Source organism: Sphingobacterium siyangense, assembly GCF_023277505.1.
Lineage (GTDB): Bacteria > Bacteroidota > Bacteroidia > Sphingobacteriales > Sphingobacteriaceae > Sphingobacterium > Sphingobacterium siyangense.
On the sequence record NZ_CP080574.1, the window covers coordinates 4,783,388 to 4,841,058 of the forward strand.

Below are 57,671 nucleotides of genomic sequence, written 5' to 3' on the forward strand. Positions count from 1 at the left end.
TCATTGTTTGCTCAAACCTAACTTTATTCTTTGCACCTAAAAGCTGTACTTTATTAGCGCGGTAATTATCTTTATTTAAACTTTTGATCAAGACATTTCCTGTTTCAGGCCATCCCATTACAATAGCGTATAATACATTCCCTTTGGCAGTGAATCTCACGTCTTCGGCGGTAAAAGGCTTATTTTTTCCTTCATTGAACCCTTGTGCCGTTAAAGGGGCAGCATTTTCCATAGCAGGTCCCTCTCCAAAAACATTCCAAGGTCTCGTGCCGATTATGCTCTCGCTATTTACGCTCATCCAAGAGGCGATCCCTTCTACCGTTTTGAGGGCTTCCGAATCGATGGAACCGTCTCCTCTAAGCGGAACGCTCAAAAGAAGGTTTCCATTTTTACTTACCACATCAGCTAGCATATGAATGACCGTTTTGGCACTTTTATAACTTTTATTCTCATAAATGCGTCGATCGTAATGCCAAGCACCGATGCAAGTGCACGTTTGCCAAGGCTCCTTCTCTATCTGATTACTTTGTCCTTTCTCAATATCCCAAACCATACATTTTCGCTGTTGATCATCGAGAATTTTCCCATTAATTACAGCCTCCAGTTTGCCATTATGCTTTTGCTGACTGACATTGTAATAATGTGCTGCAATCCTTAAACCGGCATCGTCTATCGGCCATAAAGGCAATGCAGTATCATCGAAATAAACTAAGTCAGGTTCATACTTATCAATAAGTTCGATCGTCCGGTCGTGAAAATTATTGCAATAGTTTTTGGTAGGCACGTTTACGCCGTTACCCCAATGCCATTGACGATGAATCATTCCATCATCTCCGCTATTTTCGCTTAAGGGGTGATTTTGTGCATAGAGGTCTTGCGGGTCAAATCCATCCCACCATTTATTATTGCCATCAGCTTTTGTGACTTTTCCGTCATAAGGTATATCTTTCAGAGGCCCTTTTTTGTCTGCACGTTGTGCTGTTTCGTACCAAGTCCATGCATGTGCAGCGTGAACGCTCGCGCCGAAACGTAAACCATGATTTTTGGCTGCCTTCGCCCAGCCTGCCATTAAATCTTTTTTTGGCCCCATCTTCGTAGCATTCCATGGTTGGTGACTGCTATCATAGAGATCCATATTATCATGATGGTTGGCTAAGGCAACAAAGTACTGAGCTCCTGCACGCTTGTAAAGATCCAACAACATTTCCGGATCCCATTTATCTGCTTTCCATTCATTGATCACATCTTTGAATCCGAATTTCGAGGGATGACCGTACTTTTGCACATGATAGTTATATTGATCGCTCCCCTCCTGATACATTCCTCTTGCGTACCAGTCACCTCGTTCAGGTTGACACTGGGGTCCCCAATGTGCCCAAATACCAAACTTCGCATCGCGGAACCACTGGGGAACCTCGTACTGCTCTAGCGATTTCCAATCTGGTTTAAAGTTTACTTTAGCTATAGGTGCATTGGTATGTATCTTTGAACCCGCGATCGTTTTACTTAACCAAAACGACGGAATAGCTATTCCCAAAGTTTTTATTACAGTTCTTCTTTTCATGTATTTTTTTTAACGTGTTTGTACTAGGATGAAGTGGGATACAAGATAAATCAGTAACCCACGTTTTGCGTAAGATTTCCGTTGATCTGGAGTTCAGACAGGGGAATGGGCCATAACTCGTTCACACCTGCCTTGAAGTTGCGTCGCTGATAGATCAGATAGCCCTCATCATCCACGGGAAAGTCTTTGTATCCAGCAGGATTATTGGTTAATTTCATCCCCGTGAACTGCCTATTAAGTTCCTGCGCAGCAATACCCCATCGCAGTACATCAAAATACCGTAAACCCTCAAATGCAAATTCAACCCGACGTTCCCGTCTTATTACCGACCGCAAGGATTCTACACCCGTAGCGGTAACTTTAGGCATGGCAACATTCTGCCTTCCCCTCACCAGGTTAATTGTCGCGTCCAAAAGAGTTTGGTCGATAGGGTCGCCAGCTTCCAGTTTAGATTCAAGGTAACCCAATAAAACCTCCGGATAACGGATAATCGCCCAGTTGCCCCCAAAGTTCATCAGGTTTCCATCGAAACTTTCATCCATGAACTTACGTATGCAGTAACCACTCCAATTGTAACGGTTGAATCTATCGGGTGAGGTCGTTCCGGGACGCGCTATGTAAGTCTGCCCCTTGAATACACTTCTGTCGGAGATCAAAACGGTATAATCAAGACGAGGGTCTCTGTTTTCGTAAGGGTTGGATGGATCGTATAAGCCGGATTCTTCAATCGACTTTCCGTCTATGCATTCAAACGCTTTTACCAGTTCATTATAGGGCGAAAACTGATGCCATCCTCCCCAGGTTTCAGGGTACATGTACTGGAGTAACACATGCCCGTACACATCTTCCTGGTATTGCGAAGTAAGAATAAATTCGCTCGTTGCAACGTTCCCACTTGAGAAAAGCGAAGCAAAATCGGGGTGAATACGATACACATCAAAATCTATTATTTTTTTATAGGTCGCTGCGGCTTCCGCCCACTTTTCTTTCGCCATTTGTAAACGGCCAAGAATAGCCAATGCTGCACCCGCTGTAATCCGCCCCTGTTCACTTGCAGGTCTGCTTGCTGGTAAAGCTGCCGCACTTTCTATCAGCTCTGCTTCCGCAAAATCCCAAACTTCATCACGTGAGGCGCGGAGTACATTATTTGCCTCCTCGATGCTCAACACTTTGGTGACCAATGGAACACCTCCAAAATAAAGCGCTAGATTAAAGTATTCATAAGCTCTCAACGTTCTAACCTCACCTATCATAGCGGCTTTCTTGTTTTCATCCATTTCCACTTTGCCGATATTGTCGAGAAAGTTGTTGCAGGCCGTCAACTTTTGATAAGAATTTCGCCAGTATCCTTCCGTTACCCAATAAGCAGAGTTTAATGTACCATCCGTTACTCTGTCCGGTATCAGCTCCTTTTCCGATCCGTTACCCGCCATAAGATCGAGGTACAATAGGCTCCGTGGTGTCCAGAAGTCCTCGCCTTTCCATCCGGCTCCCGTGTTATAACAACCCACCAATGCCAGGAGGGCATCTTTTTCTGTCTTCCAGAAAGTAGCATCCGAGACCGCATCCAAGGGTTGCTTATCGAAAAAATCCTTGCTGCACGCTCCAAAAAGTGTGCATGTGGCCAAAAACAGGTAGCACAACCCCTTTTGGCTAAAATATGTGATGAATTTCATTATTATCTTCATGTTATTGATTATCTACCGTTAAAAATTAACATTCAAGCCAAAAGTATACACACTGGTTATCGGGTAAAAGGGTGTGTTATCGCCTGTGCCCTGTCCCATCTCCGGATCCCAGCCCTGATAAAAGCTGCTCAGGGAAAATAAATTCTGTCCGCTGAAGAAAATACGTAGTCTATCCAACCGCATCTTTCTGGTAATTTTCTCCGGAAAAGAATAACCCAGCTGAATATTCTTGAGGCGCAGAAAGCTTGCGTTCCGATTCCAGAATGTGGAGGGCATAATCGTTCCGGAACCCATATTTAGACTGGTCAATTTAATATATTCTGCATTTCGATCAGGATTGTCGGCACTCCATCTGTTATCGGCCTGCCAGCGCTGAATTTGCCCTCCATTATAAAATGCGAATGCCTGATAAGAGCCCATCTGACGATCAAAACCTGCCAATCCATGAAGTAGAACAGAAAGGTCCACACCTTGGTAATCAAACCTTATGGTGGCGCCATAGCTAAACTTAGGTACGGTATTGCCGATAATTGTCCGGTCATTTGCCGGATCGACAACTCCATCTGGTGCGCCATTGGGCCCGCTTATATCGGCGTATCGCACAAAACCGGATTGCGCCGCATAGGGTTGCCTTGGGTAGGCCGCAATATCGTTTTCGTCAACAAAAAGGCCGTCGGCTACATAGCCGTAAATGGCTCCCAACGGTTGCCCCACAAACAAGTTCTTTGCAATATCTTGCGTTAGGCCATCTGCCAATTTTGTTACCCGGTTTTTCGTATAGGTAAAATTCGGACTAAACCCGATATTCAACTTTCCGATAGAGGTGCGATAATCCATCAGGAATTCAAACCCGTTGTTCCGTACAGAGGCGGCGTTTACCTCAGATGGTGTCAATCCCAGTACACTTGAAACCGTCAAATTATATAGAATATCCCGTGTACGCTTATCAAAATAGTCCATCACGAAGGCAAATTTTCCTTTCATAAGTGAGAAATCGAGACCGATTCCCCTTACCTCTGTTGTTTCCCATGTAATATCGCTGTTTGCCAATGTAGTTAAACGCGCACCTGGGAGCAATACACCACCGATGGGATAATTGTTGCCCAAACTCAGCACATTCTGATAGGGATAATTACCGATATTCTGATTTCCCAACGTTCCCCAGGATGCCCTCAATTTCAAGTTATCGACTCCAGTCACATGCTCTTTAAAGAAAGGTTCCTCAGAGATCCGCCAAGCTGCCGAAACAGAGGGAAACAAACCCCAACGTCCTTCGCTGGGGAAGCGGGAAGTTCCGTCATACCTTGCATTCACCTCAAAAAGATAACGATCTGATAATATATAGTTTACCCGTCCAAAGAATGAGCGCAAGGCCCATTCAGCCGCCGAGCCGGACGATTGCATATTGGCTGATGACCCTGCATTTAGCTCGTGCAATAGATTGCTTGGAAAATCGTCACGGAAAGCGGTGGTCCAGTCTGAGCGGAATTTTTCTTCCGAGTAACCCGCTAATGCATTGATTGCGTGTTTTCCATAAGTCCTGTTAAACTGTAATAGGGACTGAAGCGTTAACAACGAGTTGTCGCCCGAGTTAACGGTCAGATTGTTCGGGCCAACCCGCTTATTTTGGTCAAAAATAAAATCAGACGCAAAGCTATTGTTCGTAAAATTATTATAATTGTATCCCGCTTTACCACTCCAGGTAAGCCCGGGTACTATTTCCCAGGCAAGCTCAGCTCCCCCTAAAAAAAACTTGTTTGCACGGTTTACGAAAGACTCGCTCGAAAGCCATGCTTCCGGACTGAAATTGTCCTGATAGCCAAAGGTCCCGTCCGACTTTCTACCTGCATAAATAGGTCCCTGTCTGACAGCGAAACCGATCATGCTCATCATTTCGCCATCGAATTGCCTTGGCTCATTGGTTTGTGCACTGTTACCCGTCATATTCACCTTCAGCGTAAGGTTATCCAGTATTTTACTATCCGAATTCAGCATGAAGTTATAGCGGTGATAATTATTTTTGGCAACAACACCATCCTGATCCAGGTAGCCTAAGGAAAATAGGTAGGAGTTCTTATCTGAGCCACCGGAAAAAGAAACATTGTGGTTCATCTGAAAGCCCGAGCCCGAAGAAAGCAGGTTTTTCAGGTGCGGTACATTCGGATAATTGTCGGGATCAACACCCGATCGGAACTTATCAATCTCTTCGGGTGTATAGGTTAAAGCTTGGCCAACATTCGTATTTGCCTCATTAAATAGGGTCGCATATTCGTCCGATGCTACAAAATCGGGGAGTTCTGTCACTTTCTGCCAGCCTATAGTGTTATTGTACGAAACCCGAAGTCTACCACTTGTGCCGCGTTTCGTTTCGATCAGAATAACCCCGTTTGCACCACGCGTACCATATATAGAGGCTGACGCAGCGTCTTTTAACACTGAAATGCTCTTTATGTTGTTAGGATCGATGTCATTCATCGAAGCTGCCAGACCATCTATTAGTACTAACGGATCGTTTCCAGCTCCCGAAAAGGTTCCCTGCCCTCTGATGCGTATCGAAGCTGCATCATTTCCAGGACGTCCTGCGCTTTGAGAAACCGAAACACCTGTTGCTAAACCCGCTAGCGCCTGCGAGGCTTGGGTAATGGGCCTGTCTTCAATGTCAGTAGCAGAAACGGACGAAACGGAACCGGTTAGATTCACCTTCTTCTGCGTGCCATACCCTACTACCACAACTTCGTCCAGGTCTGTATAAGATTCGATTAGTCTAATTTGTATAAATCCCCTGTTATTTACAGGAATCTCCTGCTTCTCATAGCCAATATAGGTGAATACCAAAACCGCATCGCCCGGAATATCAGACAAGGTGAAATTCCCTCTGTCGTCTGTCACGGAAGTTCTGTTTGTTCCTTTTACATGTACACTGATACCCGGTAGCGGATTCCCATCGCCGGCAGAAACGACAGACCCCTTAACGATATTTTGGCGGGCGGCCTTTTGTTTCACTCCGAGCGAACCTGGTTGATATCTAACAGCAATTACATTTCCATCTATTTCTTTAAAATCAAGGTCAGTTTGCTTACGGATTTCTTCCAAAACCGTTTTTAAAGGAGTATCCTTGACATTAAGGGCTATTTGCAATGGTATGGAAAGCAAATCCTTTTTATAGGTAAAGGAGACGTTGACTTGCTTTTCAATCATATTAAAAGCTTCCTGAATATTATTGGTTGTCACGTCCATGGAGATCTTTTTGGAAGCCACCGTTTGGGAAAGAGCAATCTCTGCCTTTAACAAGGAAAACGAAAAACAGATCAAAAATAAAGGCAATCCAAACCCGAACGACATAATTACAATTTTTCGTTGATTAGTTTTTTTCATTATATTAGATTGTTTGATTAAAAATTGAACAGCGTCACTGTTGTGCCCGTGGAAAGAAGCAACAGCGACCAATCATGATGGTCGTTATTTCTAAAATAGCGGCCATTAATTTTAATGAGCATTTACATATCTTAATAAGGTTTATAATGTTGGTGTATTAGTTAGCGATCTTGCGTGGTTATTAAAACAAGCTCCCCTTTTTTCTCGTACCCAATATTTAGGGAAAACTTCATGGCCTCTAAAAGTGTACTTAATGATGTATTTTTATAGCGGCCGATCATTTGAAGTTTCCCAATATTCGGATGACTTAACTTAATTTTAATATTGTATTTTCTTTGGATGGCAGGCAGGATTTCAGCAAGACTTTTACCATCAAAAACGATATCACCTTGTTTCCATGCCAGTATTGTTTCTAAATTTTGGTTTCTCAACAAAATCGCCTTTGATTTTTCACTATAAGTGATCAGGTCATTTTTCGTTAATAGCCATTCTTTGTCACTATTAACCTCTTTTACACCCACCTTACCATTTTTTACCGCAACGGTAAATTTTTCATCTTTATATGATTTAACATTAAAGGAGGTTCCATAGACTTTGACTTGCTTTTGTTCGGTTTCTATCACAAAAGGTACCTTTGCATTGTGGGTCACATCGAAAAATGCTTCCCCGCTTATTTTAACTTTTCGCTCCCCCCCATCAAATTTTTCGGGATATTCTATTTTTGAACCAGCATTGAGCCAAACTTTTGTCCCATCGGAAAGTAAGACGGAATCGATCTGACCTAAAGCAACATTTTTCGTAGTGGATACCAAGTTTGTACGTTCCGCTTTCGGGGTCTCGTTATGCGGCAAGAAAAACCACAAAGAAGTAACACATAGCAGTATACTCGCAGCTATTCCAATTTGCCAGCGTATCCGTCGTTCCTTGTTTCTTTTACGAATAGTGGATAGCTCTTGCCTCAAATCATACCTTAATTGATCTTCTATCAAAGGGTCCAATTCACCGGATTCCAATAGTCTAAAAAATAGCGCTACTTCAGAACGGCTAGCGGCCCCACTGAGGTAACGGCATATTAATGTTTTATAAAAATCGAGGTCTTCCATAATTGCTTATAGAAGTAAAGACAAAAAAAAATGAAAAGAGGCCACCCCTCTTTTCATTTTTTTTCTATAGAATTGATTTCAGGAGGAAAAACAGGACTAGGGGTAAATTCAGATCATGCTGTAAATACTTTTTCAAGGTATTGATGCACCGGATCATATGCTTTTTGATTGCACTTTTGGAGACACCTAACATTCTGGAAGATTCTTCGTAACTTTTCCCTTCAACTCTACAGAGCTCAAACACCCGCTTTGTTTGGGTCGGCAATCTATTGAGTATCTCCTGAAGCTTTACTTGATATTCTTTATCAAGAACATGTTGGTCGACACTATTGATACCAAGTTCAAAACTTTCTAAAATACGCTGCTGTTTGATACGATCTGTTGCAATTTTGTGTAAATAGTTGAGTGTATAATTTTTTACGACGATGAATAAATAGGATTCAAGCGATACAACACGGATAAGTTTGGTTCTTTCGATCCAAATTTTCGTAAAAATTTCCTGTACAACGTCTTCAACTAAAACATCTATTTTAAGGTACCGCTTAACCACGCGTAAGACAACTGGGTAATAGGCCTTGTAAAACAGATTAAAGGCACTATGATCTCCATAGCCAATAGCTTCTAAAACATCTTTACTTATTTCAATAGATGCCATAGCACATTTATCTCCAGATTGTTATTAGGTCCACAAAAAATTTCGGTTTATATCCCAAACTTACATAAAAATCGGGAATATTAATCGCGTTCAATAAAAATGACGGCCACCTCGCCCCTCCTCATTATCATTTATAATGAACTAAAAAATAAAGTAATATGGAGAGATTTTGCAACTTTGATGTGCATATTAGGCCGAATCAGGCGAACAGGTTGAGGTAGTTTCTGGACGTCAACACCAGATCTGGATAATCTCGGGGGTAAATTAGTTGAGCATCATGTCGGTAATACCTAATACAGGGAAACAAGTGCAGGCCTGCACTTGTTTCCCTGTATCATTAAGAAATCACCAGTTTTCTTTGCTCTGTAGCGTCTGCGCGCCAATATTTTTTACTTAATTTTATGACCAATCTACATGATAGTTATTTTGTATTTGATCGGTTAGATTTCACTATCATTAACCAATTCAAACAACTAATTAATTAATCCATATTATGAGTCCTTTATATTGAAAAAGTAACTGGCAAGTTACTCCAATTCTCCAAAAAACGCAGGAAATAACTTTCCTGTGAATCTCAATTTTTTACAATGGTCATTTACTCCTTCATGTAAAGAGAGATTAAAAGCAAGTATGTTCGATATGATAAACCATCGAATCGATTGATTCAGCCGAATTCACCTCCTTTAGTTTACTTATATTGTTTTTGTCATCTGCTTCGTATGACAGCTCATATGTACCAATAGTCTTAATACGATTTTTCGGAAACTTACCAAAGTATCCGCCGGATGTTAGAACGGCCATTCCGACCGGATTAAATATTGGTGTAGGTGTTCTGTGTAATGAACTAATATGATAAATCGGGGTGGTGCTGTGGATTGGAAGATTAGAGAAATCCGTATTGGCATAATAGGTAAGCTTTATATCCTCATCATTCCCATTGAGTCCATCATGGATATTGACCAAATTTCCGTCTTCATATGAAAACAAAACTTCTCTGTCTTCTTCTTTTATGCGAGACAAGTATCCTTTTTCATCATATACAAAATCCAGTACTAGATAATCTTTGGCTTCGGTCTCCCAAGGCGCCATCCATACACGCCTAAGGTGAGTAATAAGACCGTTTTCATTTAATGAGTAGTAGTCGGTTACAGTGTTGGGAGCTTCTCCTGCATATTTCAGAATCACGCTGTCATCATAATATTCGAAAGAAATCTGATTGTTTCCCACTGGAGCCAATATAACGCGTCCTTGCGCATCATAACCGAACGGTGTTTGCGCTGGATTTCCAGATCGATCTCCCATATACCAATTGCTCGTGTAAAAGTTCACACGGCACGGCAACTCGGGCTCGGGCTCCGATTCTAATAACGGGCTGTCGTCCGAACAGCTTATAAATAATAATGCTATCCCTAGAGCGGTAAATATAAATGGTTTGATATTAAGCAACATCGTTGTATAATTATTTTAGCGTAAAAAATTTAGTGGAAAAATTATCTGATACTGCCTTCATCTCATCTTGTTGCTGCGCTCCGACAACAGGTGTCTGCCAAGTGTCAAAGGAACCGAGAAGGCTAAGTACATCACCTTTAAACTCAATTCTTGATGGTATTGCCCGGGCAAGATTAACGGGAGCTTTAAAATCGAGCTTCACTGTTCGATAACTATCGTTCAGTCCTGTTTCAATCTTAACGATCTTAGTTGTACCGTCCTCTGCCATACCTTTTAGTGAACTGAAGATATAGCTCGTGTGCCACATCCACGAGATATTTGTCATACCTGTCATAGCGGACAGTTCACCTGAGGTTATACTGAGGTTGTCGTTAAGTTCACTATCGACACCGATACCGAACTCGATTGCGGTGTAGGTTTCAATAGGCAGGTTTTGTAAGTCTATCTGCTCCCGCTTTCTGGCAGGATAGGTATAAGCTCCATCCTGAATAGCAATGTCCTTAGTTTCCTCGATCAGGTAATAAGAGTTTGGGATTTCGATCCATTCACCATTCTGTTTTTGTAATCGAATATTGCTTACCCAATATCTAAAACTATTAAATGTATAGGTCTTGCCATCAATGTCGAAAGCCTTATCAAGCGCAAAATCCTCGTTGCCTACGACATTGTCAAATTCGATGGAAAGATTTCCACCAACTACTTCCACAAGTTCTGTGTCCTTAGAACAAGATGCCATCATTGTCAATAATGCGATAGAAAAAAAACTCTTTTTGATCATTTGTTTATTGTATTGTGTATAATTAATTTTATTTGGATGTACGATATAGATGTTCCACCTGCTCCCAGTTTACAATCTCCCACCATTTATCGACATAGTCGGCCCGCTTGTTCTGATAGTTCAGATAATAAGCATGTTCCCACACATCGAGTCCCAAGATTGGAGTACCTTTGAATGGCGACACATTCATTAAAGGATTGTCCTGATTGGGTGTCGAACCAATTTTTAATTGATTGCCGTCTTTTACCAGCCATGCCCATCCCGAGCCAAACTGTCCTAATGCGGCTTTAGAAAATTGTTCTTTAAACGAGTCGAAAGATCCAAAACTGCTTCTAATCGCTTGGTCAAGCTGTCCTGTTGGTACATTGTTGTCTGTTGGTTTACGGAGAATAGACCAGAACAGTTCGTGGTTAAATGCTCCTCCCGCATTATTGCGGAGCTTCGTAGAATAGTTCGATATACGGGAAAACAAATCCTTTACATGAGCTGCCGATACGTTTTCCGAAATAATGGCTTCGTTCGCACTGGTGATATATGTCCCGTAGTGACGCACATAGTGTATTTCCATAGTAGCCGTGTCGATGACAGGCTCCAGTTCATTATAGGAATAGTTCAGGCTTGCCTTCTCAAATTTGAATTTGCTAGTTACCTTCGATCCTAGCGTACTATCTGCAAATGTCTCATTGGTTAACAATAAACCGGTAGCCAGTGTTAAACTACCTCTAACAAAATCTCTTCTATTTGTTGTTTTCATGATAAATGGATTTTAGTTCCTAATTCGTTCTTGCATCTTCCTGTCTTAAATATTCCAGTATAGACTTTGCTTCCTGTTCATTTAGGCCAACACTGACCATCATACTTTCGAAGTCGTCTTTTATGGCAAGTGCATCTGGATCCTTATCAAACATTTCCTGTGTATTTAATAGCAGATTCAGTATCCATTCCGGTGTTCTTTTCTTCGTTACACCTTTCAAAGCTGGGCCAAGCTTGTTTTCGCTGTATTCATGACACATCGTACACTTCACGATGAAAAGTTTATTTCCTTCATCTGCAACAGTCTGGTCAAATTCAGGTTGTGTAAATGACGTTATAGGTCCGATCCCTTTATTGCCTTCTTTAAGGTAATCGTGGACGACCATTTCTTTAGGTTGGTCTGCTTTTGTCTCCGGTGGAGCTGTTGAACTGTTTGTCTTCGAATTGTTGTTGCATGCAATAGCTGTAGCGAGAAGACCAACGGCTAATATTATATTTAATCTTTTCATATATCTATTTATTTTAATGGTGAAATCAAAAGGAGAATGATACATGGGTCATAAAACGATTTTCAGCCTTTATACGTCCATCTGCGAGCTTTTGGTTGATCGGAGTCTGAAAATTTCCGCCAATAGAGATTGCCCCGACATTGATCTCAACACCTGCAATTCCCATCGTAGAATGTCCACCAGACTGGGTAACGTCAAAGCGGTTATAAAGCACATCTTTTGGCTGTGTTTCATATAGCACACCTGCATTAGGAGAAATACGTACTTTGTTCTTTATATTGAACTTATAGTATCCAAGTGCATTAATCGTTAATTTGTTGGCATAGCGATAATCATGTTTATTTTCTGTATTGATCTTATACGTTGCATTGACGTTGAGTCCGGCATCCATCAAACGAATGTCGTAAGCCGCATTGATCATAAAATCTGTACTCGCCGTTCCTAATTGGAAGTTATTCGGAGCACCCATCTCTGCACTGGATTGTTCGCTGGTATCATATTTACCGGTAGGCGCCTTGATTCCTGCCCCCACCCATAAGGACTGCATAAGAATTTTGTTCTTTCCTGTCGTACGGACATCATCCAGAAGTTTGTAATGCCCCATAACAACAATATCACCAAGCCCGTTCTTCTTTCCGGTTTCCAAGCTGTTGTTACCAATAGTCCGCTCATTAAAACTATACGGAATTATCGCCATTACCCGCCAACGTTCTCCGAAATTCCATGCGCCCCAAAGCTCCATCGTACGATAGGTTTCATTCGTTGAATTTGGTGTACGGATACCGTTAGGGCCGAGGTGGGTCTGTAGTCTATTCTGTTGGTATCGTAAACCGACAAAACGTTTGTTGAAGTTCGGTAAGATGCCCAAGTAGTAGCTTCCAACACCACAGCCGCATACATCACAGGCTACTGACATGGGTATGTTTGCAAAAAGTGCGACAACGGAAAAAATCGATAGTATTATTCTCTTTCTCATATTTTAATAGCTAATTGACTATAAAATCAGAGCCGAATGGTTCTGAAAGTAATTTGTTCGACAAAAAGGCAGGGTCTTCCAGTGTTTTCAGAAAGGCCATTAAATCTGTTTTTTCATCCTCGGTCATGGCAATGCCCAATGTGCCGTTAGATTGACGGAACAGTGGATCCAATGTCGGTGAATCTACCATATCATGGCGATAATGGTCGAGCATACGGCTAACGGTCAGATAGCGTCCGTCGTGTGTATAAGGCGCGGTAAAGGAAAGGTTCCTTAAAGAGGGTACCTTGAATCTGTATTCGTCCTTTACGTTACCCGTTACAATAGCTCTTCCTTTGTCATTACTTCTATTGGGACGTATACCATTGTTACGATAACTAAGATCCGTGAACAAGGGTTCTTTGTGGCAGTTCGCACAGTTATTCTGGAAAAACAGATAACCCCGTTTTTCCGATTCTGAAAAAGAAGCACCTTTTTCCTTACGCATCACTTTGTCGTATTTGGAATCACTACTGGTAGCCATGAGCATAAATTGCGATAAGGCCCTAAAAAACAACACATCTGTAATCTCCTCCGTACCGAAAGCTTTCTTGAACAGCGCAGGATATTCCGGACGTGCCCTTAATTTGAGTAGGATGTTGGGTACCGTCTCGTCCATCTCCACCTCACTATGGATAGCATTTACCCCTGACAGGTCGAGATCAAATACACCGCCATCCCAAAAGAACTCATTGTGCCAAGCCAAGTTCATAATCGGCATGGGATTACGTGTCCCGAGCCGGTCATCAATCCCGTGACTTACGTCATGACCGTGGTGTGTAAATCCAGCGCCCTGTATATGACAGCTCCCACAGGCGATTGTATTGTTTCGCGAAAGCCTTGGTTCATAAAACAACTTTTTCCCTAATTCAAAACCATCCTTTGTCACCGGATTTCTGGAAAGGTCATAGGCAGGCTTCGGAAAATTGGAAGGCTGTACAAATCCAAAGAATATCTCCTCGTCCTCCAAAATGTCATTTCCTTTTTTGCAGGCCCATATCAGGGCAAGAATCGTGGTAATAACTATTATTTTCTTCATCTCTTCCTTGTTTTATTAATTCGAGGAAAGCTCCTCTTCACTTCGCACATAGTTCTCGGTATGGTCATGCGTAAACAGGGATTCAAAATTACCCGCGATATTCCCACTATCCTCTTTATTGAACATAACGTTAGGTTTATCCGCTATACTCAACTTATACGGGCCATTAAAGATCTGCATCAGGTCAACCATCAAATGGACATTGCTCCTTAAGTCTGTTCTCACATGCGCCAGATGGTCCCCACTGGTTTTGGTCAGGTCAACTGTAATGACTTTGATATTGTTCATTGCTTCCGGATCGTCAAAAGGATAACCGAAACCTCCGATATGATATTTGAATTGTTTATTACCAGTAGGGTCACCTTGCTGATCATCTGTTACCACGTCACTATTCCCTTCCAGTTTGAAGAAGATATAACCCTGGCTCCATGTCCAGAACATACCCGCATGGCCTTCTCCCGGATTGAAGGAAAGCACCCCAGTTCTTCGTTCCATAGGCATCATGTTTCTTTCCTGATCGACGCCGATCATAAACTCAACTTTCGTATAATCTCCTTCCGGCACTTTGACCTTTGTAAAACGGGTCGTTCGATCTGATCCATCTACCATAAAATAACTATCGTCCTGCGGAACGGTATAACTACTTCCATCAGCTTTGTAAAGCTTGATATTGCTGATGTAGTACATCAGGATACGTATACTGAATTGCTCGCCCTTTGCATTTCGGTACAGATAGTTAGGGTCGATATATAATCGGTCTTCCCCAACGATATGGTCAAACTCAATAGAGAAATCGCCCATTTTAGTTTCGTCAATAATATCGTCATCCTTTTTACAGGCCGATAGGAAAAAGCAAAACGCTATAAGTGCGGTCGCCATATTCTTCCAGTTTCTTTTTATCATTTTATATTTCATATCAATTATTTAAAAGGACTTGAAAATTCCCTGTTTTTTAAAAATGTCTCATCGGTCAACGCATTCAGAAAGGACTTAATGTCCTCGACTTCTTTGTCTGTCATGGGTATGCCGACCCGGTCATTGTTCTGGTATAATACCGAAGCTGTAACAGGGGTATCTTTAATATCGAAACGATAATGATTTAGTACCTCATCTATCGTTTTAAACCGTCCATCGTGCATATAGGGTGCGCTCACCATCACATTACGCAGCGTGGGGGTTTTGAAAGCACCCAAATCCAGTGGACTGTAGGTAATACGGTATCTGCCCCAATAAATTCCCTCATGCGATCCGTCCGAGAAATCATCGTCTATCCCATTATTGTGGAAATCATTATCCGTAAATAATTCCCCTGCGTGGCAAGAGCCACACTTTTGGCGAACCAGATTCAGTCCGCGAAGCTGGTCGGCAGATAGCGCGTCCAGCTGCTCTCCCCGACGGTATAAGTCGTATGGAGCATCTGCCGAGATCAACATCCGCTGGAATTGCGATAGCGCCATAGCTGTTCGATGCTCGCTTGGCAGTTCCCCAAATGCTTTGTGAAATAGCTCCACATAAGTAGCATCTGCCCGCAACCGTTCCACCAGCACGGGTAGGTACATGCCCATCTCATCTGCATGTGTCAGCGGACCAAATGCCTGCGACTCCAGATTGGTCGACCCGCCATCCCAAAAAAGGCCCTTGTCTGTCCACGCAAGATTGATCAACGTAGGTGAGTGCCGCTCCAGAGGCTTACCCGATACACCGGCTGTAGTAATAGCCACTCCATCGGAAAAGCCTTTGCTTTGGTGGTGACAACTTGCACAGGAAACCTGCTTGTTGGCAGACAGAATCGGGTCGTAGAAGAGTCTCCGGCCCAATTCAACTCCCGTTTTGGTCAGAGGATTTGAGGGCAGACCCGTTTTGGGATCAATAGCGGATTCCACTGCTTTGGGAAAAAATACAGGCTGACGAAAGGCAAAAGGAATCTCCTCCTCGCCGGTAATGGGTAGGTCATCATCCTTTGAACAGGATAATACGCCGAACAACCCCACCAAAAGGACGAAGACTCCAGTGATATGTTTATTTCTTAGCTTTACAGACATTAATTTGCTTCCACAGAAACCGAACCCGCTTCTTTGAATGTTAACGATTTACTTAAGAAAGTATCGCGAAAAGCTATCATCAGTTCTTTTTTACTTTGGCTAATGCTGTTGTTGGTCCATGGCTGATCGGTAGCTGATAGCAATTCTTTGACATTCACGTCCAAAGTGATTTTTGCCGAGTTTTGAGCATCAACTTTCAATGGTGTAGCCAGTTCTATAGTTTTTTCAGCGCCATCAAACAGTTCGTTGGAACCTGTTTCCCACGACATTGCCTTCGAAGTTGGTGCCCCGTCTGCCCAATGTATAGTACCGGCCAGGGTCAAAAATTTGTAACTCGTGAACCACATCCAGCCATCACTGACACCCATTCCGTTCAGAGAACCTAGTTCCCCTGCGGTCAGGGTAATATTATCATTGTATTTTTTATCTACACCAATAGAAAATTTAATGGCCTTGTATTCGCCAAAAGGGATCTCCTTGATCATCACTTCTTCGCGCTTGGTAGCCGGATACTTCTCTCCATTGACCAAATGTGGTACAACTATTTCGTTAGTTTCTTCCACCAGATAATAGGAATCCGGTATGGCATGTTCTTTATTATCTTTATCAACCAGTTTGACATTGCTTACCCAGTAACGGAGACGGTTAAACTCGAAATCTAGATCATAAGTCCCACTGGCGTTGACGAGTTGATAGGGATATCTTTTATTCAGTTCAAAATCTGACTCACCGTACCGGGCATCAAAGGTCAGGGCCAAAGATCCTGCCTGATCCGCGTAGACAATTTTTTCAACTTCTTTAATTTCAGTTTTTTCACAGGATGTGAACACCAGTGCAGCCACAGCTGCAGCTGCAAAAAATAGGTTTTGCTTATTCATTTTTCTAATTATTGTAGTAATTGATTCGTTTTTTATCTGACCTCAACAGGAAATACCAACTCCTCCTGTGATACTTTTTCTCCACCTTTTAATAGATTCACTTTAATCTTCCAATGACCTTTCATCGTAAAATTGATCATTCCGCTATAGCGTCCATCACCTTTGCTTGTGGCAGCTTTATTGTTCGGAGAACCATGGCCCATATCGGGCATAAGAGGTTCTATCTCGACCGTATAATTATCCAATGGCGGAAAATGGTTGTGATCCATCTTGTGAAGCGTGAAGTCAATAGGTTGGGTACCTGTCTTTGCCTCATCAGGCAACAATAGACTAACGAACACACGACCGTCATCTTTAGTGCCTACGGGAATAGTCCGTGCAGGCGTCGCCTCTGAGACGGGCAAGAGAAAAGAGAGCGTATCTTTTTTATTAAGTACGGCATTCAACATCCAGCCTTTACCCATATCATTCATGTTGGCCATAATAAAGACAACTTCGGCTTTGTATAATCCATTACCCAGATCGACTGGTGGGTAATATGGCCCACCATGCGACACCATTCCCATGTCCATGACGACATCGTAGTCAAGATGGGCGTCCGTCGTGGGATCTCCATCGAGGTCGGTGACCTGAATATAAATTGTTTCGTTTTTGCTCGTTAGGCTATCTTGCACAAATACGCTAACCTTGTTCTGCGCTAAGGTCGTATCCGCAATCTTAGTCAAGGTGGTTACGTCCACCATGGCACCTGCCGTGTCGACAGGATTTTTTTCGTCGGTTTGCGTGTTATTTCCGCACCCGGTTAAACTGTATACCAAAGCCATAGACGCAATGCCTAATAGCATGGATACTTTTACAAAGTAAACTGATTTCATTCTCGATTTTATTCAATGCCAAAATCGCTATGTTGACAGCCATCAGGATAATGCACCTTAGGTCAACATAGCACAAGTAATTTTATGTGAATCAACTAGGCTTTGAATCGAGGTGGGCGGAAGTTGTTTTTAAAATGTATAAAGCTGTAGTAAGCGTTATAATAAGTTACATAGGTGTTTTTCACGCAGATCGACATTTGCTCCGGCATTATAATGAAATCCTGCATCAGGCATATGAAAGTCTCATATTTTACATTTTGTGGAAGGTCTTTTTCAGAAGATTTCTCGTCGAGTGCTTTGAGCTTTTTCATGAGCACACATTGACCATTGCAATGCATTTCAGGTCGGGCTCTATTTTCGCAAAGATTTGCTGCAATAAAAGATCGGTTACTTTCAAACCACACAAATACACCCATGCTTCCCAGGCATTGGTAGGCAAGCACAATAAGGAGTAAGAAAGATACGATCTTTTTCAATTTGGTTTAAACGTTTACAGTTGTGTCAATAATTTCCGGATATCTACTATTGCTTTTTTTGCATCTTCTTCATTCGTACCGTCGTAAACACCCCTAACATGGCCTTTGGTATCTACCAATGTAAATGCGCCGCTATGGTCAAATCCTCCAGGGACATCGGGGTTCTCCTCTGCATAAGAAAAATAACCTTCTTTACCTGCAATCTTATAAACGGCATTCTGAGGGCCATTTAAGAACCTCCAATTTAATGGCGCTCCAACTTTTTTTGCATAATCCCGAAGAACAGTTGGCGTATCATGTTTATCGTCAATGGTATGGGATAAAATAACGAACCGTTTTTCATGCTCAAATTCTTTTGCTATAATGAGCATGTTTTTGGCGAGCAATGGGCATATCGTTGGACAACGGGTAAAGAAAAAATCTGCCAGATATATTTTATCAGCAACATCCTCATTGGAAACCCACACGCTGTCCTGATCCACAAAACGGAATGCAGGTATAGTGTGATATATTGTGTCGTTAGCTTTTTTACCATCTTTTTCCACCAAAACAATTTCCTTCTCACCCATAATAGGAAGATCATCTTTGTCCTTGTTTTGGTTAATGCAAGAATGAAAGACAGAAATACTAAAAAGCAAAAGCGCTGCTTTAAGAAATTTGAAAGACTGCATATATTTTTTCCTTATATCAGATTATACCAATAATTGCACACAAAGTTACCACTCTATATATTCCCGAGCATAAACATAAGCGTGCCATTGATTTAGGTTTTCGTGCATAAGTAGCGTTAACGAATCTATATTAGGGAGATACGGTTGTATTCATAATCGCTTTAAAGAGAATTTATATTTTAAAGTTTTCAGGAAAAGCTGGATCAACTGAATACAAGGCTTTTATAGAGATTATCAAAAAAGTCAGGTAACGATTTGACAACGTGCTTATTGCTTTGTATTTCAACGAGATTCCGTTAGCTCATAGTAATTATACAATATTTATTTCTCTCAAATCCATACAAAGATTTTTATCACTCTGGTTATATCATTGCCGTATAATGTTTCTAAATTCCGATATTGTACGCTGTTTATAACTTGGGAGGTCTGCTGTAATGCTCTGTTTACAACAGATTGATTGGGGAAAGGGTGGGAAGCAATTACGAATGTTCTTGTATTTGGCAATCCAAAACCGCCCGATGAACCACTTGTTGAAAATGTTGTCATTTAGATGGCTTCAATTTGGTAATTACTTGTTTTTAATTAAATGCAAATGGAAAAACCTAAAAATAGTATCTCATTACTTTGTCTCCCACAAAATCAATAACAAAGATTTCGACAACTTACTGAAAACCTTTGTTTTGAGAATGGGATTTTATCCAATTCTATTTAGCAACCGTTTTAAGTTTTTTGCAACACTTAACTCATCAAACAGTTTTTTTGATAAGCTTAATGAATTTTGAAACGCTGTTATTAAATTGTCAGTATCCAAATCAGATGTTGTCAATCTAAATTCTGAATACCATTCTTTGTCAATATCTTTCTCTAAGCTCTTTGTCGGGCTTTCCCAATGTTGGGTTTGCTTGGTTGCTATCCTGATAAGCCAGAGTAAATACTTTTGTATATTTGACAGACTTTGGAAAGCGTGAGCGTATTCCTGTCTTTTAATCAAATTATTTGTTGTCAATAATACGTTTAGTAATGATTGACTTAAAAATAAGATATTCTCATTTGTAATTCGGTTAGGCAATTTTGTTTTTATTTGATTAAGTGTTTCAATCAAAAAACCGTCTTTGTCAATCAAGTTCATTTGGTCAAAATCACTGAACGCTACAACGCCCTCCCAAGATTTTATTACGTCAATATCATTTACTGTTAAAAAATGAAATTCGCCTCTAATCAAGTTCTCAAAAATTGCAACTTCACTGCCATATTCATTCGTAAAATATAACGCTGTCGGATAAATCTGATTTACCCACTTTTCGGCAAAAAAATTTTCTTTGCTTTTTAGAAAGATATAAAACTCGATGTCAGAATATTGGTCGCCCTCATTTTTCGTAAACGAACCATACATTAAAACTGCGGAAACATTTTCGTCTTGTTGAGCTATTGATTTAGCTTTGTTAATCATTTGTAATTGTATCATTTAAAATAAGTTTAAAAGTTAATAATAAGAATTTACTCTATTTCTCATTTAGCGATACACAGGGTATCCAAATGTAGCCAGTCCGGAATGGAAGTCGGTCTATATTACAAATCAGTGTATGAGAGGGCTTCGTCAAACCAAGTTCTCCAATCCAAATTCTGCCAGCTTATCTACGATTGGTAAAGTTTTTAATCCCAATTCCGTCAACTGATATTCTACTTTAGGAGGAATCTGGGGATAGACCTTTTTGATGACTAATTTATTCTCAACCAGCATATTCAATTCCTGAATCAACATTTTTTCACTAATACCAGTAACAGCCCTTTTCAATTCCCCATACCGCATTACACCTTCGTTGATTTGGAACAATATCATTAATGTCCATTTACCACCAAGTAAAGTTAAAGACGCTCTAACAGGGCAGTTATCGTCGCAAGGTGGATTTATTCTTAAGTTTTTTTCCATTGATAATCAATAATTCTAACCATTTAGTAAGTACCAAACGCATAGGTAAGTACTTGTGCAAAGGTAAGTAATAGTTTATTTTCGTAGAAGTTATCATAAAAATAAACAGAAAATGAGAATATTAGTATTTGGAGCTACAGGCTCACAACAATTCAACGTGATAGGCGAAGCAAAGAAAAAAGGTGCAGAAGTAATTGCTGCTACTAGCTCAGAAAAGAGTTTTGAAAAATTAGCTCAAGCAGGAGCTACTCCGGTTTTGGCAAATTTAGCTGATGCTGATAAAATTAATGAAATTACCAAAGGCATCGATGCAATTGCTTATATGATTCCTGTATCCCTGCCAAACCCTTTTGACGGATTGGAATATTCAAAAAATGTAATCAATGCGGCAAAAGCAAATGGAGTAAAGAAAATCGTTTGGAATACAAGCGGCTGGATAGAGGCTCAAAAAATTGGTTCTCCTGTAGACGATGTAAAATTGGATGTTCAGGATTATTTAAAAAATAGTGGATTAGATTACGTGATCATCGAACCTACCATCTATATGGAAAATATGATGGGAGCATTCTGTGCCCCTTTTATAAAAAATGAAAAGAAATTAGCTTATCCTACACCTGAGGCAATGCCGATTGGATGGATTGCATCGAGAGATGTGAGTGCCTTTGTGGTTGAAGCTATTTACAATGAAGATTTAAAAGCAGATAGTTTTAAAGTCAGTGGGTTAGAAAATCTAAAAGGGGATGAATTAGCATCAAAGTTTTCTGAAGGTGTAGGGGAAGAAATTGTTTATTATGCACAGAAACCTCAAGAATTTGGTGATATATTGAAGCCATTCGTAGGAGAAGCTGGCGCAAACAGTGTTGCAGCATTTTATGAAATGCTACAGAATTCAACAGAATATCCTTCAAAATTTAATCCTCAAATGAACAAAATACTGGAAAAGCTTCCTGTAAAAATGACTTTGTTAGCAGAATGGGCAAACGAGAATAAAAATTATTTCATCAAATAAACAAACTATATATGAAAGCGAAAGAAGTTGTTGCCTCATACTTTGAGGCATTGGGCAAAGGAGAATTAGAAAAAGCACTTTCATCATTTACTCCAGAAACCAAGTGGTGTCAACCGGGTGATAATCAGTTTGCCGGATTGAAGAATAATCTCAATGAAATTATCCAAATGTTTCAAGGTATAATGAACCATACATCAGGAAATATGCATGTTAGACCAAACGGAACAATGTTGGAAAGTGGAAATCTGGTAGCAGTTCCGGTTTGGTTTACCGCTAAAACAGAAACTAAAATTATGGATCTGGGCGGTCTTGATCTTTTCGAAGTAAAAGATGGAAAAATCGTTCAGGTTTGGACATTCTCAGATGACCAGTCGGTAGATGATGAGTTTTTTGGTAAGTAAACTTATAATAATTTAATGCACTAGGACGGTAGTATTAATGCTCTATCGTCCTTTATTTTTATATTTAAAGCGAGTAATTAATTGTAAATGGAGAATTTTACGTAGTTCCATCGACAATAGCGATCTGTTTATGGAAATTTTAAAGTCATTTGGAAACAAGAAAATCGGTTATTTAGATTTTGACACCACTAGTCCAATGGATGGTTTTTCGCTGCCGTGCCGAAAATCGAACGACTGCTACATCATTCTTTACACACAAGCAGGAAGTTCCGTAATTACTGATTTTGTTGAGTATAAAACAGAGCAGGATACCTTATTTTTTTTCAGTGTCGGACAACATTTCCAAATTGAGGATAATAGTAAAGGAGCACTGATTTATTTCAATCCCGAGTTTTATTGTATTGCCTTCCACGACAAAGAGCTGACCTGTGACGGAATTCTGTTCAACAATGTTTTTGAAACACCGTACATTACATTAACTGATGACGAAAATAGATCATTCAGCAGGATTGCTGACGAGATCAAGCAGGAATTGAATAAGGATGATTACTGGACAGAAGAAATGACAAGAACAAAATTGAAGGAGTTGATCATCACAGCAAGTAGAGCGTGGCTTACTAGGTCACCTGAACAAAAAGGATTGGGAACAGTAGAGGATGCGATAACTAGAAGATTTAGTCATTTGGTTGAGGAAAATTATTATCGACATCATAGTGTTGCACAATATGCTGAACTACTTTATATCAGTCCCAAAACTTTGTACAGAAAAGTTGTAGATGAAAAAGGAACATCGCCTAATACCATTATCAAAAACAGGATTATACTGCAGGCAAAGAGATTGCTTGTCAATACCGACCTCACTATCAAGGAAATTGCTGTCCAGCTCGGATATGAAGACCAATCTTATTTTGTGCGGTTTTTTAAAATACAGACTGGAAAATCTCCGGTTGAATTTAGAAAAACAATAAATGATAATTAAAGCCTTGATAAAAACTCCTGCATGTTTTTTCTATCTGAGGGAATTCTTTATCGATATCCAACAATAATCAAATATTGCTATATCAGTACGTATCTAGAATGGATTTTATTTTTGGAAAGACAAAATAAAATCCAATCCAAATAGTGGGTATTCATAAAGACAATTTGCCGACCTAGCAAACTTTTACGTTCTTTGTAATTCATACTATCTAGTATCTTTTATGAAAAAAGCATCGGCAACACGGCATACCATTCTCCAAAAAGCGTTTGAAATTATCTATAGCAAAGGATATCAAACCACAAGCATTGATGAAATTATTGCTACGACGAAAGTTACAAAAGGTGCGTTTTACTATCATTTCAAAACCAAAGATGAAATGGGTTTGGCAATAATTAATGAAATTTTGAAACCAACAATGAAAAATGATTTCATTAAACCATTGCAAAATGCTAAAAATCCAATCAGGGAAATTTACGATATGACGAAAGCATTACTTCTTGAAAATCCGTTTTTAAAATTAGAATACGGTTGTCCGGCAGGAAACTTAACACAGGAAATGACACCCTGGAATGTAGAATTTGGAAAAGCTTTAGCAGAGCTTACATTAGAATGGCAACAAACAATAGAAAATAGTATCAAAATTGCCAAAGAAAATGGTAAGGTAAGAGGTAGTGTAGATCCGCAGCAGGTAGCCTATTTTATTATGTCGGGATATTGGGGAATCAGAAATTTTGGTAAGGTTTATAATAATACTGACTGCTATCATTCCTATCTAAAAGAGCTAAAAATTTATCTAAATAGCTTAGGATAAAATATTTTACATAAAAACATACTAAGTAGTATGTTTTTAATATCTTTGCATCGTTAAATAAAATTTACGATGTTTCAAACACTTACCTTTTACCATTCCATCATGCGTTGGCTTGTTTTAGCAAGTATAGTTTACGCAATTTATCGTGCATACAGAGGTTATTCTTCGAACGCCCAATTTTCCAAAACAGATAATGCCGTTCGGCATTGGACAGCTACAATTGCACACATTCAGCTTCTAATTGGGATTATATTGTACACCCAAAGTCCGATAATCAAATACTTTTGGCAAAACTTCAATGAAGCCATCCAAAATTTAGACCTTACATTTTTTGGCCTACTTCACCTAATTTTAATGCTAACCGCAATCATTTTAATTACCATTGGTTCTGCATTATCAAAAAGAAAAACAACTGACAACGATAAATTCAAAACAATGTTGGTTTGGTTTTCGGTTTCCCTCATCATCATTTTCATCGCCATTCCGTGGCCATTTTCACCCTTAGCAAACAGACCTTATTTTAGATAGTATGATACATTTATTCAAAACAAAAATCGGAAGATTACGCATTATTGGTTTTCTTGAAGGAGTTTCCTTACTGGTGCTCATTTTTATTGCGTCACCGATGAAACATTATTTTGACAATCCAGCTTTTTCAAAGATTCTTGGACCAATTCACGGAGCTATATTCTTACTATTCCTCTTCAATACTTTAAGTGTAGCTGTAGAGCAGAATTGGAAATTTAAAACCACGACCTGGAAAATTATTTTGGCTTGTTTTATTCCATTCGGAACGTTTTACATTGACCATAAAATTTTAAGCAAACTATGAAAACGATATACATTATTGCGGGTGCAATTCTTTTAATCTATATTTCTTACCGCACCTATCGCTTTGCAAAACTTGACAACGGACTTTCCGAAAAGATAGAAAATGGCGCAATAATTTTAGATGTCCGAACCGAAAATGAGTATAAAACAGGTCATATTGATGGTTCGATAAATATCCCATTAGGAACAATTCGAGAAAGATACATTGAACTTGACACCAGTAAAACCTACATCACTACTTGTTCTCACGGTTTGAGAAGTGTAAAAGTTGAAACGATTTTAAAGGAAAAGGGATATAAAAATGTTTTTAATGGCGGAGCTTGGTCTGATCTTGAAAAAATTGTAATCGAACAAAAAGGCAAAAGATGATTTCGGTATTTAAAACAAATGTGACAAACAGGAAAGAAATAGAAACGCTTAAACCACTTCTTGACACACATCTCGAAATTGCAAAATGGAATTTTGACCTTGAAGACTGCGACAATATTTTGCGTATAGATAGTATAAACAAAATCACTGAATGTACTGTTAAAATTTTGAGAGACAATGGTTTCTAATGCGAGGAACTTGAAGGTTCACCGATAAGAAGAACACCCAATAACAACAAACCAAGATTAAATGTTGGGTAAAATGTCCTATACAATGAGTTCTATATCCATTGTGTGAAATTTTAAGAGCCGGTAACTTTGTACTATAAAATATTAGTAAAATTAAGTTTATGGAAACAATGATTAAAGCCGTTTGGCAAGGAAGTTTTAAAGAAGGAAAAGGACAGTTTAATGTGACTGATTCTGAATGTTGAAATTAGTTTAGAAGCTACTTTGGTATCATAAAAACAGTTATAACCAAAAGTTTAACTTGTTACGGTGAAATAAACAAAAAATCCCTTAAATGAAAATAGAAATCTGGAGTGATGTAATTTGTCCGTTCTGTTACATCGGAAAAAGAAATTTTGAAGCGGCTTTAGAACAATTTGCAGATAAGAAAAACATTGAAGTAATCTGGAAAAGTTTCCAATTGGATCCTACAATTCCAAACGTTGCTACGGAAAGCTATGCCGATTATTTGGTAAAACGAAAAGGAATGGCTGTAGAGCAAGTCCAGGGAATGTTGGCTAATGTAACACAAATGGCAACGCAGGTAGGACTAGATTATCATTTAGATCAATCCGTAATTGTTAATTCGCTAAAAGCCCATCAGTTGATACAATTTGCAAAATCAAAAAATCTGGGTAACGAAGCTGAAGAACGTTTGTTCAAAGCATTTTTTATTGAAGGAAAAAATATTGCTGATACAGAGACCTTAGCACAATTGGGTAAAGATTTCGGTTTGGACGAAAGCGAAATCAAAGCCAATTTAGAGGACGAAAAATACAAGCATGAAACAGCTCAGGATATCCAGGAATCCCAAAATATAGGAGTTACGGGTGTTCCATTCTTTGTGTTCGACAGAAAATATGCTGTTTCCGGGGCACAACCAGCAGAGGCGTTTTTAGAAACTTTGAACAAGTCTTTTACCGAATGGAGAAAATCCAATCCTGAATCTGTGTTAGAAATTACAGAAGGAAAAAGTTGTACGGTTAATGGTAAGTGTGATTAACTTTATAAGTCACAAATACTCTTCTTTCTAAAAATCAACAAAACGATGTTAGATATGTACCGAATGTTTGTTGTTCCAGAAGGCAAGTCGGGCGAAAAAGGAGCCAACATGATGGTAGATTTAGGTGATGCAATGGCTCGTGAAGCTATCGCACTTCTTGGCCTTGGGCAGGAAGACCGTGTAATTGAAATAGGATTTGGACCGGGAATAGGTCTGGAAACTTTGGCAAAAATGGTATCACAAGGTAGCATTGTAGGAATTGATCCTTCAGAGTTAATGCATCGGCTTGCCAGTGAGCGTAACAAAGATTCTATAGTTTCAGGAAAAATCACTCTTTTAAAAGGAACTGTAGCAAATCTACCTTTTGATGATGACTATTTTAATGGTGCAATCGCGATGGACAATATGCATTTTTGGAGCGAACCGTTGAACGGATTAATCGAGCTCAGACGTGTACTGCTGCCGGGATCAAAGTTGGTCTGTTCTTTCACACCACATTCTGGAGGTAGCAAACATGGCTGGGAAAAACTTTTCGAAAGAGCTGGATACGTGGATTTTACACTATTGGAATCCGCAATAGGAATTCGCATAGTAGCGGAAATCCCGGAGATATCTGTTTAAAAATCAAAGCAGAAGAGCAAGAGCATTTTAGCACATAACGCTTTTCATCTGACCATCAAAGCTGTTACATGTCAGAACTTAAATTAAAGCAGCTAATCAAAACGCTTAAGAAGATGAATAGATATTTAAGAAATTGGAATTTAATGCGGGTGCTGCGGTTAGCATTGGGCATTTTTATTATTGTGCAGGGCATTATGCAAAAAGAATGGTTGCTCTTGGGTTTGGGCAGTCTGTTTTCATTGATGCCCTTGATGAATGCCGGTTGCTGTGGTGTGTCAGGCTGCAATACCCCTATTTCAAGAAGAACAAAAAAACTAGGAGAAAGAACTTATGAAGAAATACGGTAAAAAAATACTTCATCCTTATTTTAGATATTGATCTTGGAGCTTTGGCGGGTTTTATTGATCTAGCAGATTTTTCAATTCCAATTTTTGATGGTCGTAAATGTTCTCTTGAAACTGGAAAATACCACCGGTCAATAAATACAAATCTTTTACACCATACTCCTTGCAACGCTTGGCAAACGCAAACAATTCTTCTTCCATCATCCTGTCATAAAGGATAATAGTCTTGCCCACATATTTGGCTATTTTTTCCTTATTCAGAGTAGCCAATGGCATATTTATGGCGTTTCTCAGGTGTCCTACATTTTTATAAAATACCTTATCCGTGCCCTCAAATTCCGTTTCAGGCCTAACATCAATGATAATTGTATTGCTGTTCTGATTGGACAATTTTAGTAATTCTTCAGACAAAATCATTCGATATTTTGTTTCCAAGAACGTTCTTTCTATGCTGGCATAAGTACTAATGATATTTTGAAGCCCAAAAATCAGAACAGTTGTTTGGTAGCCTTGCTCAATTAAATAATTTGCCGCAATAGGACTTTGATTTCCATCATTATCGAACAGCAAAATGGTTTTGCTTTTGTCCAATAATTTCAAATTGTCTTTTAGCTTATCGTAAGGAATATGAAGCGCTGATTTGATTTTTCCAAATGAGTTTTCACGCTCCGCTTTGGCCATTCCTAAGTACAAGCTATCGGGTCTGATGTCGATTATCTGGAATTTCTCGTTGTTGAAGGCTTTGGCAAATACGGCTGGAGGAACCAACCCATATTTAAGGTTACTCGTATAATATTTCCTTCTATAAGGCATTTCGCTTTCAGAAAGAGAATTAAAATATGATAAGCCTCCATTAATATTAACCACATTCACAAAAGAGCTATCTGCCAGTCGCTTGGCTAAGTACCTCGACCTTTTGCTATGACTGCAATAAAGATAAAGCGTATCATTTTTATGCTTCAGATATTCGGGGTAATATTTATCAAAATCACCAAAATCGGTTTCTATTGCACCTTTTATTTTTCCTTGATTAAATGCTGGTAATTTTCCGTTATCGGTTCTTTCGCCGTCAGATCTTATATCGAAATAAACAAGCTTCGGATTAAGTTCCAGCCGTTTAAAAAAATTGCTCCACGAAATGGTTTGATAGCGAACATTATCCGATTTAAAGTCTTGTGCGTGACTAAAAACATTAAACAGCGATAACACAAAGGCAAAAGTGATTTTTTTCATTTTTTATTAATTGTAAATTATTGTGATTGTTATCTATCGCCGTTAGAAAAGCAAAAAGCTAACGAAACCGCCAAAGCTGTTTTCATTATGTTTCTCTGGACCATAATAATCTATATTAGAACCCAATCCAAAAGAAAATTCGTTATAACTTAACCCAGCACGAGCCATCAAATAACTTCTGGTCTGCATGTCGATGATGGTATTGTATTCATATAAAGCCTGAAGTCGTGAATAGAAACGCCATTTGTCATTAATCTTTGGCTTATATTCAACTAAAACCAGGCCTTCTACATTGGTGTCTTTAGAAAAATCTATTCTCGAATTAGCAACAAACAACCAAGTCGGGTTGGCTACCGTATAAATTATGCCGGTTATGGGGCGCATACCTTTCACAGGCGTTACATGAAAACCTCCGGCAAGTTTTAAGCCTTTCAAAACTTCATAAGTCAGGCTGGCTTGTGTCATGTAGTCGTTGATTTGATCATTATCCCATTCCCCCACCAAGGACGTTACGCTGAAAATTCCCAATTTAGGAATACTCTTAAATTTTTTATCAATGATCATTTGAAAAGCCAGTCCTCTGTTGCTGCCCAATAACTCTGTATTAATTGGAGGGTTTATTGCTGGAATTTCTGCTTTTTCTTGCGAAAAGGTATTTCCACTTATGACCAAAAGCAGTACTATAAAAACATAACTAATTTTTGTTAAGAACTTCATTGTTCAGAAATTTACTTGTTTGGATTTTTTTAAGAAGTTCACTTCAACTAAAGCAACTTACGGCGATCTGAAATTCAATTTATAATTATATTCCTACCTCCTATTGGGTCGTACCAAAATTTCTTACAAAGTTACCACTCTATATATTTCTGATAGCTACATAAGCGTGCTATTGATTTAGGTTTTCGTGCACATTGTGATTTCTAGATGATATCTTGAGAAGCTATAGTGCTTGTTTGGTCGGGATTTCAAAACAAATCCTGATCTGGAAAGCCAGGGATATCAATAATGATGGTATTCTTGAATCGGGAAATGAAATACCTACTGGAGGAGTGATGCATACCGCTGGTAAAAAGCCGGAATATGCTGTTTTTTAGGTATTTGTTGATGATGCTGAGAAAGAAATAAAAATAGCGCTAGAAAATGGCGACGCACTTGTCAGGGGACCTGTGACTGATGACTCTAACATTACTTTTGCGCGTTCATAAGACAATTCAGGTCATCAATTTGGCATTTTTTCTGTAAAGAAATGATCTCTTATCGTACTTATCAAGAGTCTGCCTTTTTACGATGGCAGTTTTTTAAATGCCTTTTAGGGTAATTAACATGCCTCATATCATGAATTACATTATCCCCCATTATTTTGTACATTTATGTAAGTTTAACCCGTTAGAGTTTTTAGCCTATGTATCAGGAAACGCAAGATAGATTTACAATAATGATTGATTTTTTTAATTCAATCATTCCCTTAAAGCAAGAGGAAAAGGAATTGATCCGCCAATACTTCCATTTGCGTTCCTATAAGAAACGTATGTTTGTACTTCAGGAAGGAGATGTGTGCCAGCATCTCAATTTTGTACTTTCCGGTTGTCTCCGTATGTATAAAGATGATGAAAATGGCAGTCCGCATATCCTGCTTTTTGCTACCGAAGGTTCATGGATCAATGATCTGGACAGTTATTACCAAGAAAAAAAATCGTTGCTGAACATTGATGTTTTGGAAAATGCAGAATTACTCCAAATCAGTCGCGAGGACATTGTAAAGCTGTATCTCAACGCACCAAAATTTGACAGGATTTTTAGAATTCTCACCGAGAAAAACCTCGTTCTCCTACAAAACCGAATGTTGGAAAATATCAGTTTGTCGGCTGAGGACCGTTATTACAATTTTCTTTCCAATCATCCAGACCTTATCAATAGAATACCTCAGGTACATATAGCATCCTATCTCGGTGTCTCAGCGGAGTTTATCAGTCGTTTAAGGAGCCGAAGGGCTAGAAATCCTTTAATGGGAAATTGACGTAAATCAACATTATTTCTTGATCTGGTTCTGCGAAGGATGATTACTTGTGTCCGTAAATTTGCATAGTAAAGTAAAGATAATTTTATTATGGAAATTGTTAATATAAGTAAGCTGATAAAAACCCTGAATCCCGTAAATGGATGTACTGCGGGGTGCGTATATTGCTATGCACGAAAAATTAACAACAGGTTTAAAATCACCGCTGATTTTGAAATCCCTGAGTTCAGCCCGCTTCGTTTAAAACAGATCTGGCAAACCACAAAATCACAAATCTACTTCATGACAAGTATGAGCGATTTCTCCGATTGGCAGGAAGAGTGGAGAACAATTGTTTTTGATTACATCAAAGATTCTCCACAGCACGATTTTATATTTCTTACAAAATTCCCAGAGCGGATTCATTTCCAGACCGACCTTCAAAATGTATGGATCGGTGCTACTATTACGGCAAAGAATGAAAAACGCAGCATTGATTCATTGAGAAGCAATATCAAATCAAAAAATTATTTTCTCACATTCGAGCCATTGCTAAATGATCTTGGAGAGCTTGACCTGCACGATATCAAATGGATTGTTATCGGGCCTGAAACCGGGAACAGGAAAGGTAAGATTACGGTTAAAAAAGAATGGGTAGACAACATTATGAGACAGGTCGATCAGCAAAATGTTTCAGTGTTTATGAAAGACAGTCTCGCACCTATTGTAAATCCAGATTACATGCGACAGAAATTACCCTTTAATGATCGGGTTGAAAATAAAGAAGAAGAGCTGCAGATTTCGTTTAATTTCCAATAGCTAAACCGAGATGAATGTATCTAATATTAACCAGGATCAATATTAAATATTGATTTAGGTCAAGTAATATTAATCCAATTCGTTAGTAAATTAGGTAGAATTAAATTTTATGCTATTTGGATATCATTTGAATGACCGGAATCGACTTTTATTTCAGGTAATGCGGATTAAAAAGAACACCGGTTTTAAGAAAAACAGATCTTAAAAGAAATATTAAGTAAGAAATAGACTGAACCTTACATTTTATAAGCAGCATAATGAAAACAAAAAGAAATATTGCCGGCTGGTTTGAGATTTATGTAGAAGATATGCAGCGTGCCATGGATTTTTACCTGTATGTTTTCGATGATGTAAACTTCATTGACCTTTCAAAAGGCGACAATAAGATGCAGATGTTTGAATGGGAAGATCACTTCCCCGGAGCAGGCGGGGCATTGGTAAAGATGCAGTTCAATAAACCTTCACCAACTGGAACTATTATCTACTTTAACTGTGACGACTGTGCTGTACAAGAAGCCAAAGCCCGTGAAAAGGGTGTGGAGATTTTAGCTTCTAAAACACAACTTCCCCACTTCGGCTTTTCAGCGCTCCTGAAAGACAGCGAAAATAACACGATTGGGTTATATTCACTTAAATAGAAATAATTTAGTAAAACACATTTAAATAAATTGATATGAAACTACAACAAATCAGGAATGCAACGATGGTTGTCAATTATGGAGGTAAGAAATTTTTAATTGACCCTATGCTAGCCGATAAAGGCACATTACCTGCATTTCCACATCCGGCAAGTGGTGATGAGCGTGATAACCCTTTAGTAGAACTTCCAGTATCAATAGATGAACTGGTTAAAGATCTGGATGCAGTTTTTTTAAGTCACCTGCATTATGACCATTACGATGACGCGGCAAAGAAATTCCTGCCCAAACATATAAAAATTTATGTCCAGGATAATACAGATAAAAAAGAAGTGGAATCTGCTGGATTTACAAATGTTGAAGTCCTTATCGATGGTATTGAGATTGACGGAATTCAACTGTTTAAGACCCGGGCACAGCACGGATTTGGCGAAACATTAAAATTAGCAGGAAATGTTCATGGATTTGTTATGAAGCATGGCTCAGAAAAAACAATATACTTTGTTACCGATTCAGTATGGTATGAAGGCGTGCAGCAGGAACTCGAAAGACACTCTCCTGACATTGTAGTTGTGAACGGCGGTGACAATCAATTCGTCGGCGGCGGCCCGCTGATTATGGGCAAGGAAGATATTAAGAAAGTACATCAGACTGCTCCGGATGCAACGTTGGTGGTAAGCCATATGGAGGGTGTAAACCATAATACCTTATCCAGAAAAGAATTAAAGCAGTTTCTAGCAGACGAGAATATTTCGGATAAAGTACTTGTTCCTGATGACGGACAGCACTATGAGTTTTAAAGTTTGAAATACAGTTTTGAAACTATAAACTATTATTATAAAATCTATCCGCTATTCATTGAGAATAACGGATAGTACTTATATGGGAAGAAAACCGTTATTATAATTTCACTAAATTTTCCTTTTCGAACTTTACTATCATCCTATTCACTTCATATAGGATCATACCTAAATTTCATACAAACTCACCACTCTATATTTACATAAACGTGCAATTGATTTAGGTTTTCGTGCACAAAGTAATTCTATAGAAGAACTTGAGAGCATACACAAGAGATCTAAGGTGAGAAAACGTATATTTGGATATGAAATTCTAATATTTGTCAGCACTTTATGAATAGAGTCTTTGTGTTGCTATTAATAGCATTTGGTTTTGCCTCTTGTCAGGAGACCAGATTACCCTATCTTGGTACTCCAATAACACAAGGGGATACTACGGTTTATCCGACAATTGACCCGTTAACGATGCTTAATCAAGACAGTATGGAAGTGTCCTCGAATAGTTTGAAGAACAAGATACATGTGGCATCGTTTATTTTTCTTTCCTGTCCGACCATTTGTCCCCAGATGATCGTTCAAATGAAAGAGGTGCAGGAGAAAACCCAGAGTATGGATGATGTGCTTCTGCTGTCATATAGCATAGATCCAAAACGGGATACCATACCTGCCCTAAAGGCATACGCTGATAAAATGGGGGCTAAAGATAATAAATGGCATTTTCTGTATGGGGACCAAGAAGAGGTAATGCGCTTGGCGGAGAAATCCTATTATGCGATTGCATATCCTGATAGTCTGGCTCCGGGAGGTTTTACGCACAGTGGAGGTCTCCTTTTGGTCGACAAAGAACTTCATATCAGGGGTGTGTACGATGGTACATCAAACGAAGAAACAAAAAGGCTGTTGAAAGACATCGCTATATTAAGGAAAGAAAAGTAAATTTTATTAGATTCGCACAGTTTTGAAAAAATTCATGTACATATCGTTGCTTTTGGCTATTATCATGCAGTCCACAGGCAGTATATGGATTTATCTGGGCTTTCAGCTCAACCGCGATTACATTGTAAGCCAGCTATGTATCAATCGATTTGAAACCATTCCTGTATGTAAAGGATCCTGTTATCTGGAAGAAAGGATCAAAGAGGAAAAAAGTAACAACGATGCACAGATAAAAGTTAAGTTGCTTGAGGTTGCTATGGTTTTACCTATTCACGAGGATAACCACAAAAATCCTATTCAACAACCCATTAAAGATATTGCTTTTACGCCGGTTTCTATCGGACCGTTGTCCAATGGATTTTGCTTAAGTATCTTCAAACCACCTGTATTTCTTGGCTAATTAATCTATCGGTTATTATAAGTTAAGGAAATATTATTATGGTTGTCAGAACAGAAGAAATAAAGGTTTTGACACTGGAAGATATGGAAAGCCCTAATATAGGTTTTATCATCAATCCGCTCTACACCTTTAACCAGCAATATAGTTTTCTGTCCGTACCCAATCAAAGAATGTTCTATACGATCATCTATTTTGAGGAAGAAGGCGGGAGATTTGCCATCGATCAGTCGGTCGTACAGGTTCAAAAGGGAGAAGCACTGAGCATTGTACCATCCAGTGTCTGCACATTTGAAATAAATAAAGAAGCGAAAGGTTGGATTTTGCTTTTTACGGATGCTTTTTTTACAAAACGTTACAACGATAACGTCTTGCATGATTTCTCTTTCTTAAAGAATAATGCAGTATATAAGCAATTGGAAAATAACATAGACATTTCCAAGTTGCACATGATGATGGATTCGATGTATGATGAGCTCAAGCTGGCGGATAAAGATTCTAAAACGATTCTGAGGTCTTATTTGAATATTGTACTCGGTATGCTGGAACGTTGTAGTGGTATACGGTTGGCTACGCCTTATAATAAGGAAAGAGAAAATAGGGTTCGGGCATTCGAACAATTGCTCGAACAATATTACAAAAGTGAGCGCTTTCCTTCATTCTATGCAGAGAAACTGAACATATCAAGCAATTACCTGAATCGCATCTGTAGGGAACGACGCAATAAAAGTGTGGGTGAATTGATACGGGGCAGAATTCTAATGGAAGCAGAGCGATTGCTGTATCACACCTTCAAGACCGTGTCCGAAATTTCATTTGAACTGGGATTTGACAGTTCTTCGTACTTCATCACTTTTTTTAAAAAGAAACATGGAATCAGTCCAGAGGAATTCCGCAAAATGCAAAGATAAACTCAAAGCTTTAGTCGACATAGCATAAGCAGTTCTATTTCGATAGGGCTGCTTTTTTATGCTATACGGAATAGTCTTGTTTTTGCTTATTACAGGCTGTTACGAATACCTAAACCATTAAACCATAAACAGCAACTTGCTGTTCCAAAAACAAAAATCATCTGCATCTCTATTTCGTCAATACTTGCAAACAAAGCAGGAACTTTGTCAAAAAGCAAAAGAGAGAGATTTATGGATTTTCCTATGTTTCATTTGGATTGGTTGAATGACCGCTTTTTAATAGCCGTCATTGCCATCATCCACGTTATGATTAACCACGGTTTGGCCGTAGGTTTCATTCCATACATTACTTGGTTGGAATACAAAGGCGTCAAGAATGCCCCTCCAGACCAAATAACTGATAGCAAGTGGGACGAGCTTATTTATAATAAGATGAAGGTTGCTTTCATCATCACAACAACAATCGGTGCGATGACTGGCGTCGGTATCTGGTTTTCTGTCGCTTTGGTCAGTCCGAGTTCGATTGGGAGTTTGATACGTGTGTTCTATTGGGCATGGTTTACGGAATGGATCGTTTTTGTAACCGAAGTTGTCCTCATCATGATCTATTACCTTACATGGAAGAACGCCAACAAATCGTTGAACGCAAAATTGAAACACATACGATTTGGCGCTTTTTTGAGTGTAGCTTCTTGGATTACGATGGTGATTATCGTATCTATTTTAGGATTTATGATGGATCCTGGAAACTGGAATGCGGACAAGAGTTTGCTTAATGGATTTACTAATCCTATCTATATTCCTCAACTGGCATTCCGCACGCCGGTAGCCATGTTGATCGGTGGAATATTCGGGATGCTGTTGACGACTATATTTTCAAAAAAAGGATCGGAAATACGTACTCGGGCTATCAGATACGCCGGTAGATGGGTCATGTTTTGGACGCCATTTGCCATCGCGGGAGCAATTTATTATTGGAATGTGATGCCCGACGCGATGAAGGCTAATATGAGTACAGCGGTAGGTTCTATGGATTTCGAAGAATATTATGACTTGCTGAAATACTTTATCATAGGAGCTGCATCCCTGTCAATCGTACTTGCCTTATGGGCCGTTTTCAGACCCAAGAAAGTAAATTTTGCACTTGTCGTTGTACCGTGTTTGTTCATTTTCGGATTTCTGGGCATATTCGAGCGAGTACGCGAATTCGTACGTAAACCTTATGTCATCGGAAATTACATGTATTCCAATCTCCTCCGCGAAGAAGATTATCCCTTGTATAAGAAAGATGGTGTGCTAAAGCATGCAACTTATGCCACCGTCAGTGAAATTACTCCCGAAAATAAAGTTCTCGCCGGCCGAGATGTGTTTATGATTAGTTGTAGTCGTTGCCACACGAGTAATGGTATTAATTCCATTGTAGATGTTTTTGAAAACATGTATGGTAAAGATAAACCGTTGAACGAACAAGCTATGGCGAGCTACATCCCGAACATGCATCAAGGCAGGGCATTTATGCCTCCATTTCCTGGAAATAAAAAAGAGCTCGAGGCATTAGTAGCATATATCAAACAACTGCAAAGCTCGGGAGAGTCTCTGCATGGTGCGCAGACCGAAGGTGTTGTTGTTAATCCCAGAAATGCTGTAGATGAGGTGGCAAAACGAATAGAAGCCGATTTAGCTCAAAAAGAACAAAAAGACAATGACAATTAAGATTGTACACATATGTTATTACAAATAAACACACCAGTACCTAAAGATATTCCATTAGATCTACCACTGCCTGAATGGCTACTGGTCACATTATTGATAGTTTCCTTTCTATTTCATATTGTCTTTATCAATTTGATGATTGGTGGTAGTATCGTCACCCTTTGGGCGCAGGTTAAGGGCTTAAAAGATAAACAGTATGATGTGTTTGCCTATGAGATAGCGAAGACTATCACTGTCAATAAAAGTATTGCCGTTGTATTGGGAGTAGCTCCTTTACTAAGTATCAATACGCTCTATACGGTTTACTTTTATTCTGCAAATGCACTAACTGGATTTGCATGGATCATGATTATCCCGTTGGTTACCATCGCATTTTTATTGACCTATCTGCATAAATATACGTGGGAAGCCATGCGAAATCATAGAAGCATACACATCGGCATCATGGCGTTATCTGTCTTAATATTTCTTTTTATTCCCCTTATATTTCTTACTAATGTCAACTTGATGATGTTTCCCGAAAAGTGGGGAGCTATCAAAGGATTCCTCAGTGCATTGATTTTACCTAACGTTTTTCCGAGATATTTTGAGTTTTTAGGAGCTTGTGTTTCGGTAACTGGGATATTCATTGTCTGGTACAACAGGCGTGAAAATTATCCGTTTGAAGAAATCTATCACAACTTCACCAGAGCCCAGGTCAAGCGCATCGGTTATCATATAGCATTGATTGGATTATCTGTTCAGATTGTTTTTGGAGTTATCGTCTTGTTCACTCTACCAGCAAAAGGAGTGAGTTTTGAGGTTGTCGAAATTATGGGGGTAGCGGGCGTATTGCTCGTTTTGGCATTATGGTGGATATGGCAAACCATAAAAAATACCGATGAACACCTGAACAGGCATTTTTGGAAAATAACGTTTGCCATATTGGTATTCATGATATGTTATGGCGGAAGCCGTCAGATGTATCGACACAATGCTTTAGACAAACACCAACAGATGATGGCTGCACATACAAACTCTTTCCTTGCGGCCAGTAAGGAAGCTCGTGAAAATCCTGTTGAAGATGAAGTCATACTGGAGATTGACGAGTCTCTTGGAGACTTAGCTAAAGGAACGGCTCTATTTCAAGCAAATTGCTCAGGATGCCATCAATTGGACCAGCAGTTGGTTGGTCCCCCGATCAAAGAGATGAAACAGATTTATGAAAAAGATGAGGCAAAATTGATTGCTTGGATAAAAGCACCGGGGAGGAAGCGCATGGAACTGATGCAGATGCCTGGTTTCCCACAGATACCGGATGAAGATTTAAAAGAAATTGCAAAGTACATTCTCTCTGTTGAATGACATCAAGATGTAACACTATGGACGGTTATGATAGAAACATGCAGACAAGGATTGTGGATGGTATCCTGATTAGCTGTATGGTATTAAAAATCGCTTATATATTATTTCATATTTTTTAAAACACTATGATACGTAACATACCTAAAATTAAAACAACGTCTTTACTTATCCTGACAATACTTACGGAGCTGACATTTGCTGTGCTTTGGTACATTGAAAAACAACCGACCACATGGATTCTTTTTATTGGGCTTACATTTGGCGTAGTTGCAATTGTGGCGCAGTGTCTCAACCTAATTTTTATAATGATTTTTGCTGCAAAAAAGCCTGAAGTTGGTTATAAAGAAAACGATAGAAACAAAAAGTATGAGTTTATTCGGGGTCTGTATTAAGATTAATTGGTAAAACTCAAAAGATAGTGGTTGCTAAGAATACTATCATTGATTTGCCGAGTAGCTGGTGTTATGCATAACATACAAGAAGATGTATTGAAAAGATACTATTTTGAATCCCGTAACTGAGAACAGAACATGTTATATCAGCCTTCTTAAGCTATCAACTTACCGGGTGACTTTTATTCTTTGCAACTTGATCGATAAATACTGTTTTTTGTGAATTTGCATTATAGGTTTAGGTTTGAAGCCCTCAGTACGTCCCATACATGTCAATGAGGGCTTTTTCATCTACATTGATTGGTTATTCCACCGTAATTCCCCAGACATAGTTCCCTTCATACACTAATATAGGCTGCTTTAATAAAAGAAAGTACTTTCCAAAATCATTGCTTACCAGCCACCATTCTTTAATATCTTCTATTTCATATTCCAATAGATGCTGTTCACGGATCTCCATTTCCAGACAGAAAGCGCGGTATAAAAGCTCTTCGTTATCAGGTTGGAGGTCAAGCATCATGTTAAGTCGATCCAATTCTGTTTCAAGTTGCTGCAATCGCAGATCCATTATTTCAGGAGAATATTTGTTCCCCTGATTATCTCTGTAAAAGTAAAGGTTATGAATACCCCCAATTGAAAATGGTAAAACATCAGCACCACGTGAGCAATTAGGAATACTATTGATTAACTCAGTTACGTGTGCAAGTAGGTGCGTTTGTGGAATTTTAAATTGATTTTTCATGATGAAAAGATTTAGTTAATTAATTTGATTTATTAACCATAATCTAATCACAGTGATAGTATATGGCAACTCCTCAAAATAGATCCCCCTCATCTTCTTCGATCACAATCCAAAGCGGTATCACTGATTGAATGCAAGGATTTTAATAGCTCATCGTGTTTTATTATCTTTAAATTATTGTTAAATCAAAATATAATTCGTTATGAACAAAGCAGATCTGATCAACCACATCGCTTCGGAAACCGGGCTGACCAAGTCCCAAGCAGAAAGCGCTATTAACAGCTTTACAAGCGCTGTTTCCAAATCATTGTCGAACGGTGAGCCAGTAACACTCATCGGTTTCGGAACCTTTTCTGTTGCAGAGCGCTCGGCCCGTACCGGACGCAATCCCCAGACAGGGGCTACACTGAAAATTGACGCCAAAAAGCTGCCTAAGTTTTCCGCCGGAAAGGCTTTGAAAGATGTGGTACATAAGCCGGCCAAAAAGAAAAAATAACACTTTGGAATTAAAAGGTTGATTGTTTGTCAACCTTTTAACGTTTAGCTTAGCAGGCCCAAATCATTTGATCCCGTTTCATAGCGGCACTATGGATAAACAGTAAAAGACTGCGCTCCGGCGAGGCAGTCTTTTAAACTAACTATATAAGATATTACCGGGATTGGTCTGAATAAGAATCTAATTTTGATCGGGACTGAGTGTAACTATAATTTCGTTATTCATATTGATGAGTTTACACACCGCAGTATTCACTGCTGGCAGCTTTTGTTTTTTTAAACGCTCGGGGTAACTCAGGAAAGATTGTAGTGGCTCTTTATTGTCCAATTGTCCTTTCACATAATTCAGCCAGAATTGATTGGATTTTGATCTCAATTCGTAACTACGAATCTCCTCCGCGACAAACTTATCCAGCTCTTCTTGCCTTAGCCCATCTTTTTTAATTTTTAACAGTTCTTCCTCCACCGCTTTGATCAGTTCATCTTTGCGATTAGGATCACATTCAAAATTGATAACGATAGCATAGAAGCCCAATGGCTGCTTTGTCTTCGTCAATTGTACTTGTGGTGAATAGACACCGCTTTCTTGTTTACGTAAACGTTCGATCAATCGAAAGTCTATACAAGATTTTAGTGCATCCAGATATAGATTATTTTGCGCATTAAAGTTATACTTTCCACTGTAAACCAGCTGTACAATTCCTTTGTCGCCCTTACCTGCATGTAAATCCCGTCTAATTTTTCCTTCTGGTACTCGAATCCCCAAATCTTTTGCTTTTTCGACTATATTGGATGAAGGAAGATTTCCCAGGTATTGTTCCGTCAACAATTTCAGGGAGTCGACATTAAAATTCCCAACAAATACAAAGGTAAAATCGGCCGCATTGGCAAAACGTTCTTTAAAAATTGTATGAACCCGATCAATTTTAATCTGTTCAATAGTTGCTAAAGAACCCGGTTGTCTACGGAAGTGATAACTTCCCAAGATATTTCCAACGGTATCTGCAAATGCTCGCTGGGGATCTTCTGCCCTATTTTTCATCGCTTCTTTGGACCTGTCCATAATAACACGGAAACGAGCTGTATCCAAATTTGAGCCGCTCATGTAAAGATGGAGCAAACCGAGTCCTGTACCAAAATCCTTTCCAATACTGGCTCCATTAACCCCCTCCTCCCGCTCACCAATATAAGGCATCACCTGAACGGCTTTTGCATTTAGAAATTGGCTCAGCTGTGAGGAATTCATTTTTCCTAGCCCGCTGTTAACAACGAAAGCTGTAGCATTGGCGCTCGAGTAATAATCAGCATCGGAATATAAAGAACTTCCCCCAGGACTAAATGCAGTAAATAGGATTTCATCATTTTTGAATGTAGTCGGTTTGGCATAAACCTTTACGCCATTGGAAAGTGTCCAGTGATGTATCTCTACCGCTGGCAAATTTTGTTCATGGATGATCTTTCCAAGTAACGGCATTTTGTCAAATAATTGAACTGACGTCCTATCTTGCGTGTAGGGAGCTATGTCAACTGTTGACGCTTCAGTTATCCAACTCAGAACTGCTGATTTATCCGGTAGGTTCAGTCCTTCTTTGTCCGTACCTAAAACCAGGATCACCTGATCCTTTTCCGCTAAATAATCGCTGATGTATTGATTGACATCGGCTACATTAATCTGATCCAGAAAATCCCTAGTCAGCTTAATTTTTTGATCAATAGAAAGAAAGGCATCGCCTGTAAGAAAAAAATTCAAATAATCTTCCAATAGATTGCTCGATGAAATTTTATCCTTTTCACTCTCCTGAATCTTGATGCGGGCGGCCAGCTTATCCTTGACATCCTTCAGTTCTTCTGAACTGAATCCATAACGATTGATACGCTGCACTTCGGTCCATCCATCCCTGAATCCTTCCTCCATCTTATTTGGTAGCAGAGAAACCCGAATATTGAAAGATTCCAAATTTGCTATAAAAGGAGATGCGCCCATACTTAAACCAGCAAAAGGTTTGCTTCCCCGCCGCATGATTTCCTGAATACGCGAAGCAATCAAACTATTGGCCATATCTCGCACCAAATTATCCCTAAAACCTGCTTCATCAATTACCGCCTCAGCCCTTCGCTTAAAGATAATCTCTATATTGATGTTGGAATATTCTTTATCCTTCGCTTCAACAAAGCGGAGCGTATCTATTAAAGGAATCGTGTACCGCTTACGCTCCAAACGGTTTTCATGAACTTTTAAATCGGAAAACAGTTTTTTAATCTGGGATTCAACTTGGTCAACATCGATATCACCGACTATAATGAGGGCCTGTAGATCAGGACGGTACCACTGTTTATAAAAAGATCTGAGCACCTCGATATCCACTTTTCCGATCACTTCATCCAGGCCTATGGGCAACCTTTCCGCATATCTGGAAAAATTGTATAGCGTAGGCATATATTGTTCGCGCATACGTCCGGAAGCTGTCTGTTGCAATCGCTTCTCTTCCAGGATTACCCCACGTTCTTTTTCGAACTCATCTTTATCCAATGTGGCTTCAGCGGCCCAGTCGCGCATGATCTGCATTCCATTTTTCCAAAGCTCTTTATTGTCTGTAGGCAATGGCAACTGATAGACAGTTTCATCATAAGATGTATAGGCATTGAGATCGGCACCAAACTTCACCCCCGCCTTTTCCAAATAGTCTATGAGGGCATTTTTGGGAAAATATGTAGTCCCTTTGAAATTCATGTGCTCCATAAAATGGGCCAAACCGCGTTCAGGCTCTTCTTCCAGAATAGATCCAACTTTATTGGCCAGATAAAGTACTGCCCGGTTTTCTGGAAAACGGTTTGCCTTTAAGATGTAACGAAAGCCATTGGACAAGGTTCCCATCCGTACGGTCGGATCCAATGGAAGTTTTTGTCCGACAGCAAGGCCCGTACTGACCAAATAAACGCAAAAGGCAAATAGTATTCTTTTTATTTTCATGATTTTACTGCTTCTATAAAAGGATATCCTTCTTTTTACCGGTAGTTTTCAGCTGAACTTGCCAACTAAAAACGACCGGTAAATTATCTTCTTTTTCTTCTTATCAGGAATGTTGCCACGGCTCCTGCAATGCCTACCGGCAACAGCACCAACCAGCCATATTTGATATAGTTAAGCTGATCTGCGGTAACTTTTACTACATCAGTCGGCTCCGCTCTATTGATATCAATCGGAAACTCATCGTTGCTAAACCATCTAAACAGGTCGGTCATGATCGAAAAATTACTTGTACGGGGCGATTGACGGATGAGTTCGGCGTTATTGATGAAATCAGCATCCGCAACCACCAATATGCGCTGTTGTTTGTTTTTTACATCACGTGTCAAGGTCATCGCTATTGGAAAAGATTTCTTTTCATCATTGCTTCTGGGATCGATTAAAGCTTGGGTCCGATCAAACTTAAAGCTTCTCTGCAACCATGTATTTGCCGCTTGCGTTACCAGTAAAGGCTTTGCTTCAAAAGGAGAATTGGGTAAGACACTCAATGAAGCTGAGGAAGGCATAGAAACCAACACACTGTCTTTCCCAATAAAGTTGCTTTCTCCGACGGTCTTTAACCAATTGGCCTTCGACACATTGGCAAGGATAAAATCTCGTTCATAGTTTTTACTCTGCTGAACAAGTAGGCCATTATCCATTTCGATATTTAAGAGACTTAAAATCGGATTGATCTGATCTTTATTTTCCGGCTCGCCCAAAATCATCAGGTTACCACCATGCTCAATAAATTGTTGCAGATGCTGCAATTCAACTGTACTATAGTTAACCATCGGATCGGCAATAACAAGAATATCGACACCCTTAGGGCCAAGTGGCTGTTTTAAATCAACTGATGCAACATCGAATCCTTGATTGACCAAGGCATAACGAAATGCAATTTCGGTGGTTGCTACTTGGTAGTCACGGTCTCCCGAACGTTGAATACTACGCTCGTTATGGCCGGTCACAAATCCTACTTTTGGTGCCGCCACAAGTAAGCGCTTAAATGCTGCGGAAGTCTCCTTCTCGTTAGGGTGTCTAAATAAGTCATCATATACACGCAGGTATGTGGATTTGTTTTTATAGGATAATACCCGCAAAAAACGATTTCGCTCGCTGCTGAGATCTATTTTCTCCCTGATCTGTTCTGGCGTGAGAAATAGCTCAAAAGGTAGTTTATTGATTTTGGCCATCTTACGGGCAATCTGCTCGTCATTGAGTCCTGGGTTTTCTTTATAGATTCGCTCGTTGGCTACGTGGTCCCAATAGTATACATAATCCATTTTAAGATAGGGCATGTAACGCATATACATATCAAAACGCTTCTTGTCATTGTTATGTCCCTCTGGTAGACCCGAATAGTAATTATCGTCCAACAGGTTGACGTAGGTTGTGATATGAACCGGCTCCTCAAACTGGGTGATGATCTTTTGGCTGGCCTTAGTAAGCGTACGACCTTTATTCGCGGTCATATCCCTGTAGAAGGTAAATTGTGGCAACGCACTGATGTATCCGATCAGAAGCATCACTGTGATAAAACCTGCATAGCGCAGTGCTTTGTTAGCCTTGGACAAGGTCTCCCGCTCGAATTGTAGTTTTAAATAGGTCAATCCAAGGAACAACACAATTACGATAATAAAATAAAAAATATCGCTGCTGCTCAACAAACCATTGATCGACTCTTCAACACGGCCTGACATGGAGAGGAAGTAGGTGATATCGCGGACAAAAGTTACATCCTGCCATAGACCGCCAATGAAATTTAACGCAGCTAATACCACAAGGGTGCTGATTGCGGCTACCACCTGATATGTTGTCAGACTGGACATAAACAGACCTATAGCTGCATAAGCGCATATCAGCAAATAGAGCCCTATAATTCCGCTAAGAATAAGGGAAAACTCCGCATTTTTCACTGTAAATAATGTTAATATACCAAGTCCTAAGAGTACTGAAATCAGCAGGAGACAATACCCCATAATGGCCAAGTACTTACCCAATATGATTTCTCCGACTTTTATCGGGGATGAGTATAGTAGTTTTATAGACCCACTGCTGGTCTCCCGGCTGATCAGCCCCATGGTCAACAAAGGAATATATAAATAGAGGTACTCCTGCATCTGTGGGAACAGGGAACGAAATCCCGCAAATATTCTGCCGGTCACGCCGGGTATTCCTTGCCCCATCTCATTGGCCTGATACATGCGCTCCAACATCGCATGATATTGCCAGCCGGATTGTACAATAAGAACGATGAGCACAATCCACGCCACTGGAGAATAAAAAAGCTGGCTTAATTCTATCTTTGCAATTCTTAATGTCGTTTTCATATTTTCTTATTGGGAATTTTATTTGATAACTGCGCGAAAATCTGATCCAAAGAGCTTTTCTCCAAATTAAGCTCCTGCAACCGCCATCCTGAAGAGACACTCGCTTCTATGAGTCGCTCACTAATATGTGGCACATCGGCAAATCGGATACGGAACTGCTTAGCAGACATGACTTCAACTTGGGTCACGCCATCAATAGATTCAAGCAATTCAGGAAGCGGTGGATTTTCCATCCGCATGATTAGACTATCTGGCTCAATGTAATTGTTAAATGCGTCCATACTATCCTCGAATACCATGCGTCCATTTTCAATCATCTTTACTTGTTCGCAGGTGGCCTGAACCTCAGATAAGATGTGGGAAGAAAAAATCACCGATTTCTCTTCACCGATCTCCTTGATCAATTTGCGCACCTCCAAAATCTGATTGGGATCGAGTCCATTGGTTGGTTCATCCAATACGACAAGCTTGGGCTCGTGTATGATGGCCTGCGCAATCCCAACTCGTTGCTTATACCCACCAGAAAGATTAGAGATCAAGCGGTTTCGAAAATGACTAACCCCACACTTGGTCATAGCACGATCAACGGCTTTATCAATATCTTTTTTAGGAATGAGCCTTAAATGGGCACACTGTGTAAGATATTCGTGAACAGTCAAGTCCAGATACAATGGTGCATTCTGTGGCAGAAACCCAATTAATCGCTTTGCTTCGATAGGATTCTTGCGCATATCATGCCCACCAACGGTCACCTCTCCTTTCACCTGATTGAGTACGCCACACATAATATTCATGGTCGTGGATTTCCCTGCACCATTAGATCCCAAAAGACCCAATACCCCGAACTCATTAATCTCAAAATCAATATCCTGAATGGCCCATGCAGATCCATAGCGATGCCATAAATGGGATATTTTTACGATTGTATTATCCATTTATATAAAATTTAGAAGGAATGGGAGCGTGAACATTACTCCCATTATAAAGTTTTGAAAATCAGTTGATATTATCTATAACCGTCATTTTGGGTCAAAAATGGATTTGTATCCCGTGCGGGCTGTGGTATCGGATAAAGCTGTGCATAAGGTTTCCAGAAGGTAGGCCTTAATTGCTGCATAATCGCATCTACTTTACCCATCCGCTTAATGGTATACCAACGATCTCCGAGCTCACAAAAGTATTCCACTTGTCGCTCCTTTAAGATTGCTTCATCTAGATTGACATTTGTGGCTAAATCCTGTAGGCCCGCACGACGGCGTAACACATTGAGATCCTCACGCGCTCTTGCACTATTGTTGGAATGTGAACGCGCTTCGGCCCGAATCAGGTATTGTTCGGCCAGCCGTAAAAGCATGGGAACTTCGGTACGCCCGGAAGATTCCGCAGAAGACTGATCATAATTTTGGTATTTAAACGGTTGAAAAGTCTTCTTTCCAGAATAATTACTTTCTTTGACCCAAACAGTACGACGGGCGTCACCGTCCGCAAAGCCTTCCAAAAGATCTTGACTAAGTTCATAATTCGCTACCTCTGAAAAATCGTTAGGTAAAAAAGTAGACCCCTCAACAGTATAACCATTTGTATTAAACACGGCAGGGCCAAGTTGGAGGATGGCTTCTTTGGAATCTTTTAAAAAGACTTTTCCTAAATCAGCTTTTGACAGCAAAGTATACAGGTCTGTTTTATTAATAACTTCCGTTGCATACTGTTCGGCCTTGGTATAATTTTTCTGAAACAAGTAAATGCGTGCAAGCAGCGCCTTCGCGGCTGATTTATTGACCTGTGCTCTGCTGTTCATTCCTACAGCACCCGGATAAGCATCGCCAACCAGATTTTTGGCTTCTTCCAGCTCTATCGTCAGCCAGTCGTATATTTCCGACACTGGTATCCGGGGCAATATGTTGGTTTTATTCACATCAGTTATCGTTACCAAAGGTACCTCGCCGAACATGTTCATCAAGTGGAAATAGCAAAACGCACGCATCACCCTGGCCTCGCCAATCATCTGCTGTGCAGCAGATGCTGAAATGGCCTTATTATCTGAAAGGCCAGCAATAACACTATTGAAAAGATAGATCACATTATACGTTTCTGACCATATATTGTTGATCCGTGTCGTCACAACAGGATCATAGCTATTCTGCATAAAATCCAGGAAGACAGTGGAGCCCACAAAATCCATTTCACCAGCAGACATGCCGTTAAATTGCGTGATGTTTACATTAAAGACACTTGAAGATGTCATCGCAGCGTATGCCCCAGCCAGGGCTGATTTTGCCGTTGTCTCCGATTTGAAGATGACCTCAGAGGGTAATTCATTTGTCGGGTCATCAATTTCTATGAGCTTTTCACAACTGCTTAAAGAAATTGCTCCCAAAAGTAAAACGATAGATAGCGTTGATTTAAATTTCATGATAAAAAGCTTAGAATGTGAATTGTAAAGTTCCGACAACAGTCCGGAGTGGTGGTAGGGACAGCCCCTGTGATTCCGGATCAAAACCTAAATAATCTGTAACCGTAAATAGGTTGTGCGCCTGAACCTGTAAGCGTAAATTTCTAAATTTCAGACGCTCGACCAGTGCTCCTTTGATATCGTAAGACAGACTCACATTTTTCAATCGGATAAATGAAGCATCAACGATCTGTGCACTCGAATAGGTATAATCCGACCATGCGGTATAGGCATCGGTAAAATCAGCCGCTACCTGCAACTGCTCGGATTTTCCCTGATTGATATAATCAAGCAAGGGTGCAGCTGCAAAGTTTGTCATACCATATCCAGGCGGACTCCATGAAGCAGCCAGTATACCTCTGCCTTTTTGTTTGACAAATTGAAACAAAAAGTCCAGCGTAAAATTTTTATAACTTATCGTATTAGTAATACCGCCGAAATATTTTGGCAAAGTAGTGCCTGCCAAATAACGGTCTCCCAATTCGTAATCCACCAGTCCTGTACTGATTTTGCCATCCCCATTAAAATCGTTGAAAGCAGGAAGTCCTGTCGTTTGATCAAATCCAGTATATTCGTATGTATACAAGGGATTCATGGGATGCCCCACGACCAACGTGGAGGCATAGGCAGAAGATCTGATACCGGGAAACTCCAACAACTTATTTCTATTGAGCGAAATATTGAAATCTGAGCGCCAACGGAAATTATTTCGCTGTATATTTTTTGTACTTAGCGTAAATTCCCAGCCTTTATTCTCTACTACGGCTGGAAAATTGGCCTGATAGCTGTCCCAGCCAGTCTGCGAACTTACTTTTTGGCTGACCAACTGGTTGCCCGAACGATTCCGGTAGAATGCTGTAATCAACGAAATACGGTCGTCCAGTAAACCGAGCTCCAATGCCGCCTCAAATTTTGCCGTGCTCTCCCAACGGAAAAGATTATTTGCCAGACGTGAAGGAACCAGACTTGGGATACCATTATAGATATAAGAATTCGAGCTGTACGAATCAAAATACCCATAATCGGCAATTTTATCATTTCCTACCCATCCATAGCTGGAACGCAGTTTAGCAAAGCTTATCAAGGGAATTGATTTTAAAAACGGCTCATCTGAAATAATCCATGCAGCACCAATGGATCCAAAGTTTCCAAAACGCGCATTTTGAGCAAACCGCGAAGAACCATCGCGACGGAAACTTCCATTTAGAATATATTTTCCAGCCCAGTTATAATTCAAACGACCAAAAATGGAAGAATACTTATATTCACTGCTGCTCCTGGAAATGCTGACAGTTTGGGCACTGGCGACATTCTCCAGAAATTCATCAGAGGGGAAATCGCTTGCACTGATATAAGAGGGTTGTTTGGAAACACTGTGTTGCCATGTAGATCCGATCATTGCTGAAAGTGTACCTTTATAAATATCTGTGCTATAGTCTAACTGCGGTTCAATCGAATAGGTATTGTTAACGTTATAAGCGAATAAACTGTTGGACAAGCTCGTTGCCAATCCTGGATCCAGGGCGGTTTTCGGAGTCAGACGTTTTTGATCCATATCTGACTTCCCATACCCAAAATTGGTCTTGAAACTCAATCCCTTCCAAATCTGGTAACTTAAATTTAAATTACCAATGAGGTTGCTCCCTTTATTACTGACAAGCTGGTTAAGTTGTGCCAGTGGATTGGCCGGTACCCCATAATTGATACCACTCCAATAAAGACTTCCGTCCTCTTTGTACAAAGGATAATTTGGCGGCAAATTATAAGCAATCGAGGTCTGGTCCAAGACAGATACATCGTTATTGTCAGCAGCATAGATTGCTGAAAAGCCCAAGTTAAAACGCTCGTTGGCAGATTTGTGCTGTAGGTTAAAATTAACCGCTGAACGATCATAGCCTTGATCGCCAATAAAAACATTACCTTCTTTATGAAATGTGCCACTTATCCTAAAGTTTGTCCGTTGGTCTCCACCACTTATGGAAAGGTTTGCATCAGAGGATTGTGCGGTGTTACCAATGAGCAATTTCTGAAAGTCTGTATAGGCTGTCTGATCCCATGTTGTCAAGTCAAAAGCGTTGGATAATTCGGGTGTAGTATATGGACTTGCCGCATTTTTAAATGCAGTCCTGCGCATCGCCAGATACTGATCGGTGTTAAGTGTGGATACAAAGTGGCTTACCTTTGCCACCCCATGTCTAAAGAGGCCATCGACCTGCGTCCGACCCACTTTCCCTTTCTTAGTTGTGATCAGGATAACACCATTCGCAGCACGAGATCCATAAATGGCTGTCGCATCTGCATCTTTTAAGATATCTACGCTTTCAATATCCATGGGATTGATCAAATTAAGCGGGCTTGCTCCACCCAAAGGTGCATTGGCACCATTTAGACCATTGCCCACGGTCTCGTTGATGGCATCTGTCAAATAGGGCACACCGTCCACAACAACCAATGGTGCATTGCGGTCTATGGTACTTCCGGAAGTAATCAGCGAATTTTGGCCCCTGATGGTTATTTTCATTGGACTGCCGGGAAGGCCATTACTCTGAACAATCTGTACCCCGGGTGCTCGGCCCTGCAGTGCGTTTAAGAAGTTTGCCGATGGCGTATTTAAAATCTCCTCAGATTTGATCGTAACTGAAGATCCGGTATTGTTTCTTCGTGTTGTCGTACCATAACCAATCACCACAACTTCATCTAAATTGGATTGATCGGGCACCAGGGAAATTTGAAGAGCTTTATTGCGCGCGCTCTTTTCGTTAAGCGTCTTGTAACCTAAGTAACGGAATTCCAACGAGTAGGGATCATCAATTATGCCAATCATAAAACGTCCACCTTCATCGGTCTGTACAACATTTCCAGCTCTGGGAACTGACACTACGACACCTGCCAAGGGTTTTCCGTTTTCATCAGTAACAATACCGGACTGCACAAAACCATTTTGATTGACACCTGAAGGAACCTGATCTGAAATATTTTTGGTACCACGACTGTGCTGTAAAACAACATACTGATTATCAATAAAATCAAATTCGAGACTATAAGGACCCAACAATTGATTTATAACGTTTTCCAAAGTACCACTGTACACTCCATTCACTTTCATCGTAGACTTTACATGACTATCGTTAAAGACAAAACGTATTTTTGCTTTGGTTTCAATGGTCTTTAAAGCTTTTTCGAGGGCTATATTGGAAAACTTGAGATTGATCTGTTCCCTTAATACCTGCCCATAAGAAAACGAAAAGAGACAGAAAAAGAGTAAAAATAAAAGGAAGCACTTCTTATGTTTCGATAAAACATAGCATTCCCGTGTCAAATTTTTTTTATACATTTGATAGGTTAATTTTGTTGATTGAAATTAATTGAATTAAGACTTTTGCGGGGATGTAGCCGCATCTCCGCATATCCTAATCTTCGGGTTTGTTTTCTGTATTTTTTGGTTAGTTTTATTTCATTAAAAACAGCCTCCTCCTGTCAATATGATCTCTTTCTTATTTATTTTATAATCCGCATTGATAGACATACTAACTATTTTTAATGAGGTCTCCAATGATTGGTCAGTCAGGTTAGCGGTTACCTTACAGGAACTATACTCGCCCGTATAACCGGTAAAAGTGACATCGAATTTTTGTTCAAATCGTTTCATGATATCTTCCATCGGAGCTGAAACAAAATTCATATCGTATTGCGTGCCTCTGGCCAGGATCTCTTTATCTTTGTGACTCATGATCTTTGTTGGCATATCCGAAGCCGCATCTGCAGTATGCAAACTTTCATTAGCTACTACCGTATATTTCTTTTCCACCGTTAAACCCTTACTTTTTTTTGTCACCTCAACTTTTCCTGTCAGCACATCCAGATTCAGCAATCCGCGCTCAGGAATAACTTTGAGGTTAAAGCTCGTTCCGAGCACCCGGGTAGTATATTCTCCTGCGTGAATCACAAATGGTCTTGATTTATCCTTTGTTACTTCAAATAGAGCCTCTCCTACTAGCTCTACTTCCCGGATCTTGTCGGTAAAATGTTTGGGATAATTTAGCTTACTGTTGCCTTTTAACCATACAATAGTTTGATCCGATAGAATTACTTTAGTAATCCCGGCATTCTTTGACTGCACCGAAACAGCCTCGATCAAATCTCCCTGCCCCTGCCATTTGTAGAACCATACGGCAAAACACAGTAAAAAAAATGCTGCAATGGAAGCAACAAGAGCTTTGGGGAGAAATGACAGACCTCCTGAGACTGCCCTATCTTCAACTGCTGTGCGGAATCTCACGTTAGTTTCTATCCGGTTTTTTAATTCCGATTCCGTATCACCATACCAATAGAGTTCGTTTGGAAGCTCTTCGTTATACCAGCTATCCAGAATTCTTTTTTCCTGGTCTGTGATCGATCCGTTCTGAAATTTTAGAATTAAAAATTTAATATTTTCGGGAATATGTTCCATTTATCATGTCGGCTTTTCAAGTCGTCTATTATGATAGAGTAAAGAAATTGTTAAGCTACGTACGCCAAAAAACATTTTTTTTATTTTTTTTTGACGTTAAACAAAAATTGCTCAACAAATTGATTTATTTGTTAGGAATATAACAATATGTGCACCTTACGGATTGCATTTTTAAGCGTACGAATAGCTTTGCTCAATTGAGTTTCAACGGTACGGTGGGAAATATTAAGCTGGCCAGCGATTTGTTTGGCAGTCATTCCTTCATCTCGGCTCATCTGAAAGATCAGTCGGCATTTATCAGGAAGGCCATCGACGATACGGGTGATTTTATCTTGAAGTTCAAGATATTCAATACGTTCATGTCCATCGTTATCCAGGGAAACGAAGCCCGAAGAAGCTATTTCATCTATGGGAATAGTTGTTGAATGCTTAAAACGATCCTCCAAATATCGAAATATTTCATTGCGCAACATCGTATAAACGTAATATCTGAGTTCGCCTTTTAATACGATATTCTCCTTCCACTTCCAGAGATTGACAAAGACATTTTGCACGACTTCCTCTGCAGCAACTTGGTCTGAAAGTTTATGTAAGGCTTTTTTTATCAGGTTGGCCCAATGTCGATCATAAAGTATTGAAAACGCTAGAGGATCATCATGCTGAAACATGATGAATAGTTCCTCATCCGACATTTCTTCTCTGTGTTTCACTAGATGGACCGTATAAGTAGTAAATATAGAGAATGTTTGATGTTAAAAAAAATTGCTACTTATAAAAAGCAAGGCTAGAAGTGCCCCATACAACCTTAATAGTTGATTTCATAGTAACTTCATCAATACTATATTGTGGGTCAGATCTATCGGTAAACTATATAGCAACATAATGATGGCTGACCATCAATTCACTTCCTGTCCATTTCTAAGAGGCTTTGTTTTAGAATCTATTATCTCGCCCATGATGTAAATATCATCGCTGGTTAATTCGCTCTTTGGGGTTAGCTATCCAACCCAATCACCATTATATTTACATAGTGAACCATGAAAACAATTACCATCGCTACCTTTTATCATAATTTGGTAATTATCCCCACCGGCGCCGTTAGGTATTGATAGCGTTCGGTTTTTGTTTCGTCTCCAAACATAGGAGGTATTATTACATCATCCACGGTAAAGGTAGAACAGATACATTTACAATTAGTTTTGATGTCTTATCTGTAAACTACAATCCTCCTTTCTTCTTTTCTGAACTTGATATGATAGTTGGCCGATAGGCTTTCGAGTAGTTCGGATAGTGGCAATGTGCGCTTTAGCTCTCCGTAGACTGCTTCTGTCTTTCCCAGATCGGGAATCTCAAACGTTACGTCGTACCACCTGCTTACTTGCCGAAGTATGGTTGGCAAATCGGCATTTTGGAGCACAATAACACCATCGTGCCAAGAGGTAAAATCGCCCGCCTCTACATTCTGCTGGCTTAACAGACCATTATGCAGTACGGATTGGGTGTTAGGTTTTAATGTAATGGCCTTTCCAATTTCTGGAGCTGCTACGAGTACGCTTCCTTCTACAACTGTTGTGACAGCACTATGCTCATCATCATAGGTACTGATATTGAAAGCGGTACCAAGCACCTTTACATCCTGAGTATTGCTGTGTACAATAAAAGGGCGTTTTCTGTCAGTTGCTACTTCAAAATAGGCTTCACCGGTCAGTGTTACCTCTCTTGCGGTAGTCCCCAAGTTTAGCGAATAGGTCAGGGAAGATGCTGCATTTAGCCATACCTTGCTACCGTCCGGCAGGTTTACCATAAACTGCCCGCCTTTAGGTGTCTCGATCTTATGGAGCTTGGTTGCGTCGGCAGACGCTTTTGGATTGCTTTCGTAAACCAGTTCCCCCGCCTCGGTTTTCTTTATAACCATGTCATTCATCTGCACAAGGCTGCCATTTTGTAAGGTATCCAGATCAATGAGGCTTCCGTCGCTCAAAGTGAGCCTGGCATGATTGCCGCCGGGTGCCCCCAGTTGATTAAAAGTAGCATAATCGGCACCTGAATATTGGTCTGACTGTAGTAACAGATAAATGATAAGTGATATTGTTAATACGCCGATTGCAGCTGCCCACCTAATAGTGGTCTTTTGCCACCATTGTAGTTTTACCGGAGGTTCTGCCTCTTTTAAGACCTGTGAATAAATCCGCTGTTCCAACATTTCATAGTCAATTGACACCGATGGAGTTTCCTCCGTCTCCGACAGATGACTGTACCAATCCTCCACAAGGGATTCTTCTTCAGGACTACATTGCCCTGCTAGGTATTTCTTTATTAAAGCTTCCGCCTGTTCTTTATCCATCTCTATGGGCATTTTACTATAAGACGGATGTCGAGGTGGGTGTGTAGTATATGAAATGGAAAAAATTTTAAAGACCAAAACAGCTGTTGTGAGTTTTAAGCTTTGCGACACTACACAGCCCGGTTGCCATAAGACACCGCTAGATTTAAGAGGCTATCTCAAAAATAATTGAGGCAGCCTCTTTTTTTATTGATACAAACAAAATGTTTTGTACAAACAGGATCTTAAAGTATAATTAAAGAGCTCAAAAGTGTAATTTTTATTGATATATCCATAACTACATTTGTATCGGTGTCAAGATAGCTTAGCCGGCATAAGATATAGCACCTATAACACATAATTTTAACATAATTTTTTTCAGATGAAATTCATGAAATTTTCTTTGTTGACTCTTCCTCTTTTAGTGTGTTCATTAAATAGTAATGCACAGGAAAGCGCAAAAACCAAGTTCAATTTTCCTACTGATCGCAAGATCAATATCGGAGTTTTAGTTTATGATGGTGTAGAGATTGTCGATACTGGTGGACCTATTGATGTTTTTGTAAAGGCAAATAACTGGAATGGCAAATACAATATTTACACCGTATCAGCCACAGCCAATAAAAATATAATCATGGATGGTGGAACAGTAAATCTAGTATCTAAATATAGCATATACGATGCCCCACAATCAGATATATTGGTCATTCCAGGAACATCTCCTGAGATTGTCAAAACGATTTCTTCAGATAAAAAAATGATGAATTGGATTGTCTCACAGAATGAAAAAACGCAAATGACAATGTCAGTCTGTACCGGTGGGCTTATATTGGCAAATACTGGCCTGCTTGATGGCCGCTCAGCCACTACGCATCACTGGTCAATTGACGAACTTAGATCACACCCTAAAATAAAAGTGCAGGAAAAAACTCGATTTGTAGTGGATGGCAAGTTTTTAACAGGCGCCGGTGTCACTTCAGGTATGGACGTCGCGCTCCAAGCTATTGAATTGATCAACGGTAAAGATATTGCTGACGATATCGCACTCGGAATGGTTTACGACCGTTATAATACAATGGAATTTTTACCTAAAAAGTAACGCTAAAACAACAAATGTAGTAACTGCTGGCAAATTAAACTTGTCAGCAGTTATTCTATTTTAGTGAAACTGCTTTCTTTGGAACTCCTTCGGAGTTTCACCCGTATACTTCTTAAAAAAGCGGTTAAAATAACTATCCGTTTCGAATCCCAATTCCCATGCAACTTCCTTAGCCGGAACTTTTAGCCAAAACAAGAGTCTCTTAGCCTCCAGTAATAAATGTTCATCAATAAGTTGCTTGGGTGTTTTAAAGGTTGATTTTCTAACACACTGATTTAATGTGCGGGTCGTAACATGAAGCTGCTCCGCATAAAATTTAACCTGATGTTGTTTCTGGTAATTTTGTTTAAGCAACACTTTAAAATTATTGTAGATTCCTTGATCATTCTGATCGGTAATTGGATGATTTACCGAAAGCCTAAAACATTGGATAATCAAAACATTCAATAGGGCTTTAATTAATTCTTCATCAGGATCTTCTTTATTAACTTCTGTCGAAATAATTTTGATGATATTATCCAATTCTTGAAGTTTTTCAAAAGAAATTTGGATGAACGGTCGTGAGAACAACAGGCTTACTTTTTGAAGAAATTGATTAGTCTGGTCGGCAATAAAATGACTAGAGAATGCGATTGACACTATTTTGCACTTGCTCATGTCAGGGTGCGTGTGTACCTGATCAACATCTAACATGAGGATAGCTGGACCTGAGAGTTGTTTATTTTCGAAGTCCGAAAGATGACTTACAAGGCCCTCATACAAGAAGCTTAATATATAAAAATTATGCGTATGAGCACGTGAATCTAACACCATAAATTGCGTTAGTTCTTCACCTGTGATCAATGAAAATTCATCTCTAAAATTAATATTATAGTTCGGTAATATACAATCCATTATGTTACATCATAAATTGCTATAAACATTTGCAAAAAGAAAATCCTATATTTATCTTAAAACGATAAACAAAATACTCCAAAAACCTTCTTTGCGGATTTGAATCAGGGAGCTTTACTACACTAAATAGATCCATTGATTAACAGTATTTCTAACCTTTTAGTATGTACCTAATGCGAGCTAGCAGACATATTCAAAGGTAAGTAAAATACAAACATCGTCAAATTGAAGCATCAATTGCTTCGAGAAACGATTGCATCACCATATACTCAATAGCTACCTTTGGCTGGATTCCTGTTGAGGTATTACATGTTAACGCAGTAAATAAAATATAGTTTGTAGCAGATCACCGCTAGAACGCTAACCAAATTGTAACTTTACAAAATGGAAAATTTAGGACAAAACAGAATTTCAGTCATCACCTTATTGGTTGAGAAACTTTATAAATACAGTATTAAGAAAAACTACAAGGCGGGTACAATGATCCTGAATGAAAATTCACAGGAACACTTTCTTCGCCTCCCTTGCTTTTGATCTCTTTGCTCAAATAGTCGTCTCCAACGCACTCATAGCAAATTTTACTGTCCTTAATTTCAGCTTCCCCCTTTTTTAATTTAAAAAAAATCAGGAAATAACAAATAGTCAACTGTATAGGAGAAATTAAAATCCGAAGAATATCATAACTAATTGTAGCCTTTGCCGAAGAATATGAAGGGCATTGCTAACCTGCTTCTTTACTGTTTTATCCGAAAGGCAAATAGAACTACATGGGCTAATCCCATATAATTCTATTTGCTTGTTTTTATCTTCTTAATAAACTCTAATAAAGGCACTAAAGGTTCTATTGAACTCTCGTGACCTCCACTTAAGGAGACACTTGATAGAGGTTGTCTCCTTTTTTTATACCCATAAAAAACTATGAGCCAATCTGTTAAAGCATGGTCATTTAGAGTTCGAAAATTTTAACAAAATTTTTTAGTCTTTAGTTACCAAAGAGGCGGAAAACAAGTTGTATGGCATCTCTGCACTCTTTTTTCAGGGGTTCGATATCTCCTTAGGGATTTGGCATTCCAAACACTTGAATCAGTATTACAATTTACAGTATTATCTACTATTGTGCTATATTTTAATGGTATTTTTAAAAGTTACAATCCTTCCTGTAATAGTTTTATTAATGCTACATCGCAATATCATTACAAATATTATTATACGAGGAGAATAGAATTATCTATGGTATAAAAATTTAGTGAAGGAAAAGATAAGGACAATTCGAAATCGAAAGGTAATTACGAATGGAATAGA

Annotated in this window: 54 protein-coding genes (1 of these 54 cut by a window edge); 23 read left to right on the forward strand and 31 right to left on the reverse strand. The window is 39.5% G+C overall.

What is annotated here, in order from left to right; genetic code table 11:
- The 19 genes from K2F45_RS20130 to K2F45_RS20220 form a co-directional block, all read right to left on the reverse strand.
- A protein-coding gene (locus tag K2F45_RS20130) for an alpha-L-fucosidase (RefSeq protein ID WP_248932258.1) crosses the window boundary here: on the reverse strand, positions 1 to 1,564 show its 5' portion. 71 nt of this gene lie to the left of the window's left edge; 1,564 of the gene's 1,635 nt are visible here — the first part of the coding sequence; it begins with the start codon at positions 1,562 to 1,564; its stop codon lies beyond the left edge, outside the window.
- A gap of 50 nt (positions 1,565 to 1,614) precedes the next feature.
- Positions 1,615 to 3,240, reverse strand: coding sequence for a RagB/SusD family nutrient uptake outer membrane protein (locus K2F45_RS20135; protein WP_248932259.1), 1,626 nt, complete (start codon positions 3,238 to 3,240; stop codon positions 1,615 to 1,617).
- Positions 3,241 to 3,270: 30 nt separating this feature from the next.
- Positions 3,271 to 6,627 (reverse strand): TonB-dependent receptor, encoded by a 3,357-nt coding sequence (locus K2F45_RS20140; RefSeq protein ID WP_248932260.1) that lies wholly within the window; start codon positions 6,625 to 6,627, stop codon positions 3,271 to 3,273.
- A 161-nt stretch (positions 6,628 to 6,788) separates the two neighbouring features.
- Positions 6,789 to 7,730: a FecR family protein gene (locus K2F45_RS20145; protein ID WP_248932261.1), complete on the reverse strand. Its 942-nt coding sequence runs from the start codon at positions 7,728 to 7,730 to the stop codon at positions 6,789 to 6,791.
- A 64-nt stretch (positions 7,731 to 7,794) separates the two neighbouring features.
- Positions 7,795 to 8,385, reverse strand: a complete 591-nt coding sequence (locus K2F45_RS20150) for an RNA polymerase sigma factor (protein WP_121126632.1) — start codon at positions 8,383 to 8,385, stop codon at positions 7,795 to 7,797.
- Positions 8,386 to 9,003: 618 nt separating this feature from the next.
- Complete coding sequence (locus tag K2F45_RS20155) at positions 9,004 to 9,834, reverse strand: DUF4595 domain-containing protein (protein ID WP_248932262.1); 831 nt, start codon at positions 9,832 to 9,834, stop codon at positions 9,004 to 9,006.
- Positions 9,835 to 9,844: 10 nt separating this feature from the next.
- On the reverse strand, positions 9,845 to 10,612 hold the full coding sequence (locus K2F45_RS20160; RefSeq protein WP_248932263.1) for an MbnP family protein: 768 nt from the start codon (positions 10,610 to 10,612) through the stop codon (positions 9,845 to 9,847).
- A gap of 28 nt (positions 10,613 to 10,640) precedes the next feature.
- On the reverse strand, positions 10,641 to 11,366 hold the full coding sequence (locus K2F45_RS20165; protein WP_248932264.1) for a superoxide dismutase: 726 nt from the start codon (positions 11,364 to 11,366) through the stop codon (positions 10,641 to 10,643).
- A gap of 19 nt (positions 11,367 to 11,385) precedes the next feature.
- On the reverse strand, positions 11,386 to 11,874 hold the full coding sequence (locus tag K2F45_RS20170; RefSeq protein WP_248932265.1) for a c-type cytochrome: 489 nt from the start codon (positions 11,872 to 11,874) through the stop codon (positions 11,386 to 11,388).
- 25 nt (positions 11,875 to 11,899) lie between these two features.
- Positions 11,900 to 12,850 (reverse strand): transporter, encoded by a 951-nt coding sequence (locus K2F45_RS20175; protein WP_248932266.1) that lies wholly within the window; start codon positions 12,848 to 12,850, stop codon positions 11,900 to 11,902.
- 10 nt (positions 12,851 to 12,860) lie between these two features.
- Positions 12,861 to 13,928: a cytochrome-c peroxidase gene (locus K2F45_RS20180; RefSeq protein WP_248932267.1), complete on the reverse strand. Its 1,068-nt coding sequence runs from the start codon at positions 13,926 to 13,928 to the stop codon at positions 12,861 to 12,863.
- 15 nt (positions 13,929 to 13,943) lie between these two features.
- Entirely contained in the window at positions 13,944 to 14,843 is a 900-nt protein-coding gene (locus tag K2F45_RS20185) for an MbnP family protein (RefSeq protein WP_248932268.1), read from the reverse strand.
- 5 nt (positions 14,844 to 14,848) lie between these two features.
- Entirely contained in the window at positions 14,849 to 15,970 is a 1,122-nt protein-coding gene (locus K2F45_RS20190; RefSeq protein WP_248932269.1) for a cytochrome-c peroxidase, read from the reverse strand.
- Positions 15,970 to 16,848: an MbnP family protein gene (locus K2F45_RS20195; protein WP_248932270.1), complete on the reverse strand. Its 879-nt coding sequence runs from the start codon at positions 16,846 to 16,848 to the stop codon at positions 15,970 to 15,972. The genes K2F45_RS20190 and K2F45_RS20195 overlap by 1 nt, the downstream gene beginning before the upstream one ends.
- Positions 16,849 to 16,880: 32 nt before the next feature.
- On the reverse strand, positions 16,881 to 17,723 hold the full coding sequence (locus K2F45_RS20200; RefSeq protein WP_248932271.1) for a FixH family protein: 843 nt from the start codon (positions 17,721 to 17,723) through the stop codon (positions 16,881 to 16,883).
- A gap of 95 nt (positions 17,724 to 17,818) precedes the next feature.
- Positions 17,819 to 18,199 carry a hypothetical protein gene (locus K2F45_RS20205; RefSeq protein ID WP_147430527.1) on the reverse strand — a complete coding sequence of 127 codons (381 nt, stop codon included), beginning with the start codon at positions 18,197 to 18,199 and terminating at the stop codon, positions 17,819 to 17,821.
- A 14-nt stretch (positions 18,200 to 18,213) separates the two neighbouring features.
- Positions 18,214 to 18,870, reverse strand: a complete 657-nt coding sequence (locus K2F45_RS20210; RefSeq protein WP_248932272.1) for an SCO family protein — start codon at positions 18,868 to 18,870, stop codon at positions 18,214 to 18,216.
- Positions 18,871 to 19,564: 694 nt separating this feature from the next.
- Positions 19,565 to 20,335 (reverse strand): aminoglycoside 6-adenylyltransferase, encoded by a 771-nt coding sequence (locus K2F45_RS20215; RefSeq protein ID WP_248932273.1) that lies wholly within the window; start codon positions 20,333 to 20,335, stop codon positions 19,565 to 19,567.
- A gap of 132 nt (positions 20,336 to 20,467) precedes the next feature.
- The gene (locus tag K2F45_RS20220) at positions 20,468 to 20,800 is read right to left on the reverse strand and encodes a winged helix-turn-helix transcriptional regulator (protein ID WP_248932274.1); all 333 of its coding nucleotides are present in this window, start codon (positions 20,798 to 20,800) and stop codon (positions 20,468 to 20,470) included.
- Between the two features lie 112 nt (positions 20,801 to 20,912).
- On the opposite strand from K2F45_RS20220, the gene K2F45_RS20225 reads away from it, so the two are divergent.
- The 10 genes from K2F45_RS20225 to K2F45_RS20270 all read left to right on the forward strand — a co-directional run bounded on the left by K2F45_RS20225 (position 20,913) and on the right by K2F45_RS20270 (position 27,398).
- Positions 20,913 to 21,809: an SDR family oxidoreductase gene (locus K2F45_RS20225; RefSeq protein ID WP_248932275.1), complete on the forward strand. Its 897-nt coding sequence runs from the start codon at positions 20,913 to 20,915 to the stop codon at positions 21,807 to 21,809.
- Positions 21,810 to 21,820: 11 nt separating this feature from the next.
- On the forward strand, positions 21,821 to 22,210 hold the full coding sequence (locus K2F45_RS20230) for a nuclear transport factor 2 family protein (protein WP_248932276.1): 390 nt from the start codon (positions 21,821 to 21,823) through the stop codon (positions 22,208 to 22,210).
- A gap of 130 nt (positions 22,211 to 22,340) precedes the next feature.
- Entirely contained in the window at positions 22,341 to 23,189 is an 849-nt protein-coding gene (locus tag K2F45_RS20235; RefSeq protein WP_248932277.1) for a helix-turn-helix domain-containing protein, read from the forward strand.
- Between the two features lie 220 nt (positions 23,190 to 23,409).
- The gene (locus tag K2F45_RS20240; RefSeq protein ID WP_248932278.1) at positions 23,410 to 24,000 is read left to right on the forward strand and encodes a TetR/AcrR family transcriptional regulator; all 591 of its coding nucleotides are present in this window, start codon (positions 23,410 to 23,412) and stop codon (positions 23,998 to 24,000) included.
- A gap of 69 nt (positions 24,001 to 24,069) precedes the next feature.
- Complete coding sequence (locus tag K2F45_RS20245) at positions 24,070 to 24,528, forward strand: hypothetical protein (RefSeq protein ID WP_248932279.1); 459 nt, start codon at positions 24,070 to 24,072, stop codon at positions 24,526 to 24,528.
- A gap of 1 nt (position 24,529) precedes the next feature.
- Positions 24,530 to 24,832, forward strand: coding sequence for a DUF3817 domain-containing protein (locus tag K2F45_RS20250; RefSeq protein WP_248932280.1), 303 nt, complete (start codon positions 24,530 to 24,532; stop codon positions 24,830 to 24,832).
- A complete protein-coding gene (locus K2F45_RS20255) occupies positions 24,829 to 25,200 on the forward strand; it encodes a rhodanese-like domain-containing protein (RefSeq protein ID WP_248932281.1) in 372 nt (123 codons plus the stop codon). The genes K2F45_RS20250 and K2F45_RS20255 overlap by 4 nt, the downstream gene beginning before the upstream one ends.
- A 522-nt stretch (positions 25,201 to 25,722) precedes the next feature.
- On the forward strand, positions 25,723 to 26,430 hold the full coding sequence (locus K2F45_RS20260) for a DsbA family oxidoreductase (protein ID WP_248932282.1): 708 nt from the start codon (positions 25,723 to 25,725) through the stop codon (positions 26,428 to 26,430).
- A gap of 45 nt (positions 26,431 to 26,475) precedes the next feature.
- Complete coding sequence (locus K2F45_RS20265) at positions 26,476 to 27,051, forward strand: class I SAM-dependent methyltransferase (protein WP_248932283.1); 576 nt, start codon at positions 26,476 to 26,478, stop codon at positions 27,049 to 27,051.
- A 113-nt stretch (positions 27,052 to 27,164) separates the two neighbouring features.
- Positions 27,165 to 27,398 (forward strand): hypothetical protein, encoded by a 234-nt coding sequence (locus K2F45_RS20270; protein ID WP_248932284.1) that lies wholly within the window; start codon positions 27,165 to 27,167, stop codon positions 27,396 to 27,398.
- A 51-nt stretch (positions 27,399 to 27,449) separates the two neighbouring features.
- Here K2F45_RS20270 and K2F45_RS20275 read toward each other — a convergent pair whose 3' ends face one another.
- Positions 27,450 to 28,628: a rhodanese-like domain-containing protein gene (locus K2F45_RS20275; protein ID WP_248932285.1), complete on the reverse strand. Its 1,179-nt coding sequence runs from the start codon at positions 28,626 to 28,628 to the stop codon at positions 27,450 to 27,452.
- Positions 28,629 to 28,670: 42 nt separating this feature from the next.
- Positions 28,671 to 29,345 carry a hypothetical protein gene (locus K2F45_RS20280; protein WP_248932286.1) on the reverse strand — a complete coding sequence of 225 codons (675 nt, stop codon included), beginning with the start codon at positions 29,343 to 29,345 and terminating at the stop codon, positions 28,671 to 28,673.
- Between the two features lie 215 nt (positions 29,346 to 29,560).
- Here K2F45_RS20280 and K2F45_RS20285 point away from each other — a divergent pair, with 215 nt between their 5' ends.
- The 11 genes from K2F45_RS20285 to K2F45_RS20335 all read left to right on the forward strand — a co-directional run bounded on the left by K2F45_RS20285 (position 29,561) and on the right by K2F45_RS20335 (position 38,574).
- Positions 29,561 to 29,722, forward strand: coding sequence for a hypothetical protein (locus K2F45_RS20285; protein WP_248932287.1), 162 nt, complete (start codon positions 29,561 to 29,563; stop codon positions 29,720 to 29,722).
- A gap of 341 nt (positions 29,723 to 30,063) precedes the next feature.
- On the forward strand, positions 30,064 to 30,645 hold the full coding sequence (locus tag K2F45_RS20290) for a Crp/Fnr family transcriptional regulator (RefSeq protein ID WP_248932288.1): 582 nt from the start codon (positions 30,064 to 30,066) through the stop codon (positions 30,643 to 30,645).
- 90 nt (positions 30,646 to 30,735) lie between these two features.
- Positions 30,736 to 31,443: a DUF5131 family protein gene (locus K2F45_RS20295; protein ID WP_248932289.1), complete on the forward strand. Its 708-nt coding sequence runs from the start codon at positions 30,736 to 30,738 to the stop codon at positions 31,441 to 31,443.
- A gap of 257 nt (positions 31,444 to 31,700) precedes the next feature.
- Positions 31,701 to 32,081, forward strand: coding sequence for a VOC family protein (locus tag K2F45_RS20300; RefSeq protein WP_248932290.1), 381 nt, complete (start codon positions 31,701 to 31,703; stop codon positions 32,079 to 32,081).
- A 35-nt stretch (positions 32,082 to 32,116) separates the two neighbouring features.
- On the forward strand, positions 32,117 to 32,881 hold the full coding sequence (locus tag K2F45_RS20305) for an MBL fold metallo-hydrolase (protein ID WP_248932291.1): 765 nt from the start codon (positions 32,117 to 32,119) through the stop codon (positions 32,879 to 32,881).
- Between the two features lie 333 nt (positions 32,882 to 33,214).
- The gene (locus K2F45_RS20310) at positions 33,215 to 33,817 is read left to right on the forward strand and encodes an SCO family protein (protein WP_248932292.1); all 603 of its coding nucleotides are present in this window, start codon (positions 33,215 to 33,217) and stop codon (positions 33,815 to 33,817) included.
- A gap of 34 nt (positions 33,818 to 33,851) precedes the next feature.
- Positions 33,852 to 34,217 (forward strand): hypothetical protein, encoded by a 366-nt coding sequence (locus tag K2F45_RS20315; protein WP_248932293.1) that lies wholly within the window; start codon positions 33,852 to 33,854, stop codon positions 34,215 to 34,217.
- A gap of 38 nt (positions 34,218 to 34,255) precedes the next feature.
- On the forward strand, positions 34,256 to 35,125 hold the full coding sequence (locus K2F45_RS20320; protein ID WP_248932294.1) for a helix-turn-helix domain-containing protein: 870 nt from the start codon (positions 34,256 to 34,258) through the stop codon (positions 35,123 to 35,125).
- A gap of 231 nt (positions 35,126 to 35,356) precedes the next feature.
- Entirely contained in the window at positions 35,357 to 36,838 is a 1,482-nt protein-coding gene (locus K2F45_RS20325) for a c-type cytochrome (protein ID WP_248932295.1), read from the forward strand.
- Between the two features lie 12 nt (positions 36,839 to 36,850).
- A complete protein-coding gene (locus tag K2F45_RS20330) occupies positions 36,851 to 38,182 on the forward strand; it encodes a c-type cytochrome (protein ID WP_248932296.1) in 1,332 nt (443 codons plus the stop codon).
- A gap of 125 nt (positions 38,183 to 38,307) precedes the next feature.
- On the forward strand, positions 38,308 to 38,574 hold the full coding sequence (locus K2F45_RS20335; RefSeq protein ID WP_248932297.1) for a hypothetical protein: 267 nt from the start codon (positions 38,308 to 38,310) through the stop codon (positions 38,572 to 38,574).
- A gap of 304 nt (positions 38,575 to 38,878) precedes the next feature.
- Here K2F45_RS20335 and K2F45_RS20340 read toward each other — a convergent pair whose 3' ends face one another.
- Positions 38,879 to 39,316, reverse strand: coding sequence for a hypothetical protein (locus tag K2F45_RS20340; RefSeq protein WP_248932298.1), 438 nt, complete (start codon positions 39,314 to 39,316; stop codon positions 38,879 to 38,881).
- A gap of 202 nt (positions 39,317 to 39,518) precedes the next feature.
- Between K2F45_RS20340 and K2F45_RS20345 the strand changes: the two genes are divergently transcribed.
- Complete coding sequence (locus tag K2F45_RS20345; protein WP_248932299.1) at positions 39,519 to 39,812, forward strand: HU family DNA-binding protein; 294 nt, start codon at positions 39,519 to 39,521, stop codon at positions 39,810 to 39,812.
- Between the two features lie 180 nt (positions 39,813 to 39,992).
- On the opposite strand, the gene K2F45_RS20350 is transcribed toward K2F45_RS20345, so the two are convergent.
- From K2F45_RS20350 to K2F45_RS20385, 8 genes are all read right to left on the reverse strand, one after another.
- Positions 39,993 to 42,782, reverse strand: coding sequence for a M16 family metallopeptidase (locus K2F45_RS20350; protein ID WP_248932300.1), 2,790 nt, complete (start codon positions 42,780 to 42,782; stop codon positions 39,993 to 39,995).
- An 83-nt stretch (positions 42,783 to 42,865) separates the two neighbouring features.
- The gene (locus tag K2F45_RS20355) at positions 42,866 to 45,151 is read right to left on the reverse strand and encodes a Gldg family protein (protein WP_248932301.1); all 2,286 of its coding nucleotides are present in this window, start codon (positions 45,149 to 45,151) and stop codon (positions 42,866 to 42,868) included.
- The gene (locus tag K2F45_RS20360) at positions 45,148 to 46,086 is read right to left on the reverse strand and encodes an ABC transporter ATP-binding protein (protein ID WP_248932302.1); all 939 of its coding nucleotides are present in this window, start codon (positions 46,084 to 46,086) and stop codon (positions 45,148 to 45,150) included. The genes K2F45_RS20355 and K2F45_RS20360 overlap by 4 nt, the downstream gene beginning before the upstream one ends.
- Before the next feature lie 71 nt (positions 46,087 to 46,157).
- Positions 46,158 to 47,564 (reverse strand): RagB/SusD family nutrient uptake outer membrane protein, encoded by a 1,407-nt coding sequence (locus K2F45_RS20365; protein ID WP_248932303.1) that lies wholly within the window; start codon positions 47,562 to 47,564, stop codon positions 46,158 to 46,160.
- Positions 47,565 to 47,574: 10 nt separating this feature from the next.
- Positions 47,575 to 50,937, reverse strand: coding sequence for a SusC/RagA family TonB-linked outer membrane protein (locus K2F45_RS20370; RefSeq protein WP_248932304.1), 3,363 nt, complete (start codon positions 50,935 to 50,937; stop codon positions 47,575 to 47,577).
- A gap of 123 nt (positions 50,938 to 51,060) precedes the next feature.
- Positions 51,061 to 52,053 (reverse strand): FecR family protein, encoded by a 993-nt coding sequence (locus tag K2F45_RS20375; protein ID WP_248932305.1) that lies wholly within the window; start codon positions 52,051 to 52,053, stop codon positions 51,061 to 51,063.
- A 131-nt stretch (positions 52,054 to 52,184) separates the two neighbouring features.
- Positions 52,185 to 52,763 (reverse strand): RNA polymerase sigma-70 factor, encoded by a 579-nt coding sequence (locus K2F45_RS20380; protein ID WP_248932306.1) that lies wholly within the window; start codon positions 52,761 to 52,763, stop codon positions 52,185 to 52,187.
- Between the two features lie 497 nt (positions 52,764 to 53,260).
- Positions 53,261 to 54,397 (reverse strand): FecR family protein, encoded by a 1,137-nt coding sequence (locus K2F45_RS20385; RefSeq protein ID WP_248932307.1) that lies wholly within the window; start codon positions 54,395 to 54,397, stop codon positions 53,261 to 53,263.
- A 361-nt stretch (positions 54,398 to 54,758) separates the two neighbouring features.
- Between K2F45_RS20385 and K2F45_RS20390 the strand changes: the two genes are divergently transcribed.
- Complete coding sequence (locus tag K2F45_RS20390; RefSeq protein ID WP_248932308.1) at positions 54,759 to 55,475, forward strand: DJ-1/PfpI family protein; 717 nt, start codon at positions 54,759 to 54,761, stop codon at positions 55,473 to 55,475.
- Positions 55,476 to 55,535: 60 nt separating this feature from the next.
- On the opposite strand, the gene K2F45_RS20395 is transcribed toward K2F45_RS20390, so the two are convergent.
- Entirely contained in the window at positions 55,536 to 56,369 is an 834-nt protein-coding gene (locus tag K2F45_RS20395) for a helix-turn-helix domain-containing protein (protein ID WP_276521430.1), read from the reverse strand.
- Positions 56,370 to 57,671 lie beyond the last annotated feature (1,302 nt).

Excerpts from the sequence above, each read along its gene's own strand:
- K2F45_RS20265 (WP_248932283.1), top strand. The coding sequence starts at position 26,476 with ATGTTAGATATGTACCGAATGTTTGTTGTTCCAGAAGGCAAGTCGGGC.
- K2F45_RS20240 (WP_248932278.1), top strand. The coding sequence starts at position 23,410 with ATGAAAAAAGCATCGGCAACACGGCATACCATTCTCCAAAAAGCGTTT.
- K2F45_RS20185 (WP_248932268.1), bottom strand. The coding sequence starts at position 14,843 with ATGAAATATAAAATGATAAAAAGAAACTGGAAGAATATGGCGACCGCA.
- K2F45_RS20250 (WP_248932280.1), top strand. The coding sequence starts at position 24,530 with ATGATACATTTATTCAAAACAAAAATCGGAAGATTACGCATTATTGGT.
- K2F45_RS20190 (WP_248932269.1), bottom strand. The coding sequence starts at position 15,970 with ATGTCTGTAAAGCTAAGAAATAAACATATCACTGGAGTCTTCGTCCTT.
- K2F45_RS20370 (WP_248932304.1), bottom strand. The coding sequence starts at position 50,937 with ATGTATAAAAAAAATTTGACACGGGAATGCTATGTTTTATCGAAACAT.
- K2F45_RS20180 (WP_248932267.1), bottom strand. The coding sequence starts at position 13,928 with ATGAAGAAAATAATAGTTATTACCACGATTCTTGCCCTGATATGGGCC.
- K2F45_RS20225 (WP_248932275.1), top strand. The coding sequence starts at position 20,913 with ATGAGAATATTAGTATTTGGAGCTACAGGCTCACAACAATTCAACGTG.
- K2F45_RS20215 (WP_248932273.1), bottom strand. The coding sequence starts at position 20,335 with ATGATACAATTACAAATGATTAACAAAGCTAAATCAATAGCTCAACAA.
- K2F45_RS20140 (WP_248932260.1), bottom strand. The coding sequence starts at position 6,627 with ATGAAAAAAACTAATCAACGAAAAATTGTAATTATGTCGTTCGGGTTT.
- K2F45_RS20305 (WP_248932291.1), top strand. The coding sequence starts at position 32,117 with ATGAAACTACAACAAATCAGGAATGCAACGATGGTTGTCAATTATGGA.
- K2F45_RS20195 (WP_248932270.1), bottom strand. The coding sequence starts at position 16,848 with ATGAATAAGCAAAACCTATTTTTTGCAGCTGCAGCTGTGGCTGCACTG.
- K2F45_RS20175 (WP_248932266.1), bottom strand. The coding sequence starts at position 12,850 with ATGAGAAAGAGAATAATACTATCGATTTTTTCCGTTGTCGCACTTTTT.
- K2F45_RS20210 (WP_248932272.1), bottom strand. The coding sequence starts at position 18,870 with ATGCAGTCTTTCAAATTTCTTAAAGCAGCGCTTTTGCTTTTTAGTATT.
- K2F45_RS20260 (WP_248932282.1), top strand. The coding sequence starts at position 25,723 with ATGAAAATAGAAATCTGGAGTGATGTAATTTGTCCGTTCTGTTACATC.
- K2F45_RS20315 (WP_248932293.1), top strand. The coding sequence starts at position 33,852 with ATGTACATATCGTTGCTTTTGGCTATTATCATGCAGTCCACAGGCAGT.
- K2F45_RS20290 (WP_248932288.1), top strand. The coding sequence starts at position 30,064 with ATGATTGATTTTTTTAATTCAATCATTCCCTTAAAGCAAGAGGAAAAG.
- K2F45_RS20320 (WP_248932294.1), top strand. The coding sequence starts at position 34,256 with ATGGTTGTCAGAACAGAAGAAATAAAGGTTTTGACACTGGAAGATATG.
- K2F45_RS20325 (WP_248932295.1), top strand. The coding sequence starts at position 35,357 with ATGGATTTTCCTATGTTTCATTTGGATTGGTTGAATGACCGCTTTTTA.
- K2F45_RS20295 (WP_248932289.1), top strand. The coding sequence starts at position 30,736 with ATGGAAATTGTTAATATAAGTAAGCTGATAAAAACCCTGAATCCCGTA.
- K2F45_RS20145 (WP_248932261.1), bottom strand. The coding sequence starts at position 7,730 with ATGGAAGACCTCGATTTTTATAAAACATTAATATGCCGTTACCTCAGT.
- K2F45_RS20270 (WP_248932284.1), top strand. The coding sequence starts at position 27,165 with ATGAATAGATATTTAAGAAATTGGAATTTAATGCGGGTGCTGCGGTTA.
- K2F45_RS20345 (WP_248932299.1), top strand. The coding sequence starts at position 39,519 with ATGAACAAAGCAGATCTGATCAACCACATCGCTTCGGAAACCGGGCTG.
- K2F45_RS20360 (WP_248932302.1), bottom strand. The coding sequence starts at position 46,086 with ATGGATAATACAATCGTAAAAATATCCCATTTATGGCATCGCTATGGA.
- K2F45_RS20160 (WP_248932263.1), bottom strand. The coding sequence starts at position 10,612 with ATGATCAAAAAGAGTTTTTTTTCTATCGCATTATTGACAATGATGGCA.
- K2F45_RS20395 (WP_276521430.1), bottom strand. The coding sequence starts at position 56,369 with ATGGATTGTATATTACCGAACTATAATATTAATTTTAGAGATGAATTT.
- K2F45_RS20375 (WP_248932305.1), bottom strand. The coding sequence starts at position 52,053 with ATGGAACATATTCCCGAAAATATTAAATTTTTAATTCTAAAATTTCAG.
- K2F45_RS20230 (WP_248932276.1), top strand. The coding sequence starts at position 21,821 with ATGAAAGCGAAAGAAGTTGTTGCCTCATACTTTGAGGCATTGGGCAAA.
- K2F45_RS20355 (WP_248932301.1), bottom strand. The coding sequence starts at position 45,151 with ATGAAAACGACATTAAGAATTGCAAAGATAGAATTAAGCCAGCTTTTT.
- K2F45_RS20150 (WP_121126632.1), bottom strand. The coding sequence starts at position 8,385 with ATGGCATCTATTGAAATAAGTAAAGATGTTTTAGAAGCTATTGGCTAT.
- K2F45_RS20350 (WP_248932300.1), bottom strand. The coding sequence starts at position 42,782 with ATGAAAATAAAAAGAATACTATTTGCCTTTTGCGTTTATTTGGTCAGT.
- K2F45_RS20280 (WP_248932286.1), bottom strand. The coding sequence starts at position 29,345 with ATGAAGTTCTTAACAAAAATTAGTTATGTTTTTATAGTACTGCTTTTG.
- K2F45_RS20365 (WP_248932303.1), bottom strand. The coding sequence starts at position 47,564 with ATGAAATTTAAATCAACGCTATCTATCGTTTTACTTTTGGGAGCAATT.
- K2F45_RS20275 (WP_248932285.1), bottom strand. The coding sequence starts at position 28,628 with ATGAAAAAAATCACTTTTGCCTTTGTGTTATCGCTGTTTAATGTTTTT.
- K2F45_RS20235 (WP_248932277.1), top strand. The coding sequence starts at position 22,341 with ATGGAAATTTTAAAGTCATTTGGAAACAAGAAAATCGGTTATTTAGAT.
- K2F45_RS20310 (WP_248932292.1), top strand. The coding sequence starts at position 33,215 with ATGAATAGAGTCTTTGTGTTGCTATTAATAGCATTTGGTTTTGCCTCT.
- K2F45_RS20340 (WP_248932298.1), bottom strand. The coding sequence starts at position 39,316 with ATGAAAAATCAATTTAAAATTCCACAAACGCACCTACTTGCACACGTA.
- K2F45_RS20135 (WP_248932259.1), bottom strand. The coding sequence starts at position 3,240 with ATGAAATTCATCACATATTTTAGCCAAAAGGGGTTGTGCTACCTGTTT.
- K2F45_RS20255 (WP_248932281.1), top strand. The coding sequence starts at position 24,829 with ATGAAAACGATATACATTATTGCGGGTGCAATTCTTTTAATCTATATT.
- K2F45_RS20170 (WP_248932265.1), bottom strand. The coding sequence starts at position 11,874 with ATGAAAAGATTAAATATAATATTAGCCGTTGGTCTTCTCGCTACAGCT.
- K2F45_RS20200 (WP_248932271.1), bottom strand. The coding sequence starts at position 17,723 with ATGAAATCAGTTTACTTTGTAAAAGTATCCATGCTATTAGGCATTGCG.
- K2F45_RS20335 (WP_248932297.1), top strand. The coding sequence starts at position 38,308 with ATGATACGTAACATACCTAAAATTAAAACAACGTCTTTACTTATCCTG.
- K2F45_RS20330 (WP_248932296.1), top strand. The coding sequence starts at position 36,851 with ATGTTATTACAAATAAACACACCAGTACCTAAAGATATTCCATTAGAT.
- K2F45_RS20220 (WP_248932274.1), bottom strand. The coding sequence starts at position 20,800 with ATGGAAAAAAACTTAAGAATAAATCCACCTTGCGACGATAACTGCCCT.
- K2F45_RS20300 (WP_248932290.1), top strand. The coding sequence starts at position 31,701 with ATGAAAACAAAAAGAAATATTGCCGGCTGGTTTGAGATTTATGTAGAA.
- K2F45_RS20390 (WP_248932308.1), top strand. The coding sequence starts at position 54,759 with ATGAAATTCATGAAATTTTCTTTGTTGACTCTTCCTCTTTTAGTGTGT.
- K2F45_RS20155 (WP_248932262.1), bottom strand. The coding sequence starts at position 9,834 with ATGTTGCTTAATATCAAACCATTTATATTTACCGCTCTAGGGATAGCA.
- K2F45_RS20245 (WP_248932279.1), top strand. The coding sequence starts at position 24,070 with ATGTTTCAAACACTTACCTTTTACCATTCCATCATGCGTTGGCTTGTT.
- K2F45_RS20165 (WP_248932264.1), bottom strand. The coding sequence starts at position 11,366 with ATGAAAACAACAAATAGAAGAGATTTTGTTAGAGGTAGTTTAACACTG.
- K2F45_RS20385 (WP_248932307.1), bottom strand. The coding sequence starts at position 54,397 with ATGGATAAAGAACAGGCGGAAGCTTTAATAAAGAAATACCTAGCAGGG.